69 protein-coding genes, 2 rRNA genes and 2 other annotated features (2 of these 73 running past the window's edge) are annotated in these 56575 nt (G+C 39.8%); all 71 genes read left to right on the forward strand.

The window, feature by feature from the left end:
* Window positions 1-2399: ribosomal RNA gene (locus MHB74_RS00500) — 23S ribosomal RNA — on the forward strand (it extends 523 nt beyond the left edge of the window).
* A gap of 48 nt (window positions 2400-2447) precedes the next feature.
* Window positions 2448-2563 (forward strand): 5S ribosomal RNA (rrf, locus tag MHB74_RS00505).
* A gap of 207 nt (window positions 2564-2770) precedes the next feature.
* Window positions 2771-3232: a transcriptional regulator CtsR gene (ctsR, locus tag MHB74_RS00510; protein WP_061678384.1), complete on the forward strand. Its 462-nt coding sequence runs from the start codon at window positions 2771-2773 to the stop codon at window positions 3230-3232.
* 173 nt (window positions 3233-3405) lie between these two features.
* The gene (locus tag MHB74_RS00515) at window positions 3406-3954 is read left to right on the forward strand and encodes a UvrB/UvrC motif-containing protein (RefSeq protein WP_061678383.1); all 549 of its coding nucleotides are present in this window, start codon (window positions 3406-3408) and stop codon (window positions 3952-3954) included.
* A gap of 4 nt (window positions 3955-3958) precedes the next feature.
* Window positions 3959-5023 carry a protein arginine kinase gene (locus tag MHB74_RS00520; RefSeq protein ID WP_000050824.1) on the forward strand — a complete coding sequence of 355 codons (1065 nt, stop codon included), beginning with the start codon at window positions 3959-3961 and terminating at the stop codon, window positions 5021-5023.
* 22 nt (window positions 5024-5045) lie between these two features.
* Entirely contained in the window at window positions 5046-7481 is a 2436-nt protein-coding gene (gene clpC / locus MHB74_RS00525) for an ATP-dependent protease ATP-binding subunit ClpC (RefSeq protein WP_061678382.1), read from the forward strand.
* A 96-nt stretch (window positions 7482-7577) separates the two neighbouring features.
* On the forward strand, window positions 7578-8954 hold the full coding sequence (gene radA / locus MHB74_RS00530; protein WP_061678381.1) for a DNA repair protein RadA: 1377 nt from the start codon (window positions 7578-7580) through the stop codon (window positions 8952-8954).
* A 3-nt stretch (window positions 8955-8957) separates the two neighbouring features.
* Window positions 8958-10031, forward strand: a complete 1074-nt coding sequence (gene disA / locus MHB74_RS00535; RefSeq protein ID WP_061678380.1) for a DNA integrity scanning diadenylate cyclase DisA — start codon at window positions 8958-8960, stop codon at window positions 10029-10031.
* Between the two features lie 160 nt (window positions 10032-10191).
* Complete coding sequence (locus tag MHB74_RS00540) at window positions 10192-11301, forward strand: PIN/TRAM domain-containing protein (RefSeq protein WP_061678379.1); 1110 nt, start codon at window positions 10192-10194, stop codon at window positions 11299-11301.
* A 16-nt stretch (window positions 11302-11317) separates the two neighbouring features.
* Window positions 11318-11998 carry a 2-C-methyl-D-erythritol 4-phosphate cytidylyltransferase gene (gene ispD, locus MHB74_RS00545; protein ID WP_061678378.1) on the forward strand — a complete coding sequence of 227 codons (681 nt, stop codon included), beginning with the start codon at window positions 11318-11320 and terminating at the stop codon, window positions 11996-11998.
* Between the two features lie 115 nt (window positions 11999-12113).
* The gene (gene ispF, locus MHB74_RS00550; protein WP_061678377.1) at window positions 12114-12590 is read left to right on the forward strand and encodes a 2-C-methyl-D-erythritol 2,4-cyclodiphosphate synthase; all 477 of its coding nucleotides are present in this window, start codon (window positions 12114-12116) and stop codon (window positions 12588-12590) included.
* Window positions 12591-12679: 89 nt separating this feature from the next.
* Complete coding sequence (gene gltX, locus MHB74_RS00555; protein ID WP_061678376.1) at window positions 12680-14137, forward strand: glutamate--tRNA ligase; 1458 nt, start codon at window positions 12680-12682, stop codon at window positions 14135-14137.
* 47 nt (window positions 14138-14184) lie between these two features.
* Window positions 14185-14431, forward strand: a binding site (T-box leader).
* A 138-nt stretch (window positions 14432-14569) separates the two neighbouring features.
* Entirely contained in the window at window positions 14570-15235 is a 666-nt protein-coding gene (gene cysE, locus MHB74_RS00560; RefSeq protein ID WP_000476500.1) for a serine O-acetyltransferase, read from the forward strand.
* Window positions 15216-16613 carry a cysteine--tRNA ligase gene (gene cysS / locus MHB74_RS00565; RefSeq protein WP_061678375.1) on the forward strand — a complete coding sequence of 466 codons (1398 nt, stop codon included), beginning with the start codon at window positions 15216-15218 and terminating at the stop codon, window positions 16611-16613. Before cysE ends, cysS begins: the two co-directional genes overlap by 20 nt.
* A gap of 2 nt (window positions 16614-16615) precedes the next feature.
* Complete coding sequence (locus MHB74_RS00570) at window positions 16616-17023, forward strand: Mini-ribonuclease 3 (RefSeq protein ID WP_000564261.1); 408 nt, start codon at window positions 16616-16618, stop codon at window positions 17021-17023.
* The gene (rlmB, locus tag MHB74_RS00575; protein WP_000093762.1) at window positions 17020-17763 is read left to right on the forward strand and encodes a 23S rRNA (guanosine(2251)-2'-O)-methyltransferase RlmB; all 744 of its coding nucleotides are present in this window, start codon (window positions 17020-17022) and stop codon (window positions 17761-17763) included. Before MHB74_RS00570 ends, rlmB begins: the two co-directional genes overlap by 4 nt.
* 3 nt (window positions 17764-17766) lie before the next feature.
* Complete coding sequence (locus MHB74_RS00580; RefSeq protein ID WP_000997888.1) at window positions 17767-18279, forward strand: NYN domain-containing protein; 513 nt, start codon at window positions 17767-17769, stop codon at window positions 18277-18279.
* Window positions 18280-18346: 67 nt separating this feature from the next.
* Window positions 18347-19006, forward strand: coding sequence for an RNA polymerase sporulation sigma factor SigH (locus MHB74_RS00585; protein ID WP_000387198.1), 660 nt, complete (start codon window positions 18347-18349; stop codon window positions 19004-19006).
* Window positions 19007-19134: 128 nt separating this feature from the next.
* Window positions 19135-19281, forward strand: a complete 147-nt coding sequence (gene rpmG / locus MHB74_RS00590) for a 50S ribosomal protein L33 (RefSeq protein ID WP_002070160.1) — start codon at window positions 19135-19137, stop codon at window positions 19279-19281.
* 32 nt (window positions 19282-19313) lie between these two features.
* The gene (secE, locus tag MHB74_RS00595; protein WP_001241321.1) at window positions 19314-19493 is read left to right on the forward strand and encodes a preprotein translocase subunit SecE; all 180 of its coding nucleotides are present in this window, start codon (window positions 19314-19316) and stop codon (window positions 19491-19493) included.
* 131 nt (window positions 19494-19624) lie between these two features.
* Window positions 19625-20158: a transcription termination/antitermination protein NusG gene (gene nusG / locus MHB74_RS00600; RefSeq protein ID WP_000415794.1), complete on the forward strand. Its 534-nt coding sequence runs from the start codon at window positions 19625-19627 to the stop codon at window positions 20156-20158.
* A 167-nt stretch (window positions 20159-20325) separates the two neighbouring features.
* On the forward strand, window positions 20326-20751 hold the full coding sequence (gene rplK / locus MHB74_RS00605; protein WP_001085872.1) for a 50S ribosomal protein L11: 426 nt from the start codon (window positions 20326-20328) through the stop codon (window positions 20749-20751).
* A 177-nt stretch (window positions 20752-20928) separates the two neighbouring features.
* Window positions 20929-21621, forward strand: a complete 693-nt coding sequence (gene rplA / locus MHB74_RS00610; protein ID WP_002070162.1) for a 50S ribosomal protein L1 — start codon at window positions 20929-20931, stop codon at window positions 21619-21621.
* A gap of 49 nt (window positions 21622-21670) precedes the next feature.
* Window positions 21671-21814: a sequence feature (ribosomal protein L10 leader region), on the forward strand.
* Window positions 21815-21853: 39 nt separating this feature from the next.
* Entirely contained in the window at window positions 21854-22354 is a 501-nt protein-coding gene (gene rplJ / locus MHB74_RS00615) for a 50S ribosomal protein L10 (RefSeq protein ID WP_000048721.1), read from the forward strand.
* 67 nt (window positions 22355-22421) lie between these two features.
* Entirely contained in the window at window positions 22422-22781 is a 360-nt protein-coding gene (gene rplL / locus MHB74_RS00620; protein WP_000159737.1) for a 50S ribosomal protein L7/L12, read from the forward strand.
* Window positions 22782-22857: 76 nt separating this feature from the next.
* Window positions 22858-23457 carry a class I SAM-dependent methyltransferase gene (locus MHB74_RS00625; protein WP_060629207.1) on the forward strand — a complete coding sequence of 200 codons (600 nt, stop codon included), beginning with the start codon at window positions 22858-22860 and terminating at the stop codon, window positions 23455-23457.
* A gap of 291 nt (window positions 23458-23748) precedes the next feature.
* Window positions 23749-27282: a DNA-directed RNA polymerase subunit beta gene (rpoB, locus tag MHB74_RS00630; protein ID WP_061678374.1), complete on the forward strand. Its 3534-nt coding sequence runs from the start codon at window positions 23749-23751 to the stop codon at window positions 27280-27282.
* A 37-nt stretch (window positions 27283-27319) separates the two neighbouring features.
* Window positions 27320-30931: a DNA-directed RNA polymerase subunit beta' gene (rpoC, locus tag MHB74_RS00635; protein ID WP_000567949.1), complete on the forward strand. Its 3612-nt coding sequence runs from the start codon at window positions 27320-27322 to the stop codon at window positions 30929-30931.
* A 113-nt stretch (window positions 30932-31044) separates the two neighbouring features.
* Window positions 31045-31293 carry a ribosomal L7Ae/L30e/S12e/Gadd45 family protein gene (locus MHB74_RS00640; RefSeq protein WP_061678373.1) on the forward strand — a complete coding sequence of 83 codons (249 nt, stop codon included), beginning with the start codon at window positions 31045-31047 and terminating at the stop codon, window positions 31291-31293.
* Window positions 31294-31407: 114 nt separating this feature from the next.
* Window positions 31408-31830: a 30S ribosomal protein S12 gene (gene rpsL / locus MHB74_RS00645; protein ID WP_001142341.1), complete on the forward strand. Its 423-nt coding sequence runs from the start codon at window positions 31408-31410 to the stop codon at window positions 31828-31830.
* A gap of 29 nt (window positions 31831-31859) precedes the next feature.
* Complete coding sequence (gene rpsG / locus MHB74_RS00650; RefSeq protein ID WP_001137490.1) at window positions 31860-32330, forward strand: 30S ribosomal protein S7; 471 nt, start codon at window positions 31860-31862, stop codon at window positions 32328-32330.
* Between the two features lie 209 nt (window positions 32331-32539).
* Window positions 32540-34618, forward strand: a complete 2079-nt coding sequence (gene fusA, locus MHB74_RS00655; protein WP_061678372.1) for an elongation factor G — start codon at window positions 32540-32542, stop codon at window positions 34616-34618.
* Between the two features lie 117 nt (window positions 34619-34735).
* Window positions 34736-35923 (forward strand): elongation factor Tu, encoded by a 1188-nt coding sequence (gene tuf, locus MHB74_RS00660; RefSeq protein ID WP_001029617.1) that lies wholly within the window; start codon window positions 34736-34738, stop codon window positions 35921-35923.
* 400 nt (window positions 35924-36323) lie between these two features.
* On the forward strand, window positions 36324-36632 hold the full coding sequence (gene rpsJ, locus MHB74_RS00665) for a 30S ribosomal protein S10 (protein WP_001040595.1): 309 nt from the start codon (window positions 36324-36326) through the stop codon (window positions 36630-36632).
* Window positions 36633-36666: 34 nt separating this feature from the next.
* Window positions 36667-37299, forward strand: a complete 633-nt coding sequence (rplC, locus tag MHB74_RS00670; protein ID WP_000160209.1) for a 50S ribosomal protein L3 — start codon at window positions 36667-36669, stop codon at window positions 37297-37299.
* Between the two features lie 24 nt (window positions 37300-37323).
* The gene (rplD, locus tag MHB74_RS00675; RefSeq protein WP_001127258.1) at window positions 37324-37947 is read left to right on the forward strand and encodes a 50S ribosomal protein L4; all 624 of its coding nucleotides are present in this window, start codon (window positions 37324-37326) and stop codon (window positions 37945-37947) included.
* Window positions 37947-38237, forward strand: a complete 291-nt coding sequence (rplW, locus tag MHB74_RS00680) for a 50S ribosomal protein L23 (protein WP_001205558.1) — start codon at window positions 37947-37949, stop codon at window positions 38235-38237. The genes rplD and rplW overlap by 1 nt, the downstream gene beginning before the upstream one ends.
* A 28-nt stretch (window positions 38238-38265) precedes the next feature.
* On the forward strand, window positions 38266-39096 hold the full coding sequence (gene rplB, locus MHB74_RS00685; RefSeq protein WP_000511582.1) for a 50S ribosomal protein L2: 831 nt from the start codon (window positions 38266-38268) through the stop codon (window positions 39094-39096).
* A 60-nt stretch (window positions 39097-39156) separates the two neighbouring features.
* Window positions 39157-39435: a 30S ribosomal protein S19 gene (gene rpsS / locus MHB74_RS00690; protein WP_000124454.1), complete on the forward strand. Its 279-nt coding sequence runs from the start codon at window positions 39157-39159 to the stop codon at window positions 39433-39435.
* Window positions 39436-39452: 17 nt separating this feature from the next.
* Entirely contained in the window at window positions 39453-39794 is a 342-nt protein-coding gene (gene rplV / locus MHB74_RS00695) for a 50S ribosomal protein L22 (RefSeq protein ID WP_001148024.1), read from the forward strand.
* Between the two features lie 3 nt (window positions 39795-39797).
* Window positions 39798-40457 carry a 30S ribosomal protein S3 gene (gene rpsC / locus MHB74_RS00700; protein ID WP_000529958.1) on the forward strand — a complete coding sequence of 220 codons (660 nt, stop codon included), beginning with the start codon at window positions 39798-39800 and terminating at the stop codon, window positions 40455-40457.
* A gap of 1 nt (window position 40458) precedes the next feature.
* A complete protein-coding gene (gene rplP, locus MHB74_RS00705; RefSeq protein ID WP_000928969.1) occupies window positions 40459-40893 on the forward strand; it encodes a 50S ribosomal protein L16 in 435 nt (144 codons plus the stop codon).
* The gene (gene rpmC, locus MHB74_RS00710) at window positions 40883-41083 is read left to right on the forward strand and encodes a 50S ribosomal protein L29 (protein ID WP_000855718.1); all 201 of its coding nucleotides are present in this window, start codon (window positions 40883-40885) and stop codon (window positions 41081-41083) included. Before rplP ends, rpmC begins: the two co-directional genes overlap by 11 nt.
* 20 nt (window positions 41084-41103) lie before the next feature.
* Window positions 41104-41367 carry a 30S ribosomal protein S17 gene (rpsQ, locus tag MHB74_RS00715; protein ID WP_000004106.1) on the forward strand — a complete coding sequence of 88 codons (264 nt, stop codon included), beginning with the start codon at window positions 41104-41106 and terminating at the stop codon, window positions 41365-41367.
* Window positions 41368-41410: 43 nt separating this feature from the next.
* Window positions 41411-41779: a 50S ribosomal protein L14 gene (gene rplN / locus MHB74_RS00720; RefSeq protein WP_000615912.1), complete on the forward strand. Its 369-nt coding sequence runs from the start codon at window positions 41411-41413 to the stop codon at window positions 41777-41779.
* A 38-nt stretch (window positions 41780-41817) separates the two neighbouring features.
* Entirely contained in the window at window positions 41818-42129 is a 312-nt protein-coding gene (rplX, locus tag MHB74_RS00725) for a 50S ribosomal protein L24 (RefSeq protein WP_000558201.1), read from the forward strand.
* Window positions 42130-42155: 26 nt separating this feature from the next.
* A complete protein-coding gene (gene rplE / locus MHB74_RS00730; RefSeq protein WP_001080829.1) occupies window positions 42156-42695 on the forward strand; it encodes a 50S ribosomal protein L5 in 540 nt (179 codons plus the stop codon).
* A 33-nt stretch (window positions 42696-42728) separates the two neighbouring features.
* Window positions 42729-42914 (forward strand): 30S ribosomal protein S14, encoded by a 186-nt coding sequence (rpsN, locus tag MHB74_RS00735; protein ID WP_001085700.1) that lies wholly within the window; start codon window positions 42729-42731, stop codon window positions 42912-42914.
* A 29-nt stretch (window positions 42915-42943) separates the two neighbouring features.
* Window positions 42944-43342 carry a 30S ribosomal protein S8 gene (gene rpsH, locus MHB74_RS00740; protein ID WP_000245511.1) on the forward strand — a complete coding sequence of 133 codons (399 nt, stop codon included), beginning with the start codon at window positions 42944-42946 and terminating at the stop codon, window positions 43340-43342.
* Between the two features lie 32 nt (window positions 43343-43374).
* Window positions 43375-43914: a 50S ribosomal protein L6 gene (gene rplF, locus MHB74_RS00745; RefSeq protein ID WP_061678371.1), complete on the forward strand. Its 540-nt coding sequence runs from the start codon at window positions 43375-43377 to the stop codon at window positions 43912-43914.
* A gap of 33 nt (window positions 43915-43947) precedes the next feature.
* Window positions 43948-44310: a 50S ribosomal protein L18 gene (rplR, locus tag MHB74_RS00750; protein ID WP_000628818.1), complete on the forward strand. Its 363-nt coding sequence runs from the start codon at window positions 43948-43950 to the stop codon at window positions 44308-44310.
* Window positions 44311-44331: 21 nt separating this feature from the next.
* A complete protein-coding gene (gene rpsE / locus MHB74_RS00755) occupies window positions 44332-44832 on the forward strand; it encodes a 30S ribosomal protein S5 (RefSeq protein ID WP_000554646.1) in 501 nt (166 codons plus the stop codon).
* Between the two features lie 13 nt (window positions 44833-44845).
* On the forward strand, window positions 44846-45028 hold the full coding sequence (gene rpmD, locus MHB74_RS00760; protein ID WP_001085231.1) for a 50S ribosomal protein L30: 183 nt from the start codon (window positions 44846-44848) through the stop codon (window positions 45026-45028).
* A 33-nt stretch (window positions 45029-45061) separates the two neighbouring features.
* Window positions 45062-45502 (forward strand): 50S ribosomal protein L15, encoded by a 441-nt coding sequence (gene rplO, locus MHB74_RS00765; protein ID WP_000766082.1) that lies wholly within the window; start codon window positions 45062-45064, stop codon window positions 45500-45502.
* A complete protein-coding gene (secY, locus tag MHB74_RS00770) occupies window positions 45502-46803 on the forward strand; it encodes a preprotein translocase subunit SecY (protein ID WP_000490122.1) in 1302 nt (433 codons plus the stop codon). The genes rplO and secY overlap by 1 nt, the downstream gene beginning before the upstream one ends.
* A 56-nt stretch (window positions 46804-46859) precedes the next feature.
* Window positions 46860-47510 (forward strand): adenylate kinase, encoded by a 651-nt coding sequence (locus MHB74_RS00775; protein WP_001048992.1) that lies wholly within the window; start codon window positions 46860-46862, stop codon window positions 47508-47510.
* Window positions 47510-48256 (forward strand): type I methionyl aminopeptidase, encoded by a 747-nt coding sequence (map, locus tag MHB74_RS00780; protein WP_000582541.1) that lies wholly within the window; start codon window positions 47510-47512, stop codon window positions 48254-48256. Before MHB74_RS00775 ends, map begins: the two co-directional genes overlap by 1 nt.
* Window positions 48257-48324: 68 nt before the next feature.
* Window positions 48325-48543 carry a translation initiation factor IF-1 gene (gene infA, locus MHB74_RS00785; protein ID WP_001029884.1) on the forward strand — a complete coding sequence of 73 codons (219 nt, stop codon included), beginning with the start codon at window positions 48325-48327 and terminating at the stop codon, window positions 48541-48543.
* Between the two features lie 35 nt (window positions 48544-48578).
* Entirely contained in the window at window positions 48579-48692 is a 114-nt protein-coding gene (gene rpmJ / locus MHB74_RS00790) for a 50S ribosomal protein L36 (protein ID WP_000868344.1), read from the forward strand.
* A gap of 21 nt (window positions 48693-48713) precedes the next feature.
* On the forward strand, window positions 48714-49079 hold the full coding sequence (gene rpsM / locus MHB74_RS00795) for a 30S ribosomal protein S13 (RefSeq protein ID WP_000090790.1): 366 nt from the start codon (window positions 48714-48716) through the stop codon (window positions 49077-49079).
* A 24-nt stretch (window positions 49080-49103) separates the two neighbouring features.
* The gene (rpsK, locus tag MHB74_RS00800; RefSeq protein ID WP_000101797.1) at window positions 49104-49493 is read left to right on the forward strand and encodes a 30S ribosomal protein S11; all 390 of its coding nucleotides are present in this window, start codon (window positions 49104-49106) and stop codon (window positions 49491-49493) included.
* 180 nt (window positions 49494-49673) lie between these two features.
* Window positions 49674-50618, forward strand: coding sequence for a DNA-directed RNA polymerase subunit alpha (locus MHB74_RS00805; protein ID WP_000569644.1), 945 nt, complete (start codon window positions 49674-49676; stop codon window positions 50616-50618).
* Between the two features lie 35 nt (window positions 50619-50653).
* The gene (gene rplQ / locus MHB74_RS00810) at window positions 50654-51016 is read left to right on the forward strand and encodes a 50S ribosomal protein L17 (RefSeq protein WP_000331490.1); all 363 of its coding nucleotides are present in this window, start codon (window positions 50654-50656) and stop codon (window positions 51014-51016) included.
* A gap of 103 nt (window positions 51017-51119) precedes the next feature.
* Window positions 51120-51962: an energy-coupling factor ABC transporter ATP-binding protein gene (locus MHB74_RS00815; protein WP_061678370.1), complete on the forward strand. Its 843-nt coding sequence runs from the start codon at window positions 51120-51122 to the stop codon at window positions 51960-51962.
* Window positions 51938-52819: an energy-coupling factor ABC transporter ATP-binding protein gene (locus MHB74_RS00820; RefSeq protein ID WP_000406519.1), complete on the forward strand. Its 882-nt coding sequence runs from the start codon at window positions 51938-51940 to the stop codon at window positions 52817-52819. The genes MHB74_RS00815 and MHB74_RS00820 overlap by 25 nt, the downstream gene beginning before the upstream one ends.
* Window positions 52807-53601 (forward strand): energy-coupling factor transporter transmembrane component T family protein, encoded by a 795-nt coding sequence (locus MHB74_RS00825; protein WP_061678369.1) that lies wholly within the window; start codon window positions 52807-52809, stop codon window positions 53599-53601. Before MHB74_RS00820 ends, MHB74_RS00825 begins: the two co-directional genes overlap by 13 nt.
* 14 nt (window positions 53602-53615) lie before the next feature.
* Window positions 53616-54359 (forward strand): tRNA pseudouridine(38-40) synthase TruA, encoded by a 744-nt coding sequence (truA, locus tag MHB74_RS00830; protein ID WP_033656275.1) that lies wholly within the window; start codon window positions 53616-53618, stop codon window positions 54357-54359.
* A 152-nt stretch (window positions 54360-54511) separates the two neighbouring features.
* Entirely contained in the window at window positions 54512-54949 is a 438-nt protein-coding gene (gene rplM / locus MHB74_RS00835) for a 50S ribosomal protein L13 (RefSeq protein WP_001260795.1), read from the forward strand.
* 21 nt (window positions 54950-54970) lie between these two features.
* A complete protein-coding gene (gene rpsI, locus MHB74_RS00840) occupies window positions 54971-55363 on the forward strand; it encodes a 30S ribosomal protein S9 (protein ID WP_000079986.1) in 393 nt (130 codons plus the stop codon).
* 162 nt (window positions 55364-55525) lie between these two features.
* Window positions 55526-55954, forward strand: a complete 429-nt coding sequence (locus MHB74_RS00845; protein ID WP_001101006.1) for a YbaK family protein — start codon at window positions 55526-55528, stop codon at window positions 55952-55954.
* Window positions 55955-56020: 66 nt separating this feature from the next.
* Window positions 56021-56575: the 5' portion of an N-acetylmuramoyl-L-alanine amidase CwlD gene (cwlD, locus tag MHB74_RS00850; RefSeq protein WP_061678368.1), read on the forward strand. The gene runs 159 nt beyond the window's last position; only the first 555 of its 714 coding nucleotides appear in the window; its start codon is at window positions 56021-56023; its stop codon lies off the right edge, out of view.

Below are 56575 nucleotides of genomic sequence, written 5' to 3' on the forward strand. Positions count from 1 at the left end.
AAAAGCACCCCGGAAGGGGAGTGAAAGAGATCCTGAAACCGTGTGCCTACAAATAGTCAGAGCCCGTTAATGGGTGATGGCGTGCCTTTTGTAGAATGAACCGGCGAGTTACGATCCCGTGCGAGGTTAAGCTGAAGAGGCGGAGCCGCAGCGAAAGCGAGTCTGAATAGGGCGTTTAGTACGTGGTCGTAGACCCGAAACCAGGTGATCTACCCATGTCCAGGGTGAAGTTCAGGTAACACTGAATGGAGGCCCGAACCCACGCACGTTGAAAAGTGCGGGGATGAGGTGTGGGTAGCGGAGAAATTCCAATCGAACCTGGAGATAGCTGGTTCTCCCCGAAATAGCTTTAGGGCTAGCCTTAAGTGTAAGAGTCTTGGAGGTAGAGCACTGATTGAACTAGGGGTCCTCATCGGATTACCGAATTCAGTCAAACTCCGAATGCCAATGACTTATCCTTAGGAGTCAGACTGCGAGTGATAAGATCCGTAGTCAAGAGGGAAACAGCCCAGATCGCCAGCTAAGGTCCCAAAGTGTGTATTAAGTGGAAAAGGATGTGGAGTTGCTTAGACAACTAGGATGTTGGCTTAGAAGCAGCCACCATTTAAAGAGTGCGTAATAGCTCACTAGTCGAGTGACTCTGCGCCGAAAATGTACCGGGGCTAAATACACCACCGAAGCTGCGAATTGATACCAATGGTATCAGTGGTAGGGGAGCGTTCTAAGTGCAGTGAAGTCAGACCGGAAGGACTGGTGGAGCGCTTAGAAGTGAGAATGCCGGTATGAGTAGCGAAAGACGGGTGAGAATCCCGTCCACCGAATGCCTAAGGTTTCCTGAGGAAGGCTCGTCCGCTCAGGGTTAGTCAGGACCTAAGCCGAGGCCGACAGGCGTAGGCGATGGACAACAGGTTGATATTCCTGTACCACCTCTTTATCGTTTGAGCAATGGAGGGACGCAGAAGGATAGAAGAAGCGTGCGATTGGTTGTGCACGTCCAAGCAATTAGGCTGATAAGTAGGCAAATCCGCTTATCGTGAAGGCTGAGTTGTGATGGGGAAGCTCCTTATGGAGCGAAGTCTTTGATTCCCCGCTGCCAAGAAAAGCTTCTAGCGAGATAAAAGGTGCCTGTACCGCAAACCGACACAGGTAGGCGAGGAGAGAATCCTAAGGTGTGCGAGAGAACTCTGGTTAAGGAACTCGGCAAAATGACCCCGTAACTTCGGGAGAAGGGGTGCTTTCTTAACGGAAAGCCGCAGTGAATAGGCCCAAGCGACTGTTTAGCAAAAACACAGCTCTCTGCGAAGCCGTAAGGCGAAGTATAGGGGGTGACACCTGCCCGGTGCTGGAAGGTTAAGGAGAGGGGTTAGCGTAAGCGAAGCTCTGAACTGAAGCCCCAGTAAACGGCGGCCGTAACTATAACGGTCCTAAGGTAGCGAAATTCCTTGTCGGGTAAGTTCCGACCCGCACGAAAGGTGTAACGATTTGGGCACTGTCTCAACCAGAGACTCGGTGAAATTATAGTACCTGTGAAGATGCAGGTTACCCGCGACAGGACGGAAAGACCCCGTGGAGCTTTACTGTAGCCTGATATTGAATTTTGGTACATTTTGTACAGGATAGGCGGGAGCCATTGAAACCGGAGCGCTAGCTTCGGTGGAGGCGCTGGTGGGATACCGCCCTGAATGTATTGAAATTCTAACCTACGGGTCTTATCGACCCGGGAGACAGTGTCAGGTGGGCAGTTTGACTGGGGCGGTCGCCTCCTAAAGTGTAACGGAGGCGCCCAAAGGTTCCCTCAGAATGGTTGGAAATCATTCGTAGAGTGCAAAGGCATAAGGGAGCTTGACTGCGAGACCTACAAGTCGAGCAGGGACGAAAGTCGGGCTTAGTGATCCGGTGGTTCCGCATGGAAGGGCCATCGCTCAACGGATAAAAGCTACCCCGGGGATAACAGGCTTATCTCCCCCAAGAGTCCACATCGACGGGGAGGTTTGGCACCTCGATGTCGGCTCATCGCATCCTGGGGCTGTAGTCGGTCCCAAGGGTTGGGCTGTTCGCCCATTAAAGCGGTACGCGAGCTGGGTTCAGAACGTCGTGAGACAGTTCGGTCCCTATCCGTCGTGGGCGTAGGAAATTTGAGAGGAGCTGTCCTTAGTACGAGAGGACCGGGATGGACGCACCGCTGGTGTACCAGTTGTTCTGCCAAGGGCATAGCTGGGTAGCTATGTGCGGAAGGGATAAGTGCTGAAAGCATCTAAGCATGAAGCCCCCCTCAAGATGAGATTTCCCATAGCGTAAGCTAGTAAGATCCCTGAAAGATGATCAGGTTGATAGGTTCGAGGTGGAAGCATGGTGACATGTGGAGCTGACGAATACTAATAGATCGAGGACTTAACCATATAATATGTAGCAATGTTATCTAGTTTTGAAGGAATATGCCTTCATAGTTTGGTGATGATGGCAGAGAGGTCACACCCGTTCCCATACCGAACACGGAAGTTAAGCTCTCTAGCGCCGATGGTAGTTGGGACCTTGTCCCTGTGAGAGTAGGACGTCGCCAAGCAACTAAACACGAGTCAAATGACTCGTGTTTTTTCGTGTTTTCTTTTATAATCCATAGTAATTAAAAAATGTGTTTAAATAATTATTATTTTGATTAAATACAGGGGAATGTGGCTAGGATAGTGAATAAGCAAAAGAGTTGCAAATTTTATTAATACGTATATAATTAAAGTCAAAGATAGTCAAAGTCAATAAAGGTGGCGGATAAATGAGAAATATATCTGATATCATTGAGCAATATCTAAAGCAAGTTATTGACTTAAGTAATAATAATGTGATTGAAATCAAAAGAAATGAGATTGCGGATCGATTCGAGTGCGTACCATCTCAAATCAATTATGTAATCAATACCCGTTTTACGATAGAAAGAGGATTTGTAGTAGAAAGTAAACGTGGTGGAGGAGGTTACATTCGCATTATAAAAGTCAAACTGCATGACGATATAGACATTATCGATCAAATGCTTCATATGATTGATCATAGCGTTGCGCAAGGGAATGCAGAGAGTATGATTATACGTTTAATAGAAGAGGGAATCATAACAAATCGTGAAGCTAAACTTATGTTAAGTGTACTAGATCGTTCTGTATTATCAATGGATGTTCCTTCTCGAGATGAACTTAGGGCTCGAATATTATGCGCAATGTTAAGAACACTGAAATATAAATAAATACAGCTTTTGTAAAAGAGTAATAACTAAGATATAAGGCAGTTAAATATTGTAGAGGTTTTGAAAAAAGAACACGCACTTTTATTTAAACGAATAAGGGAAAGTGAACAATCTAGTAATGTATGAAAAGTATTATGAGATAGATCGTTCCTGTTGTAAAGGTGGGGATAGTGATGACTTGTCAAAACTGTAATATAAGACCAGCAACTTTACATTATACAAAAGTAATCAACGAACAGAAGACGGAAGTTCATCTTTGTGAGCAATGTGCAGAACAAAGTGGCTATACGTCTTTCTTTCAATCGCCGCAGTCTAACTTTTCATTCCATGATTTATTTGCTGGTTTATTACATGGTGAATCAACAATGTTTGAAGAAGGACAAAACGGGCTTTCGAATACAAGTATATTAAGGTGTCCAGATTGTAAGATGACATATGAGCAATTTACAAAGGTGGGACGTTTTGGATGTGCTTCTTGTTACGATACATTTAAGGAACATTTAAAGCCATTATTAAAACGTCTTCACGGCGGACATACAGATCATTGTGGAAAAATTCCGGAACGTATAGAAGGAAATATTCACCTAAAGAAAGAATTAGATGAACTAAAACTCATTCTGAAACAATACGTACAGAAAGAGGAGTTTGAGAAAGCTGCTGAAATAAGGGATAAAATTCGAGGTCTTGAAAATCAGCTTAGTGAGCATAGAGAGGGGGAATAGTTCTATGTCACTGGACAAAATCATGAATGAAGCGATTAGTCCATGGATGAAGGGGGATGGCCCTGATTCTGATATTGTTTTAAGTAGTCGAATACGTTTGGCTCGTAATTTTAAAAAATATCAATTCTCTACTATGCAAAACGAAGAAGAAGCTAAACAGATTCATGAATTATTTAAAAAGGAATTTATAAATAAAACGGTAGAACCCTTTGGAGAGTTTGAACTATTAAAAATGAATGAATTAACGCCTCTTCAAAGGAGAGTATTAGTTGAAAAGCATTTAATTAGTCCTAACCTTGCAGGAACAGAATATGGAGCATGTCTATTGTCAGGAAGCGAACATATTAGTGTTATGCTGAATGAAGAAGACCATATTAGGATTCAGTGCTTATTTTCAGGGTTGCAGTTATCAGAGGCCCTTCAAAGTGCCAATCAAATAGATAATTGGATAGAGGAAGAGGTTGAATATGCTTTTGATGAATCACTTGGATATATAACGAGCTGCCCTACTAACGTTGGTACAGGATTGAGGGCTTCCGTAATGATTCACTTACCGGGACTCGTTTTAACGAAAAGAATTAGCCGTATTATACAAGTAATTCAAAAATTAGGGTTAGTAGTAAGAGGAATATACGGTGAAGGTAGCGAAGCGTTAGGTAATATATTTCAAGTGTCAAATCAAATGACGCTAGGGAAATCTGAAGAAGATATTATTGCAGATTTAAAGAGTGTCATTCAACAAATCATACAGCAAGAGAAAATGGCTAGAGAATTAATTGTACAAAATTCAAGTATTGAGCTTGAAGATAAAGTTTATCGCTCTTATGGCATACTAGCAAACAGTCGGTTAATTCAATCTGCGGAAGCGGCCACTTGCTTATCAGATGTACGACTTGGTATTGATTTAGGATATATAAAAGGTGTATCGAGAAATATTTTGACTGAGCTAATGGTTCTTACACAACCAGGTATTTTACAACAATATGCAGGTGGACCTTTAGGACCAGAAGAAAGAGATTATCGAAGAGCAACCTTAATCCGTGAGCGATTACGTATTGAAAAAAACTAAGCGCAAGTAGGAGGCGATTTCTATGATGTTTGGAAGATTTACAGAAAGAGCACAGAAAGTATTAGCTTTATCTCAAGAGGAAGCAATTCGTATTGGGCATAATAATATTGGAACAGAACATATTTTACTTGGGCTTGTACGTGAAGGTGAAGGAATTGCAGCAAAAGCGTTAATTGCTCTTGGATTAAGTCCAGAGAAAGTTCAAAAAGAGGTAGAAGCATTAATTGGACGCGGAACAGAAGCTTCTCAAACTGTACATTATACACCGCGTGCTAAAAAAGTTATTGAGTTGTCAATGGATGAAGCTCGTAAATTAGGTCATTCTTACGTCGGAACAGAACATATCTTACTTGGTTTAATCCGTGAGGGTGAAGGCGTAGCAGCACGTGTTTTAAATAACTTAGGTGTTAGCCTAAATAAGGCAAGGCAACAAGTATTGCAACTTCTTGGAAGTAATGAAGCAAGTTCAGGTCACCAAGGTGGTTCTTCAACAAATGCAAATACACCGACACTGGATAGCTTAGCACGTGATTTAACAGTTGTTGCACGTGAAAATCGTCTAGATCCTGTTATCGGGCGTGGTAAAGAAATTCAACGTGTAATTGAAGTTTTAAGCCGTAGAACAAAAAATAATCCTGTATTAATTGGAGAGCCTGGTGTAGGTAAAACGGCAATTGCAGAAGGATTAGCACAACAAATTGTAAATAATGAAGTTCCTGAAACATTAAGAGATAAGCGTGTTATGACACTAGATATGGGTACAGTTGTAGCTGGAACGAAATATCGTGGTGAATTTGAAGATCGTTTAAAGAAAGTTATGGATGAAATCCGTCAAGCTGGCAACATTATTCTATTTATTGATGAACTTCATACATTAATTGGTGCAGGTGGAGCAGAAGGTGCTATTGATGCATCGAACATCTTAAAACCATCTTTAGCACGCGGAGAGTTACAATGTATTGGGGCGACAACTTTAGATGAATATCGTAAATATATTGAAAAAGACGCGGCTTTAGAGAGACGATTCCAACCGATTCACGTTGATGAGCCAAGTTTAGATGAATCAACTCAAATCTTGAAAGGTTTACGTGATCGTTACGAGGCACATCACCGTGTATCTATTACAGATGATGCAATTGATGCAGCTGTAAAGCTTTCAGACCGTTATATTACAGATCGTTTCTTACCAGATAAGGCAATTGACTTAATTGATGAAGCTGCTTCAAAGGTTCGCTTACGTTCTTATACAACACCACCAAATCTAAAAGAGCTTGAAGTGAAGCTTGAGGAAATTAGAAAAGAAAAAGATGCAGCTGTGCAAAGTCAAGAATTTGAAAAAGCTGCTTCCTTACGTGATATGGAACAACGCTTACGTGAGAAGTTAGAAGATACGAAGCGTCAATGGAAAGAACAACAAGGAAAAGAAAACTCAGAAGTGACAGTAGAAGATATTGCAAATGTCGTTTCTACGTGGACTCGTATCCCGGTTTCTAAACTTGCACAAACAGAGACTGATAAATTATTAAACTTAGAATCCATCCTTCACGATCGTGTTATTGGTCAAGATGAAGCGGTAGTAGCTGTAGCGAAAGCTGTTCGTCGTGCTAGAGCGGGATTGAAAGATCCAAAACGTCCGATTGGTTCATTTATTTTCTTAGGACCAACAGGTGTAGGTAAAACAGAGCTAGCAAGAGCGTTAGCAGAATCTATGTTCGGTGATGAGGATGCAATGATTCGCATCGATATGTCTGAGTACATGGAGAAGCATTCTACTTCTCGTTTAGTTGGATCTCCTCCAGGATATGTTGGATATGAAGAAGGTGGACAATTAACAGAAAAGGTTCGCCGTAAGCCATATTCAGTTGTCCTATTAGATGAAGTAGAGAAAGCTCACCCTGATGTGTTTAACATTTTACTACAAGTATTAGAAGATGGTCGTTTAACGGATTCTAAAGGGCGTACAGTTGATTTCCGTAATACAATTGTTATTATGACATCTAACGTTGGTGCAGACGCGTTAAAACGTAATAAACATCTTGGATTTAACGTACAAGATGAGAGCCGCGATTATTCAGATATGAAAGGTAAAGTAATGGATGAACTGAAAAAGGCATTTCGTCCAGAATTCTTAAACCGTATTGATGAAATTATCGTGTTCCATATGCTTGAGAAAAAACATATTCAAGAGATTGTAACACTTATGGTAAATCAGTTAGTGAATCGCTTAAAAGAGCAAGAAATTGAATTGCATTTAACAGAAGGAGCAATTTCAGCCATTGCTGATAAAGGATTTGACCGAGAATACGGTGCTCGTCCGCTTCGTAGAGCAATTCAGAAACATGTAGAAGATAGACTATCGGAAGAACTTTTAAAAGGTGCTATTGAGAAAGGACAAAAAGTTATCTTTGATGTTGAAGGGGAAACATTTGTCATTCATAGTGCTGAAAAGGTAAAATAAGTATAGACAAACTAAGAGGGCTACGAGATAGCCCTCTTTCTTGTACGAGAAGGATAAACTGTGTATAGATGAAAGTGAAGTGAAATATAAAACGATATGGCTAAAAAGAAAACAAAATTTACATGTCAAGAGTGTGGTTATCAGTCACCAAAATATATGGGGAAATGCCCTGGTTGTGGTCAATGGAATACACTTGTTGAAGAGATGGAACCGGTTGTATCATCAAGACGCCTTAATTATGCCAATGCAATTCAATCGGAAGTAACAAAACCAAGACGCCTAACAGAAGTAGAAACAAAATCTGAGGCACGTATTGAAACGAAATTCCAAGAGTTTAACCGTGTACTTGGTGGTGGGATTGTAGATGGATCATTAGTACTTATTGGTGGAGACCCTGGGATTGGAAAATCAACATTACTATTACAGATTTCATCGCAATTAGCAGATTCTTCATATGATGTACTATATATATCCGGTGAAGAATCGGCAAAACAGATTAAACTTCGTGCAGATCGTTTGCATGTAAATGGTAGTAATCTATTTGTTGTATCAGAGACAGACTTGCAGCGAATTGCAGCACACATTGAAGAGATGAATCCAGCTTTTGTTGTTATTGACTCCATTCAAACGATACATTTACCTGAGGTAACGTCAGCGCCGGGAAGTGTGGCACAAGTACGTGAATGTACAGCAGAATTAATGAAACTTGCAAAAACGAAAGGAATCCCTATTTTTATCGTCGGACATGTAACAAAAGAGGGGGCAATTGCAGGGCCACGTATGTTAGAACATATGGTCGATGCAGTTCTTTACTTTGAAGGAGATCGTCATCATACATACCGTATTTTGCGAGCTGTGAAGAATCGTTTTGGTTCCACGAATGAAATGGGTATTTTTGAAATGAAAGAGCTTGGTCTTGCGGAAGTCTTAAACCCTTCTGAAATCTTTCTTGAGGAAAGACCCGTTGGAGTCGCAGGATCAACAGTAGTTGCCTCAATGGAAGGAACAAGACCGGTTTTAGTAGAAATACAAGCATTAATCTCCCCTACTAGTTTTGGAAACCCTCGAAGAATGGCGACGGGAATTGATCATAACCGTGTATCGCTTATTATGGCAGTGTTAGAAAAAAGAACAGGTTTATTATTGCAAAATCAAGATGCATATTTGAAAGTGGCAGGTGGTTTGAAATTAGATGAACCAGCAATTGATTTAGCTGTGGCTTTAAGTATTGCTTCAAGTTTTAGAGATAAATCTACGGCACCAACCGATGCAGTAATAGGAGAAGTAGGATTAACTGGAGAAATAAGAAGAGTATCGAGAATTGAACAACGTGTACAAGAAGCAGCTAAATTAGGATTTCAACGTGCTATTATTCCTAGAAAAAATTTGGGAGGATGGACAATTCCGGATGGGATTGAGGTAGTAGGTGTATCTAATTTAGGGGAAGCGCTTCGTTTGACATTAGGAGGCTAGGCTATGGAAGAAAACAAGCAACGTGTCAAAAGTATGATTAATATTTTACAACTCGTGGCCCCAGGAACACCACTGCGCGAAGGGATAGATAATGTGCTTCGCGCACAAACAGGGGGACTAATTGTTCTTGGATATAACGAACAAATTAAAAGTATTGTAGATGGAGGCTTTCATATTAATTGCGCATTCTCTCCTGCTAGTTTATACGAATTAGCAAAAATGGATGGGGCACTTATTTTAAATGAAACTGGAAGTAAAATTTTAATTGCAAATGCACAGTTAGTTCCAGAGGCATCTATCGATTCTATTGAAACAGGTATGCGCCACCGGACGGCAGAGCGTGTAGCAAAGCAAACAGGTAGTCTCGTTGTGGCTATTTCACAAAGGCGTAACGTAATTACACTATATCAAGGGAATTTACGTTATACACTAAAGGATATAGGTGTTATTTTAACAAAGGCAAACCAAGCTATTCAGACGTTAGAAAAATATAAGGCTGTATGGAATGATGGTATTACCAATTTGGGCATTCTAGAATTTGAAGAAGTCGTTACAATGTCCGAGGTGGTTCATGTGCTACATAGTGTTGAAATGGTACTGCGTATTAAAAATGAAATATTGAGCTATATTCATGAGCTAGGAACAGAAGGTAGGTTAATTCGTTTACAACTTACAGAACTACTAGCTGATTTAGAGGCAGAGGCAGCGTTATTAATTAAAGATTATTACCAAGAAAAAACACAAGACCATCATCAAATTTTGAAAAAGTTACAAGATCTTGCGAACACACAACTTTTAGAGGATAGCGATTTAGTTAAATTGCTTGGCTACCCAGGACAAACGAGTTTAGAAGAAAGTGTGACGCCGAGAGGATACCGAATCACAAGCAAAATTTCGCGCGTTCCGCCACTTATCATTGAAAATTTAATTAATCGGTTTAAGACTTTGCAAGGTGTTTGTCGAGCAACTATTAATGAATTGGATGATGTGGAAGGAATTGGAGAAGTCAGGGCGAAGAAAATACGAGAAGGCCTAAAAAGAATCCAAGAGCATCTCTATATGAGTAGACACAATTAAGAATATTACATTGATTCCATAATATAACGACACTAGAACACTTTTGGTATATGATATGATATATTGGTAAATAAAACTATTTATAAAAAAACACGTCCGCTTTTGCATTCGGCGTTTTGATTAGCGAAACAATGGTTAATAATGAGTAGGAGGTGGTTGGATGTTAAAACGGATTGTACAGCTCTTCTTTCTAGTAATTGGGGGAGCGTTAGGGATTTACTTAATCCCAAAAGTTATTAATGTATTAGACATCGGTGCCGTTCCTTTATTGGAAGGATCGTATGCTCGTGCAATTATTGGTGCAATTATTTTATTTTTAACAACATTTTGGCTTGTAGATTATATTGTTCAACTTATTAAGCATATTGAAGAGGCTCTTGTAAAGGCGCCTGTAGCGGATGTTTTATTTGGTACATTAGGTTTAATCTCTGGGCTTATTGTTGCGTATTTAATTTTAATACCAATTCGTGAATTTACAATTCCCGTTATTAGTACAGTGTTGCAAGTGTTCTTTACTCTTTTACTTGGATACTTAGGATTCCAAGTAGGGTTTAAAAAGAGGAATGAATTGCTAGGATTATTTACACTACCACAACGTGGGAAGAAGAAAAATAATAATAGTGATAATGAAGAAACCGAAGCAGAGGTAGAAGAATCTACAACTCATTGGAAAATTCTCGATACGAGTGTAATTATCGACGGACGTATTGCTGATATTTGCCAAACAAAGTTTTTAGAAGGAACAATTGTGATTCCACAATTCGTGTTAGAAGAACTTCAGCACATTGCCGATTCTTCGGATGCTTTAAAACGTAATCGTGGTCGCAGAGGATTAGATATTTTAAATCGTATTCAAAAAGAGATGCCGATTCCGGTAGAAATTTATGAAGGCGATTTCGATGATATTCAAGAAGTGGATAGCAAGCTTGTAAAGTTGGCGAAAATCACTGGCGGAACGGTAGTAACGAATGATTTCAACTTAAATAAAGTTTCTGAACTACAAGGGGTAACGGTGTTAAACATTAACGATTTAGCTAATGCAATTAAACCTGTTGTACTCCCAGGGGAAGAACTAAGTGTTTATGTTGTAAAAGATGGAAAAGAACAAAATCAAGGTGTTGCATATTTAGATGACGGCACGATGATCGTAGTAGAAGATGGTAGAGAATATGTAGGGTCACAACTCGATGTGCTTGTTACGAGTGTGTTGCAAACATCGGCTGGTCGTATGATTTTCGCCAAACGTAAATTATTAGAAAAAGCATTATAAGTAGAGGATTATTAATATGTATACATTAATTATTCCAGCAGCCGGTCAAGGTAAGCGGATGGGTGCAGGTAAAAATAAGTTGTTCTTACTTATTAATGAAGTACCGATTATTGTGCATACGTTACGTGCTTTTGAAAAGGATAAAGCGTGCAAAAGTATTATTATGGCAATTAACGAAGAAGAGCGCTCGTATTTTGAAGAGCTAATGCAGAAGTATCCGATTGAAAAGCCAGTGCAATTTATTCAGGGTGGAGCTGAAAGACAAGATAGTGTATATAACGCCATTCAGCATACTAGTGATGTTGAGTATGTTCTTGTACATGACGGCGCGCGTCCATTTGTAACGAATAAAGTGATTCAAGATGTATTAACTGCAGCGGAAAGATATGGAGCATCCATTTGTGCGGTACCAGTGAAAGATACAGTTAAGAAAGTAGAGCAGGGTGTTGTTATCGAAACGGTAGAAAGATCTCAGCTTAAAGCTGTACAAACACCGCAAGGGTTCGCTGTTTCTCTTTTGTTAGAAGCTCATAGAAGTGCGAAACAGAGTTGTTTCCTTGGTACAGATGATGCAAGTCTCGTAGAACGTATTGGGAAGCAAGTAGGTGTAGTAGATGGAAGCTACTATAATATTAAAGTGACGACTCCAGAAGATTTACTAATTGCTGAAAGCTTTCTTCACGTTCAAACGAAATGATAGCAATGAGCATAGCGAAGAAAAGCTCGGCAACAGCCGGGCTTTTCTTTATAAGGATAGCGATATAATATAGAATCATAAAACTCTGTAGTTTAGCTTGAGGAGGATGTAAAAAATGTTTCGAATTGGACAAGGTTTTGATGTGCATGAATTCGCGGAAGGTAGACCGTTAATTATTGGTGGAATTACAATTCCCCATGAGAAAGGATTAATTGGTCATTCAGATGCAGACGTATTGTTACATACGATTGCGGACGCATGTTTAGGTGCAATTGCAGCAGGAGATATTGGAAAGCATTTCCCTGATACAGATCCTGCCTTTAAAGATGCTGATTCAGCTGTATTGCTGCAAAAGGTTTGGGAGTTTGTACGTGAACACGGTTACGAGTTAGGGAATCTAGATTGTACAATTATTGCTCAAAAGCCGAAGATGGCACCACATATTGAAAGTATGCGTAAACGCATTAGTGAGCTATTAGAAACGTCTATTGATAATATCAATGTAAAGGCAACAACAACAGAAAAATTAGGATTTACAGGTAGAGAAGAAGGGATTGCTTCTCAAGCAGTTGTTTTATTACAGAAAAAATAAGGGTTTTTAATTCGTAAGATGGATAATCACATTTGTTTGGTGTACAATTATAGAATGTGTTGACATTAAGAATGGAAGGTGTACCAATTATGGAAAAGCAAGTGAGAGTGCGCTATGCGCCAAGTCCAACAGGACACTTACATATCGGAAATGCGCGTACGGCATTATTTAATTATTTATTTGCTCGTCATCAAGATGGTAAGTTTATTATTCGTATTGAAGATACTGATGTAAAACGTAATGTTGCTGGTGGAGAAGAAAGCCAATTAAAATACTTGAAATGGCTCGGTATGGACTGGGATGAAGGTGTTGATGTTGGTGGTGAATTTGGACCATATCGTCAAACAGAGCGTTTAGATATTTATAAAAAATTATATGAAGATTTACTAGAGCGTGGTTTAGCTTACAAATGTTATATGACAGAAGAAGAGCTAGAAGCAGAACGTGAAGGACAAATCTCTCGTGGTGAAACACCTCGTTACGCAGGTAACCACCGTGATTTAACTGAAGCACAAGAGAAAGAATTTGAAGCTGAGGGACGTATTCCAAGTATTCGTTTCCGTGTACCAGCTGACCGTGATTACACATTTAAAGATATCGTAAAAGATGAAGTTGCATTCCATTCAAATGATTTCGGTGATTTCGTTATCGTGAAAAAAGATGGAATTCCAACTTATAACTTTGCGGTAGCAGTAGATGATCACTTAATGGAAATTACACACGTACTTCGTGGTGATGATCATATTTCAAATACGCCAAAACAAATGATGATTTATGAAGCTTTCGGTTGGGATATCCCGCAATTTGGTCATATGACTTTAATTGTAAATGAAAGCCGTAAAAAATTAAGTAAGCGTGATGAATCTATTATTCAATTTATTGAGCAATATAAAGAGCTTGGATATCTTCCAGAAGCAATCTTTAACTTTATTGCACTACTAGGCTGGTCGCCAGTAGGAGAAGAAGAAATCTTCTCTCAAGAAGAGTTTATCAAAATGTTCGATGCAGCTCGTTTATCAAAATCACCTGCATTGTTTGATTCTCAAAAATTAAAATGGATGAACAACCAATATATGAAAAAGCAAGATTTAGATACGGTGGTAGAATTAAGCTTACCGCATTTAGTGAAAGCTGGACGTATAGGTGAGACTTTAAGTGAACAAGAACAAGCTTGGATTCGTGATGTAATTGCGTTATATCATGAACAAATGAGCTTTGGAGCTGAAATTGTAGAGCTTTCTGAAATGTTCTTCAAAGATCATGTTGATCATGAAGAAGAAGGACAAGAAGTATTAAAAGGTGAACAAGTACCAGAAGTACTTCGCGCATTTGCTGGTCAAGTAGAAGCACTAGAAGCGATGGAACCAGCAGCAATTAAGGCTGCTATTAAAGCAGTTCAAAAGGAAACAGGTCATAAAGGTAAAAACTTATTTATGCCAATCCGTGTTGCAACTACTGGTCAAACACATGGTCCAGAGCTTCCTAATGCTATTGCACTTCTTGGAAAAGAAAAAGTTTTAAATCGTCTTCAAAAAGTAATTGGTTAACATTTTCTAGGTTTAGAAATATAATAAGTATACTTAAAACCTAATAAGGAAAAGCGACGAGAAGGAGAAGTAGAAAATCAGGCTTTTTACAGAGAGAACCACCTTTAGGCTGGAAGTGGTTTATAAGCGGATTTTTGAAATGCCCCTTCGAGTCTTCTGCTGAACAGCAAATTGTTTTGCGAAACGTCTTAGGGCGTAAAGTAAGCAGAAGCGGTGTACACCGTTATCAGAGATGAGTTTGAGGCTTTTTTTAGCCTAAACAGAGTGGAACCGCGCTTATAAGGCGTCTCTGTCAATATGACAGAGGCGTCTTTTTTTATACCGTAAAACAGGATATAAGTATAAGTTTTATCTACGTGTATAAAGGTTTAGGGAGATAAGTAGGGAGTTAGTTCGCTCGAAAAAGCAGCCCATAAAGGGGAGGGAACATCGATGTTTAAGAGGCTTCGGGAAGATATTGAAGTCGTTTTTGAACAGGATCCAGCGGCAAGAAGTTATTTCGAAGTCATTTTGACTTACTCTGGATTACATGCAGTTTGGGCACATCGAATTGCACATGCTTTTTATAAAAAGAATTTCTTCTTTATTGCACGTTGGATCTCACAAGTTAGTCGTTTCTTTACTGGCATTGAGATTCATCCAGGAGCAACAATTGGTCGTCGTTTTTTCATAGACCATGGAATGGGGGTTGTAATTGGAGAAACGTGCGAAATTGGTGATAATGTAACGATCTATCAAGGGGTTACATTAGGTGGTACGGGTAAAGAAAAGGGAAAGAGGCACCCTACAATTCAGGATAATGTATTAATTGCAACAGGTGCTAAAGTACTAGGTTCTATTACAGTTGGAGAGAATTCTAAAATTGGAGCGGGGTCTGTCGTATTAAAAGAAGTCCCTGCACATTCTACAGTTGTAGGTATACCTGGCCGAGTCGTTATTCAAAATGGAGTAAAGATCGGTCAAGAATTAAATCATTCTGACCTTCCAGACCCAATTTTTGATAAGTTAAAGGTCATGGAAGTAGAACTTGATAAATTGAAAAAACAACTTGAAGTAAAGGTAGAAAGGAAGGATAAAAATGACTATTCACATTTATAATACGTTAACGCGTCAAAAAGAAGAGTTTACTCCATTAGAAGAAAATAAGGTAAAGATGTATGTGTGCGGACCTACAGTGTATAACTATATTCACATTGGGAATGCAAGACCACCTATGGTATTTGATACGGTACGCCGTTATTTAGAATATAAAGGGTATGATGTGCAGTATGTATCTAACTTTACTGACGTAGATGATAAACTAATTAAAGCAGCAAATGAATTAGGTGAAGATGTGCCGACAATTGCTGACCGTTTCGTTGAGGCGTACTTTGAGGATGTAACAGCACTAGGTTGCAAACATGCAACGGTTCATCCGCGTGTAACGGAAAATATGGATATCATTATTGAATTTATTCAAGAACTTGTGAATAAAGGATATGCATATGAATCAGAAGGTGATGTGTACTTTAGAACGAAGGAATTCGAAGGGTACGGTAAATTATCGCATCAACCAATTGCAGACTTACGTCACGGCGCGCGTATTGAAGTAGGAGAAAAGAAACAAGACCCTCTTGATTTTGCTCTATGGAAAGCTGCGAAAGAAGGAGAAATCTTCTGGGAAAGCCCTTGGGGGAAAGGTCGTCCAGGCTGGCATATTGAATGCTCGGCAATGGCGCGTAAATACTTAGGAGATACAATCGATATTCATGCTGGTGGCCAAGACTTAGCATTTCCTCATCATGAGAATGAAATTGCGCAGTCTGAGGCGTTAACTGGAAAAACATTTGCACGTTATTGGATGCACAATGGATATATTAATATTAATAATGAGAAGATGTCTAAGTCACTGGGGAACTTCATTTTAGTTCACGATATCATTAAGCAATATGATCCACAGTTAATCAGATTCTTTATGCTATCGGTACATTACCGTCACCCAATTAATTTCAGTGAAGAGTTATTACAAAGTACAAATAACGGACTGGAAAGAATTAAAACGGCTTACGGTAACTTAAAACACCGTATGGAAAGCAGTACCGATTTAACAGACCATAATGAGAATTGGTTAGCGGAACTGGAAAAATTCCAGACTGCATTTGAAGAAGCGATGAATGATGACTTCAACACGGCTAATGCAATCACTGAGTTATATAATGTAGCGAATCATGCGAATCAATATTTACTGGAAGAACATACATCTAAAGTAGTAATTGAAGCATATGTAAAACAACTTGAAACATTATTTGATATTTTAGGGTTAGAATTAGCGCAAGACGAGTTGCTTGATGAAGAAATTGAGGCACTTATTCAAAAACGTATTGAAGCTCGTAAAAATCGTGATTTTGCATTGTCAGATCAAATTCGCGATGATTTAAAAGACCGTAATATTATTTTAGAAGATACCGCTCAAGGTACAAGATGGAAAAGAGGATAAGAATGATTGATGCAAAGCAATTAAACAGCTTAGCGTTAGCATACATGGGTGATGCGGTATATGAACAATATATCCGCTATCACCTACTCCAAAAAGGGAAAGTTCGTCCTAACCAATTACATCGATTAGGGACAAGCTTTGTTTCGGCAAAAGCACAGGCGAAAGTTGTTTATCATTTATTAGAGACAGCATTTTTAACTGAGGAAGAAGAAGCAGTACTAAGAAGAGGGCGTAATGCAAATTCAGGTACTGTTCCGAAAAACACGGATGTACAAACATATCGACATAGCACAGCTTTTGAAGCGCTAATTGGCTATCATCACTTATTAAATAATCGCGAAAGATTAGACGAAATTGTATATAAAGCAATTGCTGTTTTAGAAGAAAAGGAAGGGGGCACATCATCATGAGTAGTGAATATATTATCGGACGTAACCCTGTAATTGAAGCGTTACGATCAGGAAGAGATATTAATAAAATTTGGATCGCAGAAGGTGCTGCCAAAGGACAAGTACAAATTGTACTAGCACTAGCGAAAGAAAATAAGGTTATTTTACAACATGCACCAAAGAAGAAGTTAGATCAATTAGTTGAGGGGAACCATCAAGGTGTAATTGCTCAAGTGGCTGCGTATCAATATGCTGAGCTAGAAGATCTATTTAAAGTAGCAGAGAAGCGTAATGAAGATCCGTTTTTCTTAATTTTAGATGAAATTGAAGACCCACATAACCTAGGTTCTATTATGCGTACTGCGGATGCAACAGGAGCTCATGGAATTATTATTCCGAAGAGAAGAGCTGTGGGACTTACAGCATCAGTTGCGAAAGCATCGACTGGAGCAATTGAATACATTCCTGTTGCGCGCGTAACGAATTTATCTCGTACAATCGATGAATTAAAAGAACGTGGGCTTTGGATCGCTGGTACAGATGCAAAAGGGAAAACGGATTACCGTAATTTAGATGGTAAAATGCCAATTGGATTAGTAATTGGAAGTGAAGGAAAAGGTATGAGTCGTATTATTGGTGAAAAATGTGATTTCCTAATTACTTTACCGATGGTGGGTAAAGTTACATCCTTAAATGCTTCAGTAGCCGCAAGTTTGTTAATGTATGAGGTATATCGTAAGCGTCATGAAATTGGTAAATAAAAAATGAACGATATTTTAATCGTTGACGGTTACAACATTATCGGAGCTTGGGGAGACTTGAAGAAACTACGGGATGTAGATTTGCAATCATCAAGGGATGCACTGATTGATAAGATGGCTGATTACCAAGGATACACTGGTACAAAGGTAATGATAGTCTTTGATGCTTATACAGTACAAGGCATTGAAAAAAAGATGAAACAATCGCGTGTGGAAGTCATATTCACGAGAAAGAATCAAACTGCAGATGAAAAGATAGAGCAACTAGCGATAGAGCTTAGAAATATAAATACGCAAATATATGTTGCGACTTCTGATTATACGGAACAATGGGTTATATTTGCGCAAGGTGCTCTTCGGAAATCTGCACGTGAATTAGAGTTGGAAGTACAAGCGATGGAGCAACAAGTAAGAAGGCGTACGCAAGACACAAAAGAAAAGCAACCCGCCATGCGAAAGATATTTAGTAAAGATATTACAGAAAAATTAGAAAAATTAAGAAGAGGAGAGCGTTGAAGCATTGACGCTCTTTATCTTTTTACTGTATAATATTGCTAAATAAATAGCGGTCGGAGGGATCAAGGTGGAAGCAGGCTTCGTAAGTGTAGGCGACGTTACATTTCGTGATTTAGAGGATGAGGCAATCGTTGAGTTAGTTCGAAAAGGTAATACTGACGCTCTAGAATATTTGATTCACAAATATAAGAACTTTGTTCGCGCGAAATCAAGATCTTATTTCTTAGTGGGTGCCGATCGAGAAGATATTGTTCAAGAAGGTATGATTGGATTGTTTAAAGCGATTCGTGATTATAAAGAGGACAAGCTGTCTTCATTCAAAGCATTTGCTGAACTGTGTATCACTCGACAAATTATTACCGCTATTAAAACAGCAACAAGACAAAAACATATTCCGTTAAATTCATATGTTTCTTTAGATAAGCCGATTTATGATGAAGAATCTGATCGGACATTATTAGATGTTATTTCGGAAGCGAAGGTAACGGATCCTGAAGAAATGATTATAAGTCAGGAAGAATATACAGACATAGAATCTAAAATATCTGAATTATTAAGCGATTTAGAAAGGAAAGTTCTTTCTTTATATCTAGATGGTCGTTCTTATCAAGAGATTTCGGAACAGTTAAATAGACATGTGAAATCTATTGATAACGCTTTACAGAGAGTGAAGCGGAAATTGGAACGATATATGGAAATGAGAGAGAGTACCACTTTAAATTCATAACAAATACTACAGGTGTAAAAAATCACCTGTTTTCTTTTTGTAGAGAGTACAAAAGGCATGTCATTGACATTGTCTTTTGTTGTATGATACATTTTTAGGGACATAATGTTACAAGGTTGGTGTAACTAATGAGGAAAAAAGTTGTACTCTCATGTGAAGAGTGTAAAAATCGAAACTACTCTACGATGAAAGATACGAGCTCAGTAGAGCGACTTGAAATAAAGAAGTTTTGTAAAACATGCAATCAGCATACAGTTCACAAGGAAACAAAATAAATAATTGAAATAATACACTGGAGGTCCCGTAGATGCGTTTAACGAACTTTTTCGGCGATGTAGGTCGCGAAATGAAAAAAGTAAGTTGGCCTAAAAAAGATGAATTACTCCGTTCAACAGCGACTGTTATCGCTACAGTTGTCTTCTTTGCGATTTTCTTCGCAGTAGTTGATATGGGCATTTCTTCTTTAATTCGGTTAATTCTTGGTTAATTCTTGAATAAGAAGCACTTATCCATGATATAATGTTATTTATAAGAACTGTGTAAAAGCCCGGTGAACGGGTTTTTTCATTTGCGCAAAAAAATGTACGTCAGGGAGGGAAGGACGCTCGTCCTAAATGAATGGAAAAAAGTTGGTATGTTGTCCATACTTATTCTGGATATGAAAATAAAGTAAAAGCAAACCTAGAGAAACGTGTAGAATCAATGGGTATGCAAGATAAAATTTTCCGTGTTGTTGTCCCGGAAGAAGTAGAAGTAGAAATGAAAAACGGTAAAGAAAAATTAATGAAAAGAAAAGTGTTCCCAGGTTATGTATTAGTAGAATTAATCATGACTGATGACTCTTGGTATGTTGTACGTAATACACCAGGTGTAACTGGGTTCGTTGGTTCTTCTGGTTCTGGATCTAAACCATCACCTCTATTAGAAGAGGAAGTTGTTACCATTATGAAGCATATGGGAATGGACAACGAAGTGGTTGATTTCGACTTTGAACTTCATGAAACAGTGCGTGTAAATGAAGGACCATTCGCAGATTATACAGGTGCTATTGAAGAAATTGATGTGGAGAAGAAAAAGGTTAGCGTGCTTGTGGACATGTTCGGTCGCGAGACTCCAGTTGAACTTGACTTCCATCAAATTGAAAAATTATAAAATGAAACTTGAAATGAATTGTAAAAAGTGATAATATCTTTTAAGTCAGTACGTCTTCGTTATCGGAGACGTTTTTTGAAAGATTTTATCCTTACAGATAAAATATGACGTGGGAGGGCAAATCACTGTCCAATTGACCACATCACGGACTTAAGGAGGTGTGTCTCGTGGCTAAAAAGGTAATTAAAATGGTAAAGCTTCAAATTCCTGCAGGTAAAGCTAACCCAGCTCCACCAGTTGGTCCAGCATTAGGACAAGCAGGTGTTAACATCATGGGCTTCTGTAAAGAGTTTAACGCTCGTACAGCTGATCAAGCTGGTCTTATCATCCCTGTTGAAATTACGGTATTTGAGGACCGTTCATTCACTTTCATTACTAAAACTCCTCCTGCTGCTGTTCTTCTTAAGAAAGTAGCTGGTATTGAGTCTGGTTCTGGTGAACCAAACCGTAATAAAGTGGCAACTGTTAAGCGTGATAAAGTACGCGAAATCGCTGAAACTAAAATGCCTGACCTAAACGCTGCTAGCGTAGAAGCTGCAATGCGTATGGTTGAAGGTACTGCACGCAGTATGGGCATCGTTATCGAAGACTAATTCGATTTGTTTTTTTAAAAAGGTTGCGGGTCTGGAATTCCAATTCGCAACCTTTATTATCGTAAATGATTATCGTTTTTAAATAAATGGATGGCGCGCATCCTCAGGTTATACCTGAAAATAAGCGTAAACGTGGGAGGTTATTCCGCTAAAACCACATTCGAGGAGGAAATAAAAATGGCTAAAAGAGGTAAAAAGTACGTAGAAGCTGCAAAGCTTGTTGATCGTGCAACTGCTTACTCTGCAACAGAAGCAGTAGAATTAGTAAAGAAAACAAACACAGCTAAATTTGATGCGACTGTAGAAGTTGCATTCCGTTTAGGTGTTGACCCTAAGAAAGCTGACCAACAAATCCGTGGTGCAGTTGTTCTTCCACACGGTACTGGTAAAGTACAACGTGTATTAGTATTCGCTAAAGGTGAAAAGGCTAAAGAAGCTGAAGCTGCTGGAGCTGACTTCGTAGGCGATGCTGATTACATCGGTAAAATCCAACAAGGTTGGTTCGATTTCGATGTAGTAGTAGCAACTCCTGACATGATGGGTGAAGTTGGTAAACTTGGCCGCGTATTAGGACCAAAAGGTTTAATGCCAAACCCTAAAACTGGAACAGTTACTTTCGATGTAACTAAAGCTGTTAATGAAATCAAAGCTGGTAAAGTTGAATACCGCGTTGATAAAGCTGGTAACATCCACGTTCCAATCGGTAAAGTATCTTTCGAAGATGCTAAATTAGTAGAAAACTTCAGCACAATCGCTGACACTTTACAAAAAGTTAAGCCAGCTGCTGCAAAAGGTACTTACATGAAGAACGTAACAGTTGCTTCTACAATGGGACCTGGCGTACGTGTAGACGTTTCTACATTAGCGTAAATTTTGGAAGTTGACTTCATAAAGAAGTTTTTATATAATCATTTATGTTGTGAATTTAATTAGTGTACCGTAGACAGTAGGTGTCAATAGACTTAATTTCCTACCTAGGTGTTAATATACGAAACGGAATTTTTTTCTGTGACTATATGCCTCCATGTCTACAAGTTGGGCATGGAGGTTTTTAGTGCACTTTCGGTACATCTTCTATATAATCTACAGGAGGTGTAATAACATGAGCAAAGTAATCGAAACTAAACAACAAGTTGTAACTGAAATCGCGGACAAACTTCGCGAAAGTAAATCTACGATCGTTGTTGACTACCGTGGTTTAACAGTTTCTGAAGTAACAGAATTACGTAAAAACTTACGTGAAGCTGGCGTTGAGTTCAAAGTTTACAAAAACTCTTTAACTCGTCGTGCTGCAGAATCTGCTGAAATGGCTGAGTTAAACGAATTCTTAACAGGACCAAACGCAATCGCGTTCAGTAACGAGGATGTAGTTGCTCCTGCGAAAGTATTAAACGACTTCGCTACAAAACACGAAGCTTTAGAAATTAAAGCTGGTGTAATCGAAGGTAAACTTGTAACACTTGATGAGGTTAAAGCTATCGCTACTCTTCCATCACGTGAAGGCTTACTTTCTATGCTTCTTAGCGTTCTTCAAGCTCCAATCCGTAACCTTGCACTTGCTACTAAAGCAGTTGCAGAACAAAAGGAAGAGCAAGGCGCTTAATTTTTTAAAAGATAATTACTTGTTATCTATAAAACAATACAAACCTATTTAAGGGAGGATATTTACAATGACTAAAGAACAAATCATTGAAGCAGTTAAATCTATGACTGTATTAGAACTTAACGACTTAGTAAAAGCTATCGAGGAAGAATTCGGCGTAACTGCTGCTGCTCCTGTAGCTGTAGCTGGTGGCGCTGGTGAAGCTGCTGCTGAAAAAACTGAATTTGACGTAGTACTTGCAAGTGCTGGCGCTCAAAAAATCAAAGTTATCAAAGCTGTACGTGAAATCACTGGTCTTGGCTTAAAAGAAGCTAAAGAATTAGTTGACAACACTCCAAAAGCAATCAAAGAAGGCGTTTCTAAAGAGGAAGCTGAAGAAATGAAAGCTAAACTTGAAGAAGTTGGCGCTGCTGTAGAAGTTAAGTAATTAACTTTTGATGCTTTAAAAAAAGCTCGCTCTCATGCGAGCTTTTTTTTTAACTGTAAAGAAAAGAGGTGGCCATATGGCAGACCATTATTTTTCTAACGACCCTTCTAGTAAAAGTGATCGTAAGCGATGGGAATTTGCACTTCGTGGATCTCAATTTACTTTCTTATCTGACCGTGGGGTGTTCTCGAAAAACGAAGTGGACTTTGGTTCTCGTCTTTTAATTGAAGCGTTTCAAGTGCCAGATATTAAAGGTGATATATTAGACGTAGGTTGTGGATATGGACCAATTGGTTTATCGTTGGCGAAAGAGTTTCAAGACCGTAAAGTTCACATGGTGGATGTGAATGAAAGGGCGCTTGAGCTTGCGAAAGAAAATGCCGCTAACAATAGAATTGGAAATGTACACATTTTTCAGAGTAGTGTCTATGAAAATGTAGATGGTATGTATGCTGCTATTCTATCTAATCCTCCAATTCGTGCAGGTAAAGATATCGTGCATGAGATTTTAGAGAAGGCTGTAGAGTATTTGGTTCCAGGTGGAGAGTTGTGGATTGTTATTCAAAAGAAGCAAGGTGCACCATCTGCACTGAAGAAACTAGAGGAAGTATTTTCTGAAGTCGAAGTTGTAGAAAAGAAAAAGGGATATTATATCATAAAATCAAAAAAACGTTGACGGTTATTTTTGGCTATGTTAACATTATACAATGCCAATATATGATTTTCTGCGTTGAGAAAGATGTATATTTTTGTTTCTCTTGGAAAAGATAGTAAAATCAGCAGATTATGAAACAGAATGATGGTTTTCTTATAGAAGCCATTTTTCTTTTTTGAGCAGGTAGAAAGACTCAACGTATTTATCTTTAAGAGAAAAAGACTACGCTAATAGCAGTAGTTGTATTTATTTGTGATTTTGCGCAAATTTTTTTGCGCATTTATAATACTCATGATTTGAGGGGTGAAGCAGTTGACAGGTCAACTAGTTCAATACGGACGCCACCGCCAACGAAGAAGTTATGCCCGTATTAGTGAAGTATTAGAGTTACCAAATCTTATCGAAATTCAAACCTCTTCTTATCAGTGGTTTCTTGATGAGGGTTTGCGAGAAATGTTCCAAGACATTTCTCCGATTGAAGACTTTACGGGAAATCTATCGCTTGAATTTATCGACTACAGCTTAGGTGAACCTAAATACTCTGTAGACGAATGCAAAGAGCGTGATGTGACGTATGCAGCACCACTTCGTGTAAAAGTGCGTCTAATCAACAAGGAAACTGGTGAAGTAAAAGAACAAGATGTGTTCATGGGAGATTTCCCACTCATGACAGAGACTGGAACATTCGTAATTAACGGTGCAGAACGTGTTATCGTTTCCCAGTTAGTTCGCTCTCCAAGCGTATACTATAGTGGCAAAGTGGATAAAAACGGAAAACGTGGTTTTACTGCTACTGTAATTCCAAACCGCGGAGCTTGGTTAGAGTATGAGACAGATGCTAAGGATGTTGTATATGTGCGTATTGACCGTACGCGTAAACTTCCTGTAACTGTTTTGTTACGCGCATTAGGGTTTGGCTCTGATCAAGAAATCACCGAGCTTTTAGGTGATAACGAATACTTAAGCAACACATTAGAAAAAGACAACACAGATAGCACAGAAAAAGCATTGCTTGAAATTTATGAGCGTCTACGTCCTGGTGAACCACCAACAGTAGAAAATGCTAAGAGCTTACTTGTGTCTCGTTTCTTCGATCCAAAGCGCTACGATTTAGCAAATGTAGGTCGCTATAAGATCAACAAGAAGTTACACATTAAAAACAGATTGTTTAACCAACGCTTAGCTGAAACATTAGTGGATCCAGAAACTGGTGAAATTTTAGCGGCAGAAGGAACAATCTTAGATCGTCGTACACTTGATCGCATTTTACCTTACTTAGAGAAAAACATTGGATTCAAAACAGCGAAACCAATGGGTGGAGTGGTAGAAGGCGATGTTGAGCTGCAATCTATTAAGATTTATGCTCCTGAGTCAGAAGGCGAACGCGTAATTAATGTAATTGGTAATGCGAATATTACTCGTGATGTAAAACACATTACACCAGGTGATATCCTTGCTTCTATCAGTTACTTCTTCAACCTACTATACAAAGTAGGGGATACAGATGATATCGACCATTTAGGAAACCGTCGTCTGCGTTCAGTTGGAGAACTATTACAAAATCAATTCCGTATCGGTCTTTCTCGTATGGAACGTGTTGTTCGTGAGAGAATGTCGATTCAGGATACAAATGCAATTACACCACAGGCGCTAATTAATATTCGTCCTGTTATTGCATCTATTAAAGAGTTCTTCGGAAGTTCTCAGTTATCTCAGTTCATGGACCAAACAAACCCATTAGCAGAGTTAACTCACAAACGAAGACTATCTGCATTAGGACCCGGTGGTTTAACGCGTGAGCGCGCAGGCTTTGAAGTGCGTGACGTTCACTACTCTCACTATGGTCGTATGTGCCCGATTGAAACACCAGAGGGACCAAACATCGGTTTGATTAACTCATTATCATCGTTCGCGAAAGTAAATGAGTTTGGTTTCATTGAAACACCATACCGTCGTGTTGATCCAGAAACTGGTCTTGTAACAGGGCAGGTTGATTACTTAACTGCAGATGAAGAAGATAATTATGTTGTAGCCCAAGCGAATATGAAATTATCTGAAGAAGGAGAATTCCTTAGTGAAGATATCGTAGCTCGTTTCCGTGGTGAAAACATTGTCACAAATAAAGAACGCATCGACTACATGGATGTATCTCCAAAACAAGTAGTGTCGGCAGCGACAGCTTGTATTCCGTTCTTAGAAAACGATGACTCTAACCGCGCACTTATGGGAGCGAACATGCAACGTCAGGCGGTTCCGTTAATGAATCCGGAATCTCCGATTGTAGGTACAGGTATGGAGTACGTATCAGCAAAAGACTCAGGTGCTGCAGTAATCTGTAAACACCCTGGTGTTGTTGAACGCGTAGAAGCACGTGAAGTTTGGGTACGTCGCTTTGTAGAAGTTGACGGTCAAACAGTAAAAGGCGACTTAGATCGCTACAAAATGCAAAAATTCATTCGTTCTAACCAAGGAACTTGCTACAACCAACGCCCAATCGTAAGTGTTGGAAATGAAGTTGTAAAAGGTGAAATCCTTGCGGATGGTCCTTCTATGGAATTAGGTGAACTAGCACTTGGACGTAACGTGCTTGTTGGCTTCATGACTTGGGACGGTTATAACTACGAGGATGCGATCATTATGAGTGAGCGCCTTGTAAAAGATGATGTGTACACTTCTATTCATATTGAAGAATATGAGTCAGAAGCTCGTGATACGAAGCTTGGACCAGAAGAAATTACACGTGACATTCCAAACGTTGGGGAAGATGCATTACGCAACCTTGACGAGCGCGGTATCATTCGCGTTGGTGCGGAAGTAAAAGATGGAGATTTACTTGTTGGTAAAGTAACACCTAAAGGTGTAACAGAATTAACAGCTGAAGAACGTCTATTACATGCTATCTTTGGAGAAAAAGCACGTGAAGTACGTGATACATCACTACGTGTACCACACGGTGGTGGCGGTATTATCTTAGACGTAAAAGTATTCAACCGTGAAGATGGCGATGAGTTGCCACCAGGCGTGAATCAACTTGTACGTGCATATATCGTTCAAAAACGTAAAATTTCTGAAGGTGACAAGATGGCCGGACGTCACGGTAACAAAGGTGTTATCTCTCGTATTTTACCAGAAGAAGATATGCCTTACTTACCAGACGGTACGCCAATCGATATCATGTTAAACCCATTAGGGGTACCATCTCGTATGAATATCGGTCAGGTATTAGAGCTTCATCTTGGTATGGCAGCAAGATACCTTGGCATTCACATTGCAACACCAGTATTCGATGGTGCTCGTGAGGAAGATGTTTGGGGCACGATTGAAGAAGCTGGTATGGCAAATGACGCGAAAACAATCCTGTATGACGGACGTACTGGTGAACCATTCGATAACCGCGTATCTGTTGGTGTCATGTATATGATCAAACTTGCGCACATGGTTGACGATAAACTTCATGCTCGTTCTACTGGACCATACTCACTTGTAACGCAGCAGCCTCTTGGAGGTAAAGCTCAGTTCGGTGGACAGCGTTTCGGTGAGATGGAGGTTTGGGCACTTGAAGCTTATGGTGCTGCTTATACTCTTCAAGAAATCTTAACAGTGAAGTCTGATGATGTTGTTGGACGTGTTAAGACGTATGAAGCAATTGTTAAAGGCGAAAATGTTCCAGAACCAGGCGTTCCTGAATCATTCAAAGTATTGATTAAAGAGCTGCAAAGTTTAGGTATGGACGTTAAAATGATGTCTAGCGACGATAAAGAAATTGAAATGCGTGATACAGAAGATGACGATGATCATCAATCAGCAGATAAATTGAATGTCGAAGTTGAGACAACTAAGGAATAATTGGGATAACCTGTAGACTAAAAGGGAGGTAGGCCCCTTGATAGATGTAAATAACTTTGAATATATGAAGATTGGACTTGCTTCACCTGACAAGATTCGTTCTTGGTCATACGGTGAAGTTAAGAAACCAGAAACAATTAACTATCGTACGTTAAAGCCTGAAAAAGATGGCTTGTTCTGTGAGCGTATTTTCGGACCACAAAAGGACTGGGAATGTCATTGCGGAAAATACAAACGTGTACGTTATAAAGGTGTAGTTTGTGATCGATGTGGCGTTGAAGTAACGCGTGCAAAAGTTCGTCGTGAACGTATGGGTCATATCGAATTAGCTGCTCCTGTATCTCATATTTGGTATTTCAAAGGTATCCCGAGCCGCATGGGACTTGTCTTAGACATGTCCCCTCGCGCGCTTGAAGAAGTAATTTATTTCGCTTCTTATGTTGTAACAGAAAGTGGAGATACACCACTTGATAAGAAGCAATTACTTTCTGAAAAAGAATACCGTGCATATCGTGATCGATATGGTAGCACATTCCAAGCTGCTATGGGTGCAGAAGCGATTAAAAAGCTACTACAAGACATCGATTTAGATAAAGAAGTAGACTTCTTAAAAGAAGAATTAAAAACAGCACAAGGACAACGCCGTACTCGTGCTATTAAACGTCTAGAAGTATTAGAAGCATTCCGTAACTCTGGAAATCACCCATCTTGGATGATCCTAGATGTTCTTCCAGTTATCCCACCAGAACTACGCCCAATGGTACAGTTGGATGGTGGACGTTTTGCTACTTCTGACTTAAACGACTTATACCGTCGTGTAATTAACCGTAACAATCGTTTAAAACGTCTATTGGACTTAGGTGCACCAAGCATCATCGTTCAAAACGAAAAACGTATGTTACAAGAAGCTGTAGACGCATTAATCGATAATGGTCGCCGTGGCCGTCCAGTTACTGGACCGGGTAACCGTCCATTAAAATCACTATCTCACATGCTTAAAGGTAAACAAGGACGTTTCCGTCAAAACTTATTAGGTAAACGTGTTGACTACTCTGGCCGTTCTGTAATCGTTGTAGGACCGAACTTAAAGATGTACCAATGTGGATTACCGAAAGAAATGGCGCTTGAATTGTTTAAGCCTTTCGTTATGAAAGAGTTAGTTGGAAAAGGTTTAGCACACAACATTAAGAGTGCTAAACGTAAAATCGAGCGTGTACAACCTGAAGTTTGGGACGTTTTAGAATCTGTGATCAAAGAGCATCCAGTACTTCTAAACCGCGCACCAACACTTCACCGTCTTGGTATCCAGGCGTTTGAACCTACATTAGTAGAAGGTCGCGCAATTCGTCTTCACCCACTTGTATGTACTGCATACAACGCGGACTTTGACGGTGACCAAATGGCGGTTCACGTTCCGTTATCATCAGAGGCACAAGCAGAAGCTCGTATTCTTATGTTAGCGGCGCAAAACATCTTGAATCCAAAAGACGGAAAACCAGTTGTTACTCCATCTCAGGATATGGTATTAGGTAACTACTACTTAACTCTTGAGCGTGAAGGCGCAATCGGTGAAGGTATGGTCTTCAAAGATGCAAACGAAGCAATACTTGCATACCAAAATGGATATGTACATCTGCACACACGTGTTGCAGTTGCTGCAAGTTCAGTAAATAACGTAACATTTACTGAAGAGCAAAAAGGTAAGCTTCTATTAACAACAGTTGGTAAATTAATATTTAACGAAATCTTACCAGAGTCGTTCCCTTATATTAATGAACCGACAAACTCAAACCTTGAAAAAGAAACACCAGCGGAGTATTTCGTTGAAAAAGGTGCGAACATTAAAGAAATTATTGCTAGTCGCGAAGAAGTGGCGCCATTTAGCAAGAAGATTCTTGGTAACATCATTGCGGAAGTATTCAAACGTTTCCAAATTACGGAAACATCTCGTATGCTTGACCGCATGAAAAACTTAGGATTTAAGTACTCTACAAAAGCTGGTATTACAGTTGGGGTATCTGACATTCTTGTATTAGGCGAAAAAGATGAAATTCTCCATGAAGCACAAGCAAAAGTAGATAATGTAATTAAACAATTCCGTCGCGGTTTGATCACAGAAGAAGAACGTTACGATCGCGTTATCTCTATTTGGAGTAATGCAAAAGATGTTATCCAAGGAAAACTGATGAAATCCTTGAATAAACGCAATCCAATCTTCATGATGAGTGATTCCGGTGCCCGTGGTAACGCATCGAACTTTACTCAGCTTGCTGGTATGCGTGGTCTGATGGCCAATCCATCTGGTCGTATTATCGAACTTCCAATTAAATCAAGTTTCCGTGAAGGTTTAACAGTACTTGAGTACTTCATCTCTACGCATGGTGCGCGTAAAGGTCTTGCCGATACAGCACTTAAAACTGCCGATTCTGGTTACTTAACACGTCGTCTTGTAGACGTTGCACAAGATGTAATTGTCCGTGAAGATGATTGTGGAACAGATCGTGGTCTATTAATTGGTGCGATTAAAGAGGGTAATGAAGTAATTGAGTCATTATATGATCGTCTTGTTGGACGTTTTGCAAGAAAAACTGTAAAACATCCTGAAACAGGTGAAGTATTAGTTAGTGAAAACCAACTAATCACTGAAGATATCGCTCATATCGTTGAAAATTCGGGTGTTGAAACTGTAAACATTCGTTCAGCGTTCACGTGTAACACTCGCCACGGTGTATGTAAGAAGTGTTACGGTCGTAACTTAGCAACTGGTACAGACGTAGAAGTAGGAGAAGCGGTAGGTATTATCGCAGCTCAATCTATCGGTGAGCCAGGTACACAGTTAACGATGCGTACGTTCCATACAGGTGGGGTTGCCGGAGATGATATCACTCAAGGTTTACCTCGTATCCAAGAGATCTTCGAAGCTCGTAATCCGAAAGGTCAGGCAGTTATCAGTGAAATCGATGGTGTTATCGCAGCGATCAACGATGTTAAAGATCGCCAAGAAGTAGTTGTACAGGGTGAAGTTGAAGCTCGTACGTATGCTATTCCTTACGGTGCGCGTCTGAAAGTAACTCCAGGACAGCCAATTAGCCACGGTAAAGAGTTAACAGAAGGTTCTATTGATCCGAAAGAATTACTAAAAGTAACGGACATTACGGCGGTTCAAGAATACTTATTACGTGAAGTTCAAAAAGTATACCGTATGCAAGGGGTAGAAATTGGCGACAAACACGTAGAAGTAATGGTACGTCAAATGTTACGTAAAGTTCGTGTAAGTGATGCGGGTGAAACGGATGTATTACCAGGAACATTACTAGATATCCATCAGTTTACTGATGCGAATGCGAAGGTGTTACTGAAAGGTAAACAACCAGCAACAGCTAGACCTGTTCTACTTGGTATTACAAAAGCTTCGCTTGAAACTGATTCATTCTTATCTGCAGCATCGTTCCAAGAAACGACACGTGTCTTAACTGATGCAGCAATTAAGGGTAAACGCGATGAACTTCTAGGATTGAAAGAAAATGTTATTATCGGTAAACTTGTTCCTGCTGGAACAGGTATGAATCGTTATCGCAAAGTGGACCTTGTAAAAACAACTCAAGGTGACATGAATGTAGAAAACGATGAAGTTTATGTGGAACAGTAAAATTTTCCGTCGTAAATTTTGTATAAAAACAGCTAATCCTAGTTGACATTGTATGAAGCAAAATGTTACTATAATCAAGGTTGCTCCTGAACGATGCTTTGGAGGATATTTATATGTCTTATCAAAAAGTGTCAAATGCTGAAAATGTAGTCGTTGGTCATAAACGCACATTGGAGGCAATCAAAAATGGTATAGTTAAAGAAGTTGTTATTGCGGAAGATGCTGATATGCGGTTAACCCATATGATCATTCGTACTGCCTTGCAACATAACATACCCATAAACAAAGTTGAATCAGTTCGTAAGCTTGGAAAAGTTTCGGGGATTCAAGTGGGAGCTTCAGCAATAGGAATAATAAGTTAAAACTGTTTTTGTGAGGAGAGAGCATTTGCTCTCCCTTGCAAAAACTTTGTTTTCAACTAATAATGAACCACCTGGATATGTGGTCATACAAACATGCGAAGGGAGGATAATCAAATGCCTACTATTAACCAATTAGTGAGAAATGGTCGTACTGATAAAGTATGGAAGTCTAAATCACCTGCGTTAAACAAAGGTTTTAACTCTTTAAAGAAAAAATCAACTGATATCTCTGCACCTCAAAAACGTGGTGTATGTACTCGTGTTGGTACAATGACTCCGAAGAAACCGAACTCAGCGTTACGTAAATACGCTCGTGTACGTTTAACAAATGGTATTGAAGTTACAGCTTACATCCCAGGTATCGGTCATAACCTACAAGAGCATAGCGTAGTATTAATTCGCGGTGGTCGAGTAAAGGATTTACCAGGGGTACGTTACCACATCGTTCGTGGTGCGCTTGATACTGCTGGTGTTGACAAACGTATGCAAGGACGTTCTAAATATGGTACTAAGCGACCAAAACCTGCTAAAAAATAATAACTTTAAAATGAAAGGAGGAACTCAATATGCCTCGTAAAGGACCTGTTGCGAAACGTGACGTGTTACCAGATCCAATGTACAAATCTAAGCTAGTAACACGCCTTATCAACAAAATGATGGTTGACGGTAAAAAAGGTAAATCTCAAACAATTCTTTATAACGCTTTCGATATCGTTCGTGAACGTTCAGAGAAAGACCCTATGGAAGTATTCGAGCAAGCTCTTAAGAACATCATGCCTGTTCTTGAAGTACGTGCTCGTCGTGTTGGTGGTGCTAACTACCAAGTTCCAGTTGAGGTTCGTCCAGAACGCCGTACAACTTTAGGTCTTCGCTGGTTAGTAAACTATGCTCGTCTTCGTGGTGAAAAAACTATGGAAGAGCGTCTAGCTTACGAAATCTTAGATGCAGCTAACAACGCTGGTGCATCTGTTAAGAAACGTGAAGACACTCATAAAATGGCAGAAGCTAACAAAGCATTTGCTCATTACCGTTGGTAGGATTCAACGTAAAATAAATGTAAGCATAAACCGCTTTATTTGTCGCTTATGGAAGTGTGGAGAGGGAGAATGCCTCTCCCTTTCGTTGGGCGCTCGTTTTACATAATGAGGGTACTGGACATACTGACATGTGTAACAATATAAAGTGGCTTTTTTGCTACTTAAAATAAAAAAAATCCAATCCATATATGGAAGGAGCAAGACACCAAATGACAAGAGAGTTCTCTTTAGAAAACACTCGTAATATTGGTATCATGGCTCACATCGATGCTGGTAAAACAACAGCAACTGAGCGTATTCTGTATTACACAGGACGTATTCATAAAATCGGTGAAACTCATGAAGGTGCATCTCAGATGGACTGGATGGAGCAAGAGCAAGAGCGTGGTATCACAATTACTTCTGCTGCAACTACAGCTCAATGGAAAGGTCACCGTGTAAACATCATTGACACTCCAGGACACGTAGACTTCACAGTAGAAGTAGAACGTTCTTTACGCGTACTTGATGGTGCGGTAGCAGTACTTGATGCACAATCTGGTGTAGAACCACAAACAGAAACTGTTTGGCGTCAGGCTACTACTTACGGCGTACCTCGTATCGTATTCGTTAACAAAATGGATAAAATCGGTGCGGATTTCTTATACTCTGTAGGAACAATCCACGATCGTTTACAAGCAAACGCACACCCAATTCAGTTACCAATCGGTGCTGAAGATGAGTTCAATGGTATCATTGACCTTGTTGAAGAATGTGCTTACATGTACGGTAACGATTTAGGAACAGACATTCAACGTGTTGAAATTCCTGAAGAGCACAAAGAATTAGCTGAAGAATACCGTGGAAAACTTATTGAAGCGGTAGCTGAGCTTGATGAAGAAATGATGATGAAGTACCTAGAAGGTGAAGAAATCACTGTAGAAGAGCTTAAAGCTGGTATCCGTAAGGCTACAACTTCTGTAGAATTCTTCCCAGTAATCTGTGGTTCTGCATTCAAAAACAAAGGTGTTCAAATTCTGTTAGACGCAGTTATCGACTACCTACCATCTCCATTAGATGTACCTGCTATTAAAGGTACTCTTCCGGATACAGATGAAGAAATCGAACGTAAGTCTAGCGATGAAGAACCATTCGCAGCTTTAGCATTCAAAATCATGACTGACCCTTATGTTGGTAAGTTAACGTTCTTCCGTGTGTACTCTGGTGTGTTAAACTCTGGATCATACGTGAAAAACTCAACTAAAGGTAAGCGTGAGCGTGTAGGTCGTATCCTACAAATGCACGCTAACAGCCGTGAAGAGATTTCAACAGTTTACGCTGGTGATATCGCTGCTGCTGTAGGTTTAAAAGATACTACTACTGGTGATACTCTTTGTGACGAGAAGAGCCTTGTTATCCTTGAGTCTATGGAATTCCCAGAGCCAGTTATCTCTGTAGCTATCGAACCAAAATCTAAAGCTGACCAAGATAAAATGGGTACAGCATTATCTAAGCTTTCTGAAGAAGATCCAACATTCCGTGCTCACACTGACCAAGAAACTGGCCAAACTATCATCGCTGGTATGGGTGAACTTCACCTTGATATCATCGTTGACCGTATGCGTCGTGAATTCAAAGTCGAAGCAAACGTTGGTGCTCCTCAGGTAGCATACCGTGAAACTTTCCGCGCTGCTGCGAAAGTTGAAGGTAAGTTCGCTCGTCAATCTGGTGGACGTGGACAATTCGGTCACGTTTGGATTGAGTTTGCGCCTAACGAAGAAGGTAAAGGATTTGAATTCGAAAACAAAATCGTCGGCGGTGTAGTTCCACGTGAATACATCCCAGCTGTTGGAGCGGGTCTTGAAGACTCACTTAAAAATGGTGTACTAGCTGGTTACCCACTAGTTGACATTAAAGCAGCATTAGTTGACGGTTCTTACCATGATGTCGATTCATCTGAGATGGCGTTCAAAATCGCTGCATCTATGGCACTTAAAGCTGCGGTTTCTAAATGTAACCCAGTAATTCTTGAGCCAATGATGAAAGTTGAAGTTGTAATTCCTGAAGAATACATGGGAGACATCATGGGTGACGTAACGTCTCGTCGTGGACGTGTAGAAGGTATGGAAGCTCGCGGTAACGCACAAGTTGTTCGCGCTATGGTTCCACTTTCTGAAATGTTCGGTTATGCGACAGCATTACGTTCTAACACTCAAGGACGCGGAACATTCTCAATGACATTTGATCATTATGAAGAAGTACCGAAGTCTGTTTCTGAAGAAATTATCAAAAAAAATAAAGGTGAATAATTGATTTTTATCGATTCTTCACGTATAACTACTTATGTAAGCTTAGAAAGTGGGACGCAAGTTTCACTTTCTAGCCTAAATATAAAATAACCTATATAAACTAAGGAGGAATTTAGAATGGCTAAAGCTAAATTCGAACGTTCTAAACCCCATGTTAACATCGGTACAATCGGCCACGTTGACCATGGTAAAACTACATTAACTGCTGCGATCACTACAGTTCTTGCAAAAGCTGGTGGTGCTGAAGCACGCGGATACGATCAAATCGACGCTGCTCCAGAAGAAAGAGAGCGCGGAATCACAATCTCAACTGCACACGTTGAGTACGAAACTGAAACTCGTCACTATGCACACGTTGACTGCCCAGGTCACGCTGACTATGTTAAAAACATGATCACTGGTGCTGCTCAAATGGACGGCGGTATCTTAGTAGTATCTGCTGCTGATGGCCCAATGCCTCAAACACGTGAGCACATCCTTCTTTCTCGTCAAGTAGGTGTTCCTTACATCGTTGTATTCTTAAACAAATGCGACATGGTAGACGACGAAGAATTATTAGAATTAGTAGAAATGGAAGTTCGCGACCTATTATCTGAATACGGATTCCCAGGCGACGACATTCCTGTAATCAAAGGTTCTGCTCTTAAAGCTCTTCAAGGAGAAGCTGATTGGGAAGCAAAAATCATTGAATTAATGACTGAAGTTGATGCTTACATCCCAACTCCAGAACGTGAAACTGACAAACCATTCTTAATGCCTATCGAGGATGTATTCTCTATCACAGGTCGTGGTACAGTTGCAACTGGTCGTGTAGAGCGCGGAATCGTTAAAGTTGGTGACGTAGTAGAAATCATCGGTCTTGCTGAAGAAAATGCTTCTACAACTGTAACTGGTGTAGAGATGTTCCGTAAACTTCTTGACCAAGCTCAAGCTGGAGACAACATCGGTGCTTTACTTCGTGGGGTTGCTCGTGAAGACATCCAACGTGGACAAGTTCTTGCTAAAACTGGCTCTGTAAAAGCTCACGCTAAATTCAAAGCTGAAGTTTTCGTACTATCTAAAGAAGAAGGTGGACGTCATACTCCATTCTTCGCTAACTACCGTCCTCAGTTCTACTTCCGTACAACTGACGTAACTGGTATCATCCAATTACCAGAAGGTACTGAAATGGTAATGCCTGGTGACAACATCGAAATGACTATCGAACTTATCGCTCCAATCGCTATCGAAGAGGGAACTAAATTCTCTATTCGTGAAGGTGGACGTACAGTAGGTTACGGTGTAGTTGCAACTATCGTTGAGTAATCTTAACTGATATAAAAAAACCCAAGGGATCTTCCCTTGGGTTTTTTGTTTGTAGTTATATAATGAATGAAATAATATTTTTATGTTTTGACGAGTTTCTTCTATAGTAATATGAAATCAACAAAACTAAAATCCATAAACTGTAAAATGAATTCTGTTAGATGAAAACTTGAAATTCTTTAAAGTGCCATGTATAATAGCAAAAGTAGAGAAAAGCAGATGCAAACAAAAAGATGCTTGCATCTAGACGAATAACATTGTATAATAGACAATGTTGGTCTTTGACTGCGATGAAGTGGAAGGTTGCTGACACACCCGGCCGCTTTGCCATGGCATGGTGTGGGGAAATTTCCATGGAGAAGGTCTATTTTAGAAATAGGCGAACGAAGGAGGGAAAATAATGGCAAAAGAAAAAATTCGTATCCGTTTAAAAGCTTATGATCACCGTATTCTTGATCAATCAGCTGAGAAAATTGTAGAAACAGCTAAGCGTTCTGGGGCAACAGTTTCTGGTCCGATCCCATTACCAACTGAGAAGACTATTTACACAATTCTTCGTGCTGTTCATAAGTACAAAGATTCTCGTGAGCAATTCGAAATGCGCACACACAAACGTTTAATCGATATCGTGAGTCCTACTCCACAAACAGTAGATTCATTAATGCGTTTAGACTTACCGTCTGGTGTAGATATCGAAATCAAACTATAATTCATATAACTTAAAAATGTAGGAGGTGTAACTCATGACCAAAGGAATCTTAGGAAGAAAGATCGGTATGACTCAAGTATTTGCTGAGAACGGTGAGTTAATCCCAGTAACAGTTATCGCTGCTAATCCAAACGTTGTTCTTCAAAAGAAAACAACTGAAACTGATGGCTACAATGCAATCCAGTTAGGATTTGAAGATAAACGTGAAAAGTTAACTAACAAACCTGAACAAGGCCACACTGCTAAAGCATCTACAACTCCTAAGCGCTTCATTCGCGAAATCCGCGATGCAGACGTGGACGGATTAGAGGTTGGTCAAGAGGTAAAAGTTGAAGTTTTCGCTGCAGGTGAAATCGTTGACGTAACAGGAATTTCTAAAGGTAAAGGTTTCCAAGGTGTTATCAAACGCCACGGACAATCTCGCGGACCTATGTCTCATGGTTCTCGCTATCACCGTCGTCCAGGTTCAATGGGCCCAGTTGCTCCGAACCGTGTATTCAAAGGTAAAAAACTTGCTGGACGTATGGGTGGAGACCAAGTTACTATCCAAAACTTAGAAATCGTTCAAGTTGACACTGAGCGCAACTTATTACTAGTAAAAGGTAACGTTCCAGGTGCTAAGAAATCTCTTGTAGTTGTTCAAGGCGCTGTGAAGGTTAGCAAATAATTCACATAGGAAGGAGGAATTCCAATGCCAAAAGTTACTGTATATAACCAAACTGGTTCACAGGTTGGTGAAATCGAATTAGCTGAAGCTATTTTCGGTATCGAACCAAATGAAGCTGTACTTTTCGAAGCTGTAATGATGCAACGTGCATCTTTACGTCAAGGTACACACAAAGTAAAAACTCGTTCTGAAGTTCGTGGTGGTGGTCGTAAACCATGGCGTCAAAAAGGAACTGGACGTGCTCGTCAAGGGTCTATCCGCTCTCCTCAATGGCGTGGTGGTGGTACGGTATTCGGACCTACACCAAGAAGCTATGCGTACAAACTTCCTAAGAAAGTTCGTCGTTTAGCAATCAAATCTGCATTAGCTACTAAAGTAGTTGAGAACAACATTGTAGTTCTTGAAGACCTAGTGTTAAATGCACCAAAAACAAAAGACATGCTAGCAGTACTTAAAGGATTAACTGTTGAGAAGAAAGCTCTTATCGTAACTGCTGATGCAAACGAATCTGTAGAGTTATCTGCTCGCAATATCCCTGGAGTAACAGTAATCACTGCTGATGGCGTAAACGTTTTAGACGTGCTTCATCATGATAAGCTAATCATGACAAAAGCGGCAGTGGAAAAAGTAGAGGAGGTGCTTGCATAATGAGAGATCCTCGTGATATCATTAAGCGCCCAGTTATCACTGAACGTTCTATGGAAATGATGGCTGAAAAAAAATACACGTTCGATGTGGACGTTAAATCTAATAAAACAGAAGTTAAAGATGCTCTTGAAGCGATCTTTGGTGTTAAAGTAGAAAAAGTGAACATCATGAACTACAAGCCGAAAGCAAAACGCGTTGGTCGTCACGCTGGTTTTACTAGCCGTCGTCGTAAAGCAATCGTTAAGCTAACTGCTGACAGCAAAGAAATCGAAATCTTCCAAGGCGTTTAATTCTTACTAAAGAAGGAGGGAAATTGAGATGGGAATTAAAAAGTATAATCCAACTACTAACGGTCGTCGTAATATGACTACGAATGATTTCGCTGAAATCACGACTGACAGACCAGAAAAGTCATTACTTGCTCCTTTAAGCAAGAAGGCTGGTCGTAATAACCAAGGTAAAATTACTGTACGTCATCAAGGTGGCGGACATAAGCGTCAATACCGTATCATCGACTTTAAGCGTAACAAAGATGGAATTCCAGGACGCGTTGCTACGATCGAATACGATCCAAACCGCTCTGCGAATATCGCATTAATTAACTACGTTGACGGTGAAAAACGTTACATTCTTGCTCCTAAGAACTTAGAAGTAGGTATGGAAGTTATGTCTGGCCCAGAAGCTGACATCAAAATCGGTAACGCATTACCATTAATCAACATTCCAGTAGGTACTGTTGTTCATAACATCGAGCTTAAGCCTGGTCGTGGCGGACAATTAGTTCGTTCTGCTGGTACATCTGCTCAAGTACTTGGTAAAGAAGGTAAATACGTACTTGTACGTTTAACTTCTGGTGAAGTACGTCTTGTATTATCTGCTTGTCGCGCTTCAATCGGTCAAGTAGGTAACGAACAACACGAACTTATCAAGATCGGTAAAGCAGGTCGCTCTCGCTGGTTAGGTAAACGCCCAACAGTTCGTGGTTCTGTAATGAACCCAGTTGATCACCCACACGGTGGTGGTGAAGGACGTTCTCCAATCGGACGTAAGTCTCCAATGTCTCCATGGGGTAAACCAACTCTTGGATTCAAGACTCGTAAGAAAAACAAAGCGTCTGACAAATTCATCGTTCGTCGTCGTAAAAAATAATGGGATTGTAGTACGGTTCATTTCTAGAACCGTACGCCAATCACGAAGGGAGGCACCAAAATGGCTCGTAGCTTAAAAAAAGGACCATTTGTCGATGATCACTTAATGAGCAAAATGGAAAAATTAGTTGCATCTGAGCAAAAACAAGTTGTTAAAACTTGGTCTCGCCGTTCAACAATCTTCCCTCAGTTCATCGGACACACAATCGCTGTATATGATGGTCGTAAACACGTACCTGTGTACATCACTGAGGATATGGTTGGCCATAAGTTAGGTGAATTCGCACCAACTCGTACGTATAAAGGTCACCTTGCTGACGATAAGAAAACTAGAAGATAATGAGAGGAGGCACTTCAATGCAAGCTAAAGCAGTAGCGAGAACAGTTCGTATTGCTCCTCGTAAAGTTCGTTTAGTAGTAGACTTAATCCGAGGTAAGCAAGTGGGTGAAGCGATTGCTATCCTTAACCACACACCAAAAACTGCTTCTCCAGTTGTAGAGAAAGTTTTAAAATCTGCAATCGCAAATGCAGAGCACAATTATGAGATGGATATTAACAACCTAGTTGTTGAAAAAGTTTTCGTTGACGAAGGTCCAACGTTGAAACGTTTCCGTCCACGTGCAATGGGTCGTGCAAGCCAAATTAACAAACGCACAAGCCACATCACAGTTGTGGTATCAGAAAAGAAGGAGGGATAATCGATGGGTCAAAAGGTTAATCCAATTGGTCTTCGTGTCGGCGTTATCCGTGACTGGGAATCTCGTTGGTTCGCAGAGAAAGATTATGCTACATTATTACATGAAGACATCAAAATCCGTGAGTACATTACTGTACGCTTAAAAGATTCTGCTGTTGCTAAAGTAGAAATCGAACGTGCAGCAAATCGTGTAAATGTTACAATTCACACTGCAAAACCTGGTATGGTAATTGGTAAAGGTGGTACTGAAGTTGAAGCACTTCGTAAAGCTCTTAACCAATTAACAGGCAAGCGTGTACACATCAACATTTTAGAAGTTAAGAGAGCTGATCTTAACGCTAAATTAGTAGGCGAAAACATTGCTCGTCAATTAGAAAACCGTGTATCATTCCGTCGTGCACAAAAGCAAGTTATTCAACGTGCTATGCGTGCAGGTGCTAAAGGTATTAAAACACAGGTTTCTGGTCGTCTTGGCGGAGCTGATATCGCTCGTGCAGAATCTTACAGTGAAGGAACTGTTCCACTTCATACACTTCGCGCTGATATTGACTATGCAGCAGTTGAAGCTGATACAACATACGGTAAATTAGGCGTAAAAGTATGGATCTACCGTGGAGAAGTCCTTCCTACAAAAAAGAAAGCTTCTGAGGAAGGAGGAAAATAATATGTTAATGCCAAAACGCGTAAAATATCGTAGAGAGCATCGTGGTAAAATGCGTGGTCGTGCAAAAGGTGGAACTGAAATTGCTTTCGGTGAATTCGGTTTACAAGCACAAGCTGCTTCATGGATTACAAACCGTCAAATCGAAGCTGCTCGTCGTGCAATGACTCGTTACATGAAACGTGGCGGTAAAGTATGGATTAAAATTTTCCCTTCTAAACCTTACACTGCAAAACCTCTAGAAGTACGTATGGGTTCCGGTAAAGGGGCACCAGAAGGCTGGGTAGCAGTAGTAAAACCTGGGAAAATTATGTTCGAAATCGCGGGTGTATCTGAAGAGGTAGCACGCGAAGCATTACGTCTTGCAGCTCACAAGTTACCTGTGAAATGTAAATTCGTAAAACGTGAAGAAAATGGTGGTGAATCTAATGAAAACTAATGATATTCGTGAATTAACCACTGCCGAAATCGAAACAAAAGTTAAAGCTTTAAAGGAAGAATTGTTCAATCTTCGCTTCCAACTTGCTACAGGACAATTAGAGAATCCAACTCGCATTCGTGAAGTGCGTAAAGCAATTGCTCGTATGAAAACTGTAGTTCGTGAAAGAGAGATCGGAATTAATCGATAAATTGAGGGGAGGTTTGCATAGTGAGCGAACGTAACCAACGCAAAGTTTATACTGGTCGTGTTGTGTCTGACAAAATGGACAAAACGATTACAGTTTTAGTTGAAACTTACAAAACTCATTCCTTGTACGGAAAGCGTGTTAAGTATTCTAAGAAGTACAAAGCCCATGATGAGCAAAACCAAGCGAAACTTGGCGATATCGTTAAAATCATGGAAACTCGCCCGCTTTCTGCTACTAAGCGTTTCCGTTTAGTTGAAATCGTTGAAGAAGCGGTTATTATCTAAATAGATGAATCGGAATTTTTAGTCCGAAGGGAGGTTTCATAAGATGATCCAACAAGAATCTCGTTTGAAAGTTGCTGACAACTCTGGTGCACGTGAACTTTTAACAATTAAAGTATTAGGCGGCTCTGGTCGTAAATATGCTAACATCGGTGATATTATCGTTGCTACGGTAAAACAAGCAACACCAGGTGGCGTTGTTAAAAAAGGTGACGTTGTTAAAGCAGTAGTAGTACGTACGAAGAGCGGAGCTCGTCGTCCGGACGGTTCTTACATCAAATTTGATGAAAACGCAGCGGTTATCATTAAAGACGATAAGAGCCCACGTGGTACTCGTATCTTCGGACCAGTAGCTCGTGAATTACGTGATAGCAACTTCATGAAGATCGTTTCTTTAGCTCCAGAAGTTCTATAATTTAAGGTATTGCCTTGCTAAGGAGGTGCAGAATTAAGATGCATGTAAAAAAAGGTGATAAAGTACAGGTAATCACTGGTAAAGACAAAGGAAAACAAGGCGTTATCCTTGTGGCTTTCCCAAAGCAAAACCGTGTTATCGTTGAGGGTGTTAACATCGTTAAAAAACACTCTAAGCCATCTCAATTAAATCCACAAGGTGGAATTATTACTAAAGAAGCACCTATTCACGTTTCTAACGTTATGGTTTTAGATCCTAAAACAGGTGAACCTACTCGCGTAGGCTTCAAAGTAGAAGATGGTAAAAAAGTTCGTATTGCAAAAAAATCTGGTGAATTATTAGATAAATAATTTTCTTAAGAAAGGAGGTCACTTCATTGAATCGCCTTAAAGAGAAGTTCCAAAAGGAAATTACTCCTGCTCTAGTGAGCAAGTTTAACTATAAATCTGTGATGGAAGTACCGAAAATCGAAAAGATCGTAATCAACACTGGTGTTGGTGACGCGGTATCTAACTCAAAAGCTTTAGACAATGCAGTAGAAGAATTAACACAAATCGCAGGTCAAAAGCCTGTTGTAACTCGTGCTAAAAAATCAATCGCTGGTTTCCGTCTTCGTGAAGGTATGCCAATCGGTGCGAAAGTAACTTTACGCGGCGAGCAAATGTATGAATTCTTCGACAAATTAGTATCAGTTTCTTTACCACGTGTACGTGATTTCCGTGGTGTTTCTAAGAAATCATTCGATGGTCGTGGGAACTACACATTAGGTGTTAAAGAGCAACTTATCTTCCCTGAGATCGATTATGATAAAGTAAGCAAAGTCCGCGGTATGGACATCGTAATCGTTACTACAGCGAAAACTGATGAAGAAGCTCGTGAACTTTTAACACAATTCGGTATGCCATTCCAAAAATAATGGAAGCCAACGCTAAGTAGAGGAGGCGAAAACGTGGCTAAAAAATCTATGATAGCGAAACAAAAGCGTACTCCTAAGTTTAAAGTACAAGAGTATACACGTTGCGAACGCTGCGGTCGTCCGCATTCTGTATACCGCAAATTTAAGCTTTGCCGTATTTGTTTCCGTGAACTTGCATATAAAGGTCAAATTCCTGGTGTTAAAAAAGCTAGTTGGTAAAACCCACAAATGGGAAGGAGGTAAAACACATGGTGATGACAGATCCAATTGCAGACATGCTTACTCGCATCCGTAATGCGAACATGGTACGTCATGAGAAATTAGAGGTTCCTGCTTCTAAAATCAAAAAAGAGATCGCTGAACTTTTAAAACGTGAAGGTTTCATTCGTGATGTAGAATACATCGAGGATAACAAACAAGGTATCCTTCGTATTTTCCTGAAATATGGTGCAAACAATGAACGTGTAATCACTGGATTAAAACGTATCAGTAAACCTGGCTTACGCGTTTACGCTAAAGCTGATGAAGTACCACGTGTACTTAACGGATTAGGTATCGCTCTTGTTTCTACATCTAAGGGAGTAATGACAGACAAAGACGCTCGTCAATTACAAACTGGTGGAGAAGTAGTAGCATACGTTTGGTAATATATATTTAAAACGAACGGAGGTGTGACCACATGTCTCGTATTGGTAAAAAGATTCTTGAAATCCCTGCAGGTGTTACTATCACAGTTGCAGAAGACAATACTGTAACAGTAAAAGGCCCTAAAGGTGAATTAACTCGTACTTTCAATGCTGATATGCTTATCAAAATTGAAGAGAATACATTAACAGTTGAGCGTCCATCTGAACAGAAGGACCACCGTGCATTACACGGTACAACTCGTGCTTTAATCGGAAACATGGTTGAAGGTGTAACTGCAGGTTTCGCACGCGGACTTGAATTAGTCGGTGTAGGTTACCGTGCTCAAAAACAAGGTGATAAACTTGTATTAAGCGTAGGTTATTCTCATCCAGTAGAAATGACTCCGGAAGCAGGTATTGAAGTTGAAGTACCTGCACCAACTAAAATCGTAATCAAAGGTATCGACAAGCAACGTGTTGGCGAATTTGCTGCTAACATCCGTGCTGTACGTGCTCCTGAGCCATATAAAGGTAAAGGTATTCGTTACGAAGGCGAAGTTGTTCGTCGTAAAGAAGGTAAAACTGCTAAGTAAACCCGTTAGGTGAGAGAAAGGAGTGACAAGAAAATGATCACTAAAGCTGATAAAAATGCGACTCGTAAGAAAAGACATGCACGTGTACGTGCTAAACTTACTGGTACTGCAGAGCGTCCACGTTTAAACGTGTTCCGTTCTAACCAACATATTTACGCTCAAGTTATTGATGATGTGAATGGTGTAACGTTAGTAAGTGCATCTACTCTTGATAAAGACCTTGCTCTTAACGGTACTAGCAATACTGAAGCTGCTACGAAAGTAGGAGAATCAGTTGCTAAGCGTGCTGTAGAGAAAGGCGTTAAAGAAGTAGTATTCGATCGCGGTGGTTACTTATACCATGGCCGTGTTAAAGCTCTAGCTGAAGCTGCTCGTGAGGCTGGATTACAATTTTAATGGTCAAAGGAGGGAAAATTGATGCATCGCATTGACCCAAGTAAATTAGAACTTGAAGAACGTGTAGTTACGATAAATCGTGTCGCGAAAGTTGTTAAGGGTGGTCGTCGTTTCCGCTTTGCTGCACTAGTTGTAGTTGGCGATAAAAACGGTCATGTTGGATTCGGTACTGGTAAAGCACAAGAGGTACCAGACGCAATCCGCAAAGCTATCGAAGACGCTAAGAAAAACTTAATCGCTGTACCATTAGTTGGTACAACAATTCCACACACAATCAACGGTCACTTTGGAGCTGGTGAAGTATTCTTAAAACCTGCTGCTGAAGGTACTGGTGTTATTGCTGGTGGACCTGTTCGTGCGGTACTTGAATTAGCTGGTGTACAAGATATTCTTTCGAAATCTCTTGGTTCTAACACACCAATCAACATGATTCGCGCTACTGTGAACGGATTAAGCGAACTTAAGCGCGCTGAAGATGTTGCAAAATTACGCGGTAAATCTGTAGAAGAGCTACTAGGTTAAGGAGGGAAAACAAATGGCGAAAAAGTTAGAAATTACCCTCACTCGTAGTGTAATTGGTCGTCCACAAGATCAACGTGCGACGGTAGAAGCTTTAGGTCTTAAAAAGTTGAATTCAACTGTAGTTAAGGAAGAAACTCCTGCTATTCTTGGTATGATCAACAAAGTTTCTCACCTTATAACTGTAAAAGAAGCTTAAGGATAACTCATTAATATAAGGAGGTGCCTGGGAATGAAACTTCATGAATTAAAACCTGCAGAAGGTTCTCGTAAAGTACGTAACCGTGTCGGTCGTGGTATCGGTTCTGGTAACGGTAAAACTGCTGGTAAAGGTCATAAAGGACAAAACGCACGTTCTGGTGGCGGTGTTCGTCTTGGCTTCGAAGGTGGTCAAACTCCATTATTCCGTCGTTTACCAAAACGCGGCTTCACAAACATTAACCGTAAAGAGTTTGCTATTGTAAACTTAACAACGTTAAATCGTTTTGAAGATGGTACAGAAGTAACACCTGAATTATTGCTGGAAACTGGCGTTATCAGCAAGTTAAACGACGGTGTTAAAATTCTTGCAAGCGGCGCAGTAGAGAAAAAACTAACTGTTAAAGCGCACAAGTTCTCTTCAAGTGCTAAAGAAGCAATTGAAGCAGCTGGCGGATCAGTTGAGGTGATCTAATGTTTCGTACAATCTCCAACTTTATGCGCGTTGCTGAGATAAGACGTAAAATATTATTCACTTTAGCGATGTTAATCGTATTCAGGATTGGCACGTTTATCCCAGTGCCATTTACAAATGGAGACGTACTGAAAGCACAAGATCAATTAAATGCCTTAGGTATCCTAAATACATTTGGCGGTGGCGCCTTGAAAAACTTCTCCATCTTCGCGATGGGAATCATGCCGTATATTACAGCATCCATCATCGTGCAATTATTGCAGATGGATGTTGTTCCTAAATTTTCGGAATGGTCGAAGCAAGGCGAAATGGGCCGTCGTAAACTAACGCAATTTACGCGTTACTTTACAATTGTTCTTGCGTTTATTCAGGGGTTTGGTATGTCAATCGGTTTTAACGGTATGGTAGGTGGGCAATTAATTTTGAATCCTGGTTGGAGCACTTATTTATACATTGCTACGGTACTGACTGCTGGTACTGCATTTTTAATGTGGTTAGGCGAACAGATTACATCTAAAGGTGTAGGTAATGGTATTTCCATCCTTATCTTTGGAGGTATTGCCGCAGCGATCCCAAGTGTTATATCTCAAGTGTATCAACAACAGTTTCAAAATATCGGAGATCAATTGTTCATGAGTATCGTTAAAGTTGCATTGATCTTACTAGCTGTGCTAGCGGTTATTGTTGGTGTTATTTTCATTCAACAGGCTGTTAGAAAGATCCCAATTCAATATGCGAAGCGTGTAACAGGAGGGAATGGGAATCATGCTGGAGCACAAAACACACATTTACCGCTTAAGGTAAATAGTGCGGGTGTTATTCCAGTCATTTTTGCTGTTTCATTCTTAATTACGCCTCCAACTATTGCACAGTTCTTCCCGAATCATGATGTATCGCAGTGGATCATTGCAAACTTTAACTATTCTCACCCAGTGGGAATGATTATATATGTTGCGCTCATTGTAGCCTTCACATATTTCTATGCGTTTGTTCAGGTTAATCCAGAGCAAATGTCAGAGAATCTAAACAAACAAGGTGGATATGTTCCAGGTATTCGTCCGGGTAAGAATACGGAACAATATCTAACAAAAATCTTGTATCGTTTGACCTTTGTAGGATCAATTTTCCTAGCAGCGATTGCAATCTTACCAGTTATCTTTACGAAACTGGGAAATCTTCCTCCATCTGCACAGATTGGTGGAACGAGTATGTTAATCGTTGTCGGCGTTGCTTTAGAAACAATGAAGCAGCTAGAAAGCCAACTGGTAAAACGCCATTACAAAGGGTTTATCAAGCAGTGAGTAAGTGGGAAGAATTGTCTTCCCTACATGCTCATGTACTCTGAGGGGGAACAAGGATGAACTTAATTTTAATGGGGCTTCCTGGTGCTGGTAAAGGTACACAAGCCGAACAGATTGTTGCCAAGTATAACATCCCTCACATTTCAACAGGAGATATGTTCCGTGCAGCTATGAAGGCTGAAACTGAAATGGGTTTACAAGCAAAATCTTTTATTGATAAAGGTGCACTTGTTCCAGATGAAGTTACAATCGGAATCGTTCGTGAACGTTTAAGTCAAGAAGACTGCGTAAGAGGTTTCTTACTAGACGGTTTCCCACGAACTGTTGCACAAGCATCAGCTCTTGAAGAGATTATGAAAGATCTTGGCAAAAAAATCGACTATGTTTTAAACATTAATGTGGATTCAGGGTTGTTATTAAAACGCCTTACAGGCCGTCGCATTTGTAAAGAGTGCGGTGCGACTTACCACTTAGAATTCAATGCGCCAGCAAAAGCTGACGTGTGTGATAAATGTGGTGGCGAATTATATCAACGCTCTGATGACAATGAAGAAACTGTAGCAAATCGTTTAGATGTAAATATTAAGCAAACAAAACCTTTGCTTGATTTCTACGAGGAGCTTGGTTACCTACAAAGCATTAATGGTGAGCAAGATATCAATAAAGTATTTGCTGATATCGATGTTCTCATCGGAGGCTTAGCGTAATGATAATCTGCAAAACTCCTCGCGAGATAGAAATCATGCGAGAAGCTGGCAGGATCGTTGCTTTAACTCATCAAGAGTTGAAACAGCACATTACTCCAGGAATTACAACGAAAGAGCTCGATCAAATAGCGGAAAAGACGATTCAAAAATATGGTGCTACGCCATCTTTTAAAGGATACAACGGATTTCCGGGGAGCATTTGTGCTTCTGTAAATGAAGAGCTTGTACACGGAATTCCAGGGAAGCGCAAGCTCAAAGAGGGCGATATCATCAGTATCGATATTGGTGCGAAATACAATGGGTACCATGGCGATTCTGCATGGACGTATCCAGTTGGAAGCATTTCTGAATCTGTTCAAAAGCTACTTGATGTCACAGAAAAATCGTTGTATCTTGGTCTAGAACAAGTAAAACCAGGCGAAAGATTATCAAATATCTCACATGCGGTTCAAACCCATGCTGAAGAGAATGGGTTCTCGATCGTTAGGGAGTATGTTGGTCACGGAATCGGGCAAGACTTACATGAGGACCCTCAAATCCCGCACTATGGTCCACCAAATAGAGGCCCTAGATTAAAGCCGGGAATGGTCATCTGTGTTGAGCCGATGGTGAATCAAGGAAGACGATATGTAAAAACACTATCTGATGACTGGACAGTGGTAACGGTAGATGGTAAATGGTGTGCCCATTTTGAGCACACGATTGCTCTTACAGAAGCAGGATACGAAATCCTTACCACTTTATAAGTAGCTGGCTCTCCGGGATTTCAGAGCAGTGTAAAATGTTACTGATTTGAAGAAGGGAGAACTATTGAATGGCTAAAGATGATGTAATTGAAGTCGAAGGTACCGTTCTTGAAACGTTGCCAAATGCTATGTTCAAAGTAGAATTAGAGAATGGGCATGTCGTATTGGCTCACGTTTCTGGTAAAATCCGTATGAATTTCATTCGTATTTTACCAGGAGACAAAGTTACGGTAGAATTATCTCCGTACGATTTAAATCGTGGTCGTATTACGTACCGTTTTAAATAATATAGCACTCCGTAATCTTTAAGGAGGTTCGAGACATGAAAGTAAGACCGTCAGTTAAACCAATCTGCGAAAAATGTAAAGTTATTCGTAGACGTGGAAAAGTAATGGTTATTTGTGAAAACCCTAAACATAAACAAAAACAAGGTTAATCAGAAGGAGGTGCATTCAGAATGGCACGTATCGCAGGTGTAGATATTCCTCGAGACAAACGCGTTGTTATTTCTTTAACTTACGTATTCGGCATTGGTCGCACAACTGCTGAAAAAATTCTTACTGAAGCTGGTATTTCTTCAGAAACACGAGTTCGTGATTTAACGGAAGACGAACTAGGACGTATCCGTGATATCATCGATCGTATTAAAGTTGAGGGAGACCTTCGTCGTGAAGTATCTCTTAACATTAAACGTCTAATGGAGATCGGTTCTTACCGTGGTCTTCGTCACCGTCGTGGTTTACCAGTTCGTGGTCAAAACTCTAAAAACAATGCTCGTACACGTAAAGGTCCACGTCGTACAGTAGCAAATAAAAAGAAATAATAAGTAAAGGAGGTTGAACTAACAATGGCACGTAAAACAAACACTCGTAAAAAACGTGTGAAAAAGAATATTGAAGCTGGTATAGCTCATATTCGTTCTACTTTCAACAACACAATCGTAACACTTACAGATACTCATGGTAACGCACTTTCTTGGTCTAGTGCTGGTGCACTTGGTTTCCGTGGATCTCGTAAGTCTACTCCATTCGCTGCGCAAATGGCTGCTGAAGCTGCTGCTAAAGTTGCAATGGAACACGGTTTAAAAACTTTAGAGGTTACTGTTAAAGGTCCTGGTGCTGGTCGTGAAGCTGCAATTCGTGCTCTTCAAGCTGCAGGTCTAGAAGTAACAGCAATTAGAGATGTTACTCCAGTTCCTCATAATGGATGTCGTCCACCAAAACGTCGTCGTGTGTAATTTTTCTGTATAGAATTTTCCCTTTTGTCTATAATGGATATGATGCATTATCGAGAAATTTCGTACAGAAACATCGCTTGTTGTGCACAATCGGGAACTGCCTAAGGGGGACTTTCGGTTAGACAGGGGGTATCCCTTTGTTTAACCGGGGTTTCGACGTTTTGAAGGAGGGTTTAGTTAATGATTGAAATCGAAAAGCCGAAAATCGAAACGGTTGAACTTAACGAAGATGCTAAATATGGTAAATTCGTAATTGAACCGCTTGAGCGTGGATATGGTACTACTTTGGGTAACTCCTTACGTCGTATTCTTTTATCCTCACTCCCTGGTGCCGCTGTTACTGCTATCCAAATCGATGGCGTATTACATGAATTTTCAACAGTTGAGGGCGTAGTAGAAGACGTTACGACGATCATCTTAAACTTGAAAAAGTTAGCTCTTAAAATCTACTCTGAAGAAGAGAAGACGTTGGAAATTGATGTGCAGGGCGAAGGTATTGTCACAGCTGCTGATATTACTCACGATAGTGATGTAGAAATCTTAAATCCAGATTTACACATTGCAACGTTAGCAAAAAATGCGCATTTCCGCATGCGTTTAACTGCAAAGCGTGGCCGTGGGTATACGCCAGCTGATGCAAATAAAAGCGAAGATCAACCAATAGGAGTAATTCCTATTGATTCTATTTATACTCCAGTATCACGTGTGACTTACCAAGTGGAAAAGACACGTGTCGGACAAGTGGCTAATTATGATAAGCTTACGCTTGATGTATGGACGGATGGAAGCATCGGGCCAAAAGAAGCTATCTCTTTAGGTGCCAAAATCTTAACTGAGCATTTAAATATCTTTGTTGGTTTAACTGATGAAGCACAAAATGCTGAGATTATGGTCGAGAAGGAAGAAGATCAAAAAGAGAAAGTTCTTGAGATGACTATCGAGGAACTAGATCTTTCTGTTCGTTCTTATAATTGCCTTAAACGTGCAGGAATTAATACTGTACAAGAGCTTGCGAACAAAACAGAAGAAGATATGATGAAAGTTCGTAACTTAGGACGTAAATCCTTAGAAGAAGTTAAACATAAACTTGAGGAATTAGGTTTAGGTTTACGTAAAGACGACTGAGGATTTAAACCCATCAACAAAGGAGGGAACTACGAATGGCATACAGAAAATTAGGCCGTACAAGTGCGCAACGTAAAGCTATGTTACGTGATTTAGCTACTGATTTAATTATCAACGAGCGCATCCAAACGACAGAAACTCGTGCAAAAGAACTTCGTTCTGTAGTGGAAAAAATGATCACTTTAGGTAAACGCGGAGATCTTCACGCTCGTCGTCAAGCAGCAGCTTTCATTCGCAATGAAGTAGCTAACGCTGAGACTGGTCAAGATGCACTTCAAAAATTATTCGCTGATGTAGCTCCACGCTATGCTGAGCGCCAAGGCGGATACACTCGTATTGCAAAAATTGGTCCACGTCGCGGAGACGCAGCACCAATGGTAATTATCGAGTTAGTATAATGATAATTAAAAGGGCAGGACAGTTCTTTTCAAGAAACTGGTCATGGCCCTTTTTTTTAAATATAAAAATAGGCTAACTTGGCGAAGGAAAGGGTGCCTTGTATTGAAAAAAGAGAAACTTCGGACAGAAAATATATCATTTCAATATCCTGGGGCAGCCACTTATGCATTAAAAGATGTTTCATTTTCTTTGTATGAGGGAGAATGGGTATCTGTTATTGGACAAAACGGTTCAGGGAAGTCTACACTTGCAAAATTATTGAATGGTTTGTTTTTGCCGGAAGCAGGGACTATTACAGTAAATGATACAATGGTTTTATCAGAGGAAACGGTGTGGGATGTTCGAAAGCAAATTGGTATGGTATTTCAAAATCCAGATAATCAATTTGTTGGAACGACAGTGCAAGACGACGTTGTATTTGGCTTAGAGAATATCGGAATGCCAAGAGAAGAGATGGTAGAAAGATTAGATCAGGCTCTCAAACTTGTCCGTATGGAAGATTTTCTTAATGATGAACCTCATTCGTTATCTGGTGGGCAAAAGCAGCGAGTGGCAATAGCAGGCGTTTTAGCACTTCAGCCATCTATTTTGATATTAGATGAAGCAACGTCAATGCTAGATCCTCAAGGAAGACGTGAAGTAGTAGAAACGGTTAGACAACTTGTTAATCAAAAAGGTATTACCGTGTTATCAATTACGCACGATTTAGAAGAAGCGGCACAATCAGACCGTGTCATTATTTTAAATAAGGGAGAAATATTAGAGGAAGGGACTCCAGAGCAAATTTTCAAGTCCTCTCATATGCTCCAAGAAATTGGATTAGATGTACCATTTTCAGTGAAAATAGCAGAATTATTAAAAAGAAATGAAATTCTCTTGCAAAATACGCATCTTACAATGGAAAGCTTGGTGAACGAACTTTGGAGATTACATTCCAAAAAGTAGAACATCGTTATCAATATAAAACTCCATTTGAAAGACGCGCACTTTATGATGTAGACGTGTCGTTTCCAAGTGGGGGCTATTATGCCATTATCGGTCATACTGGTTCAGGTAAGTCGACGATGATTCAACATTTAAATGGTTTATTGCAGCCGACAAATGGCACAGTTCAAATTGGTGAACATTTCATTTCGGCAGGAAAGAAAGAAAAAAAGCTAAAGCCACTACGTAAAAAAGTAGGGGTTGTCTTTCAATTCCCAGAACATCAGTTGTTTGAAGAGACTGTGGAGAAAGATATTTGTTTCGGCCCTACTAATTTTGGGGTATCTGTAGAAGAAGCGAAGCAAAAGGCAAGAGAGGCAATTGAACTTGTAGGGTTAGAGCCAGAACTGTTAACACGTTCACCGTTTGAGTTAAGTGGTGGACAAATGAGGCGTGTTGCGATAGCGGGCGTATTGGCGATGGAACCCGAAGTGCTTGTATTAGATGAACCTACAGCAGGACTAGATCCAAAAGGGCAGAATGAACTTATGGAGATGTTTTATAAGCTACATAAGGAAAAAGGTCTTACAGTTATCCTAGTAACACATAATATGGAGGATGCTGCTAAGTATGCGGAGCAGATTGTAGTCATGCATAAAGGAACGGTCTTTTTGCAAGGAAGTGCAGAGGAAGTATTTTCACATGCTGATGAGCTAGAGAAAATTGGCGTGGATCTTCCTATGTCTTTAAAGTATAAACGTGCAATTGAAGAGAAGTTTGGCATTTCAATCCCAAAGGCTACCTTATCTTTAGAGGATCTTACTCATGAAGTTGTGCAGGTGTTACGAAAAGGTGGTCATGAATCATGCAGCAGTTGATTATTGGAAGGTATATTCCAGGGGATTCTCTTATTCATCAACTTGATCCACGTACGAAGCTGCTGATTGTCTTTTTATATGTATTTGTTGTTTTCTTAGCAAATAATGCGATTTCATATGGATTTTTATTTTTATATGCACTCATTGCTTTATTTTTTGCAAAAGTGCCGATTCGTTATGTACTTTCGGGCTTAAAACCAATTCTATGGATTTTTCTTTTTACATTTTTCCTGCATATTTTTACAAATAAAGAAGGGGAAGTACTATTCCAGCTTGGTTGGTTTTCAATACATGAAAAAGGATTAGAGCAAGGAATATACATTTCTATACGATTCTTCGTTATTATTTTAATGACGACATTATTAACGTTAACGACGACACCTATTGAGATTACAGATGGTTTGGAGACGTTATTAAAGCCGTTGAAGCGTATAAAAGTTCCTGTTCATGAAATCGCATTAATGATGTCAATTTCTCTTCGTTTTATTCCGACATTAATGGATGAAACGAGTAAAATAATGAAAGCACAATCGTCACGTGGTATTGATTTCGCAGGAGGACCGATAAAAGATAGGATGAAAGCTATTATCTCACTACTGGTTCCTCTATTTATCAGTGCTTTTAAGCGTGCTGAGGACTTAGCAATTGCTATGGAGGCTCGTGGATATCAAAGTGGCGAAGGACGTACTAAATTTAGGCAACTACGCTGGAAAACAAGCGATACAGTAACGATTATAAGCTTACTTTGCTTAGCTTGTATTTTGGCATGGGTGCGATCGTAATGGAGAATGGAGAAATGGATAGAATAAAATGTACGGTTGCATATGATGGCATGCATTTTTGTGGTTATCAAATTCAGCCGCAGCATCGTACTGTTCAACAAGAGATTGAAAAAGCTTTGCAGAAATTGCATAAAGGAGAACTTGTTCGTGTTCAGGCATCGGGCAGAACGGATTCTACCGTTCACGCCAAAGGACAAGTCATACACTTTGATACACCTTTGTCTCTTGAAGAGTGGCAATGGAGTAATGCATTAAACACAATGTTGCCAGATGATATTGTTATCAGACAGGTAGAGAAAAAAACAGAAGAATTTCATGCGCGTTACGGTGTTGAGAGAAAAGAATATCGTTATCGTGTGTTATTATCAAAGACTGCGGATGTATTCCGTAGAAATTACGTATATCAATATCCATATCCGCTCGAAATAAACTCTATAAGAAAAGCGATTCCTTATTTTATTGGAACGCATGACTTCACTTCTTTTTGTTCGGCAAAAACTGACAAAAAAGATAAAGTGAGAACAATTTATGAAATTGAGCTAATCGAGCAAGACGATGAATTAATTTTTCGTTTTGTAGGTAATGGATTTTTATATAATATGGTCAGAATTATTGTTGGTACGTTACTGAACGTAGGGCAAGGAAAGCTTGATCCAGATAGCATTCCAGAGATTCTAGCGAAACAAAATCGTCAGTTTGCTGGAAAGATGGCTCCTGGTCATGGGCTTTACTTATGGCAGGTAAACTATAACAACTAATCCTGGTGTAACATTTGCTTGACATTAGAAACTCAAAAGTATATCATAACATATGGTATTGTTTCTAAAACCACGATTAGCCCCGGAAGGAAATCGTGTTTAAGATAAACAATAGATTTTTTCTATGGAAAAGATAACGAGGAGGGAAACACATGCGTACGACTTTTATGGCAAAAGCTAACGAAGTTGAGCGTAAATGGTATGTGGTTGATGCTGAAGGTCAAACTTTAGGTCGCCTATCTACAGAAGTAGCATCTATTTTACGCGGTAAAAACAAACCTACATTTACACCACACGTTGACACGGGTGATCATGTAATTATTATTAACGCTGAGAAAATTCATTTAACAGGTAATAAATTAAACGATAAAATTTACTACCGTCACACTAACCACCCAGGTGGACTTAAACAAAGAACAGCTCTAGAAATGCGTACAAACTACCCTGTACAAATGTTAGAGCTTGCAATTAAAGGCATGCTTCCAAAAGGACGCTTAGGCCGTCAAGTTTCTAAGAAACTAAACGTGTATGCTGGAGCAGAGCATCCACACCAAGCACAAAAACCAGAAGTTTACGAACTTCGCGGATAATTAATTAAAGGAGGGCTTACTTTGGCACAGGTTCAATACTATGGCACTGGACGTCGTAAGAGTTCAGTAGCGCGCGTACGCCTAGTTCCAGGCGAAGGACGCGTTATCATTAACGGTCGTGATTTTGAAAACTATATCCCATTTGCTGCATTACGTGAAGTAGTGAAACAACCTCTAGTTGCAACAGAAACTTTAGGTAACTACGATGTACTTGTAAACGTAAATGGTGGTGGATACACTGGTCAAGCTGGTGCTATTCGTCACGGTATTTCTCGCGCTTTATTAAAAGCTGATCCAGAATACCGTCTAACACTAAAACGTGCAGGTCTATTAACTCGTGACGCACGTATGAAAGAGCGTAAAAAATACGGTCTTAAAGGCGCACGTCGTGCACCTCAGTTCTCAAAACGTTAATTTTTGCGAACTACAAACCCCAACCATTTTGGTTGGGGTTTTTTTATGTTTCATTCCTCTTTTGGAATTTTTGTAGTTTGGAATATTTTAGTGCTATCCTCTCGCGTATGCTTCTTCTTTAGAAGTTTAGACTAATACGTATTAGGGAGGTTTATAAGTACTATGAATGTCATTGTCAGCTTACAAGAAAAACAAAAAGAAAAGCAGCTGAAATATGAACGGAAGATGCTGCGAGAACTATCATTAAAAACATTACGTTCAAATATTAGAGATGCCTTTCAGATGCAGGAACTTCATCGTCAGTATGAAGATTACTGTATTGAATTAGGGATAGAATCGTATTTATTAGGAGCGAGATACAGTAAGTTTGGTTATTATGGTGAATCATTCTTTGATGTGAAATATAGAGCGTTAGAAGAAGAGCAACAATTAACGGAAACATTATTTCAATTTTTAACGAGCATGACTATGAGGGAAATTAAGTTACAAGATGAGGAATTACTTTTTGAATCTTGTCAGCAGTTTATTGGTTTATGGTGGCAGGAAGGATATGAAAAAGGTGAAAGAAGATATCGATTAAAGCTTCATTAAGACAAGCATAAACTTTCCTCTTGTCCCATATAAGTAATTAGAGGGACTAGCTGGAGGAGGAAAGGTATGAAGAGAATTCGAATTATCTCTTTTGCACTCGCTGCGGTTGTTTTGTTTTTTTTAGTCAAACAAGAATTTCAAATTACAAAATCGTGGCGAGCGTGGAATTTACCCTTATCAGGGAAAGTGATTGTATTAGATGCTGGGCATGGTGGGCCAGACGGAGGGGCTGTTGGTGGAAAAGATATTATAGAAAAAAATATTACGCTTGAGATTACAAAGAAGGTACAAGATTATTTGCAAGAACAAGGTGCGCTAGTTATTTTAACACGTGAGGGAGATTATGATTTAGCTCAGAAAGATACAAAATCATATAGTAGACGTAAAGCAGAAGATTTAAAAAAGCGTGTAGAGATTATTAATAAACCTGATGTAGACTTTTTTGCGAGTATTCATTTAAATGCTTTAACTAGTAGTGGATCGAAAGGCGCACAAACGTTCTATTACCGTTCTTCGATTGAAAATGAACGTGCTGCGAAATTTATACAAGCTGAATTGAGGACGAGTTTAGAGAATACGAATCGTTCTGCTAAAACAATTTCTCATGTGTATTTATTAAAG

Origin of the sequence: Bacillus sp. FSL K6-0069 (assembly GCF_038007785.1) — a bacterium.
Taxonomy (GTDB): Bacteria; Bacillota; Bacilli; order Bacillales; family Bacillaceae_G; genus Bacillus_A; species Bacillus_A mobilis.

What these genes read in the sequence shown, in the direction of transcription:
- ctsR (WP_061678384.1), top strand. Translation starts at nt 2,771, where the DNA reads ATGAGAAATATATCTGATATCATTGAGCAATATCTAAAGCAAGTTATT.
- MHB74_RS00515 (WP_061678383.1), top strand. Translation starts at nt 3,406, where the DNA reads ATGACTTGTCAAAACTGTAATATAAGACCAGCAACTTTACATTATACA.
- MHB74_RS00520 (WP_000050824.1), top strand. Translation starts at nt 3,959, where the DNA reads ATGTCACTGGACAAAATCATGAATGAAGCGATTAGTCCATGGATGAAG.
- clpC (WP_061678382.1), top strand. Translation starts at nt 5,046, where the DNA reads ATGATGTTTGGAAGATTTACAGAAAGAGCACAGAAAGTATTAGCTTTA.
- radA (WP_061678381.1), top strand. Translation starts at nt 7,578, where the DNA reads ATGGCTAAAAAGAAAACAAAATTTACATGTCAAGAGTGTGGTTATCAG.
- disA (WP_061678380.1), top strand. Translation starts at nt 8,958, where the DNA reads ATGGAAGAAAACAAGCAACGTGTCAAAAGTATGATTAATATTTTACAA.
- MHB74_RS00540 (WP_061678379.1), top strand. Translation starts at nt 10,192, where the DNA reads ATGTTAAAACGGATTGTACAGCTCTTCTTTCTAGTAATTGGGGGAGCG.
- ispD (WP_061678378.1), top strand. Translation starts at nt 11,318, where the DNA reads ATGTATACATTAATTATTCCAGCAGCCGGTCAAGGTAAGCGGATGGGT.
- ispF (WP_061678377.1), top strand. Translation starts at nt 12,114, where the DNA reads ATGTTTCGAATTGGACAAGGTTTTGATGTGCATGAATTCGCGGAAGGT.
- gltX (WP_061678376.1), top strand. Translation starts at nt 12,680, where the DNA reads ATGGAAAAGCAAGTGAGAGTGCGCTATGCGCCAAGTCCAACAGGACAC.
- cysE (WP_000476500.1), top strand. Translation starts at nt 14,570, where the DNA reads ATGTTTAAGAGGCTTCGGGAAGATATTGAAGTCGTTTTTGAACAGGAT.
- cysS (WP_061678375.1), top strand. Translation starts at nt 15,216, where the DNA reads ATGACTATTCACATTTATAATACGTTAACGCGTCAAAAAGAAGAGTTT.
- MHB74_RS00570 (WP_000564261.1), top strand. Translation starts at nt 16,616, where the DNA reads ATGATTGATGCAAAGCAATTAAACAGCTTAGCGTTAGCATACATGGGT.
- rlmB (WP_000093762.1), top strand. Translation starts at nt 17,020, where the DNA reads ATGAGTAGTGAATATATTATCGGACGTAACCCTGTAATTGAAGCGTTA.
- MHB74_RS00580 (WP_000997888.1), top strand. Translation starts at nt 17,767, where the DNA reads ATGAACGATATTTTAATCGTTGACGGTTACAACATTATCGGAGCTTGG.
- rpmG (WP_002070160.1), top strand. Translation starts at nt 19,135, where the DNA reads ATGAGGAAAAAAGTTGTACTCTCATGTGAAGAGTGTAAAAATCGAAAC.
- secE (WP_001241321.1), top strand. Translation starts at nt 19,314, where the DNA reads ATGCGTTTAACGAACTTTTTCGGCGATGTAGGTCGCGAAATGAAAAAA.
- nusG (WP_000415794.1), top strand. Translation starts at nt 19,625, where the DNA reads ATGGAAAAAAGTTGGTATGTTGTCCATACTTATTCTGGATATGAAAAT.
- rplA (WP_002070162.1), top strand. Translation starts at nt 20,929, where the DNA reads ATGGCTAAAAGAGGTAAAAAGTACGTAGAAGCTGCAAAGCTTGTTGAT.
- rplJ (WP_000048721.1), top strand. Translation starts at nt 21,854, where the DNA reads ATGAGCAAAGTAATCGAAACTAAACAACAAGTTGTAACTGAAATCGCG.
- rplL (WP_000159737.1), top strand. Translation starts at nt 22,422, where the DNA reads ATGACTAAAGAACAAATCATTGAAGCAGTTAAATCTATGACTGTATTA.
- MHB74_RS00625 (WP_060629207.1), top strand. Translation starts at nt 22,858, where the DNA reads ATGGCAGACCATTATTTTTCTAACGACCCTTCTAGTAAAAGTGATCGT.
- MHB74_RS00640 (WP_061678373.1), top strand. Translation starts at nt 31,045, where the DNA reads ATGTCTTATCAAAAAGTGTCAAATGCTGAAAATGTAGTCGTTGGTCAT.
- rpsL (WP_001142341.1), top strand. Translation starts at nt 31,408, where the DNA reads ATGCCTACTATTAACCAATTAGTGAGAAATGGTCGTACTGATAAAGTA.
- rpsG (WP_001137490.1), top strand. Translation starts at nt 31,860, where the DNA reads ATGCCTCGTAAAGGACCTGTTGCGAAACGTGACGTGTTACCAGATCCA.
- fusA (WP_061678372.1), top strand. Translation starts at nt 32,540, where the DNA reads ATGACAAGAGAGTTCTCTTTAGAAAACACTCGTAATATTGGTATCATG.
- tuf (WP_001029617.1), top strand. Translation starts at nt 34,736, where the DNA reads ATGGCTAAAGCTAAATTCGAACGTTCTAAACCCCATGTTAACATCGGT.
- rpsJ (WP_001040595.1), top strand. Translation starts at nt 36,324, where the DNA reads ATGGCAAAAGAAAAAATTCGTATCCGTTTAAAAGCTTATGATCACCGT.
- rplC (WP_000160209.1), top strand. Translation starts at nt 36,667, where the DNA reads ATGACCAAAGGAATCTTAGGAAGAAAGATCGGTATGACTCAAGTATTT.
- rplD (WP_001127258.1), top strand. Translation starts at nt 37,324, where the DNA reads ATGCCAAAAGTTACTGTATATAACCAAACTGGTTCACAGGTTGGTGAA.
- rplW (WP_001205558.1), top strand. Translation starts at nt 37,947, where the DNA reads ATGAGAGATCCTCGTGATATCATTAAGCGCCCAGTTATCACTGAACGT.
- rplB (WP_000511582.1), top strand. Translation starts at nt 38,266, where the DNA reads ATGGGAATTAAAAAGTATAATCCAACTACTAACGGTCGTCGTAATATG.
- rpsS (WP_000124454.1), top strand. Translation starts at nt 39,157, where the DNA reads ATGGCTCGTAGCTTAAAAAAAGGACCATTTGTCGATGATCACTTAATG.
- rplV (WP_001148024.1), top strand. Translation starts at nt 39,453, where the DNA reads ATGCAAGCTAAAGCAGTAGCGAGAACAGTTCGTATTGCTCCTCGTAAA.
- rpsC (WP_000529958.1), top strand. Translation starts at nt 39,798, where the DNA reads ATGGGTCAAAAGGTTAATCCAATTGGTCTTCGTGTCGGCGTTATCCGT.
- rplP (WP_000928969.1), top strand. Translation starts at nt 40,459, where the DNA reads ATGTTAATGCCAAAACGCGTAAAATATCGTAGAGAGCATCGTGGTAAA.
- rpmC (WP_000855718.1), top strand. Translation starts at nt 40,883, where the DNA reads ATGAAAACTAATGATATTCGTGAATTAACCACTGCCGAAATCGAAACA.
- rplN (WP_000615912.1), top strand. Translation starts at nt 41,411, where the DNA reads ATGATCCAACAAGAATCTCGTTTGAAAGTTGCTGACAACTCTGGTGCA.
- rplX (WP_000558201.1), top strand. Translation starts at nt 41,818, where the DNA reads ATGCATGTAAAAAAAGGTGATAAAGTACAGGTAATCACTGGTAAAGAC.
- rpsH (WP_000245511.1), top strand. Translation starts at nt 42,944, where the DNA reads ATGGTGATGACAGATCCAATTGCAGACATGCTTACTCGCATCCGTAAT.
- rplF (WP_061678371.1), top strand. Translation starts at nt 43,375, where the DNA reads ATGTCTCGTATTGGTAAAAAGATTCTTGAAATCCCTGCAGGTGTTACT.
- rplR (WP_000628818.1), top strand. Translation starts at nt 43,948, where the DNA reads ATGATCACTAAAGCTGATAAAAATGCGACTCGTAAGAAAAGACATGCA.
- rpsE (WP_000554646.1), top strand. Translation starts at nt 44,332, where the DNA reads ATGCATCGCATTGACCCAAGTAAATTAGAACTTGAAGAACGTGTAGTT.
- rpmD (WP_001085231.1), top strand. Translation starts at nt 44,846, where the DNA reads ATGGCGAAAAAGTTAGAAATTACCCTCACTCGTAGTGTAATTGGTCGT.
- rplO (WP_000766082.1), top strand. Translation starts at nt 45,062, where the DNA reads ATGAAACTTCATGAATTAAAACCTGCAGAAGGTTCTCGTAAAGTACGT.
- secY (WP_000490122.1), top strand. Translation starts at nt 45,502, where the DNA reads ATGTTTCGTACAATCTCCAACTTTATGCGCGTTGCTGAGATAAGACGT.
- MHB74_RS00775 (WP_001048992.1), top strand. Translation starts at nt 46,860, where the DNA reads ATGAACTTAATTTTAATGGGGCTTCCTGGTGCTGGTAAAGGTACACAA.
- map (WP_000582541.1), top strand. Translation starts at nt 47,510, where the DNA reads ATGATAATCTGCAAAACTCCTCGCGAGATAGAAATCATGCGAGAAGCT.
- infA (WP_001029884.1), top strand. Translation starts at nt 48,325, where the DNA reads ATGGCTAAAGATGATGTAATTGAAGTCGAAGGTACCGTTCTTGAAACG.
- rpmJ (WP_000868344.1), top strand. Translation starts at nt 48,579, where the DNA reads ATGAAAGTAAGACCGTCAGTTAAACCAATCTGCGAAAAATGTAAAGTT.
- rpsM (WP_000090790.1), top strand. Translation starts at nt 48,714, where the DNA reads ATGGCACGTATCGCAGGTGTAGATATTCCTCGAGACAAACGCGTTGTT.
- rpsK (WP_000101797.1), top strand. Translation starts at nt 49,104, where the DNA reads ATGGCACGTAAAACAAACACTCGTAAAAAACGTGTGAAAAAGAATATT.
- MHB74_RS00805 (WP_000569644.1), top strand. Translation starts at nt 49,674, where the DNA reads ATGATTGAAATCGAAAAGCCGAAAATCGAAACGGTTGAACTTAACGAA.
- rplQ (WP_000331490.1), top strand. Translation starts at nt 50,654, where the DNA reads ATGGCATACAGAAAATTAGGCCGTACAAGTGCGCAACGTAAAGCTATG.
- MHB74_RS00825 (WP_061678369.1), top strand. Translation starts at nt 52,807, where the DNA reads ATGCAGCAGTTGATTATTGGAAGGTATATTCCAGGGGATTCTCTTATT.
- truA (WP_033656275.1), top strand. Translation starts at nt 53,616, where the DNA reads ATGGATAGAATAAAATGTACGGTTGCATATGATGGCATGCATTTTTGT.
- rplM (WP_001260795.1), top strand. Translation starts at nt 54,512, where the DNA reads ATGCGTACGACTTTTATGGCAAAAGCTAACGAAGTTGAGCGTAAATGG.
- MHB74_RS00845 (WP_001101006.1), top strand. Translation starts at nt 55,526, where the DNA reads ATGAATGTCATTGTCAGCTTACAAGAAAAACAAAAAGAAAAGCAGCTG.